This is a genomic window from Streptosporangium sp. NPDC003464, assembly GCF_053588315.1.
Map to the genome: position 1 here is coordinate 1 of NZ_JBSFPS010000055.1, position 41,141 is coordinate 41,141.

A 41,141-nucleotide genomic window follows, 5' to 3' on the forward strand; every position below is an offset into this window, starting at 1 on the left:
ACGTTGATCGGCAACGTATCGATCAGCACCTCACTCGCCACCGCCACCTGTAACGTCGGCGTCATCGACGGCACCGTGCAGTCGGACGGCACCATGCTGAACGTCCTGGCCTACAACTTCAGCAACAGCCCCGGCCCGCAGTGCCCCAACAGCGCCGGCGGCCAGTCCACCGTGACCGCGGTCGGGCTCCCCTGGAACAACGGCAACGTCACCTACGCCCCGGTGCCCAACGGCCGCGACGGCACCATAGCCCTCAACAGTGTCAAGGTCACCTCGACGAGCACCGGCTGGTTCGGCACCATCAACTGCACCTACCGGGGATCCGGCGCCGGCAACAGCATCGTCCTGGACGCCTTCAACCCCACCAACACCAACCGCCCGCAGCCCGTGGTGCAGGCCCAGGCCAGGGCTGTCAACTACAGCCTCAACAAGGACAGCGGCAGCATCCTGTGCCCCGGCACGGCCACCTTCAGCGCCACGTTCCAGCTTCTCGGTGAGACCACCGCCAACTCGGGCGTCTACGACCAGAAACTCCACCTCACCTCCTGAGAACCCCTGAGCGGTCCCGTCCGCCCAGCAGGGCCGGCCCGCCTCTCCCGCACCCGCGCGAGAGGCGGGCCATGCCGTCCGCGTACCGCGCGGGCCGTGCGCACCGCACGGGCCGCCCTCCACCGCCGGGAGCCCCGATGCCACGAGGTCCGATGCCACGAGGTCAGGCGCCGGCAAGCGCGGGGTCCGGGCTAGACGCGGGCGCACGCGCACAGCGCCTCCGAGTGGCCCGCGGCCTGGCAGCTCAGCGCCCGCGCGGCCTGGTAGACGCAGAGCAGGGCCCAGATCTCCTGGGCCACCATCTCCGGGCTCCGCGAGCGCAACACGGCCGCCGGTCCCCGGCGGCCGGAGCAGAGCCAGGCCAGCGCGCTGTCCAGGACCCACCGCTCGGCATAGCGCGCCGCCAGCTCGGCGGCGGACGCCTGCTCCGGGTCGACCAGCGTGGTGATCAGCCATTCCGTGCCCGGCAGGGGGATGACCCGCAGGGGCGGGCCGCCCAGGCCGACCGGCCGGGACAGGTAGGAGCCGTCCTCGAAACCGCGCCCCACGGGGAGCGCGTCGGCTCCGGTCATCCCCCACAGCAGGTGCGTGCCGGTCTCGACCGCCTGGCACCACAGGTCGAACCCCCGCGAGCCCGAACGGGCGAGCAGCAACATGTCGGACTCCAGGCAGCGCAGCAGCCTCCGGGCCAGGGTGTCCTGCTCCACGGCCGAACCGCCGAACGTCGCGTCGATCAGCGCGTGCGTACCGTTCTCGGCCACGGCCACCACCCGGACGCGGGGGAGGCCGGCCACCCCGTCAGGATGGCCGAAGGCCGAGTTGTCATGGGTCTCGGGGACGACCAGCGTCGTGCCGTCCATCGTGACCAGCCGGAGACCGGCCAGCCACGACCTGGGTGCCTGGGGGTGCGCCACCGGGCCGCTCACCCGGTAGAAGAGCACGCGCAGGGGTTCGGCGCCGAGCCGTGCGCGGGCCCGGCTGATGGCCGAGGCGCTGGGCGGCTCCCAGGTGTGGACCCAGCGCGACCGCCACGCCAGGCCGTTCAGCAGCAGGCGCATGACCTGGTCGTAGTTCTTGTCGGAGAACAGGCACAGGGCCAGCACGTAGTAAATCGTCAGACGGGCCGGCAGCGCCCGCCGCCGCCGCTCCGCGCATCCGCAGACCTCTATCACCTCGTCGAGCAGCGATGTCGGAAAGACAGATGTGAGAAAACCGATCGACAGCTGATCTGCCAGCCGACCACCGCCTGACGGAGTCTTCACCTGCGTAACTCTGCCTGAAAGCGCGCCGTGCACGTTATAAGCAAGTGCCTGACTTTTCCGGTGAACCGCGTCGAGATTGACAAGTGACATGCGCTTGAGGAAAGCGCTGTCACAGGCGAAACACCGGCACCCCGCGGGCTACGTCCCGGGGGCCCGGACGGGCGGCCGGAGGCCGGTGGTGGAGGGCCGGACGGCCGGTGGCTGAGGGGCCGTCCAGTCGGCCAGGAGCCGGAGCGCCGTCTCCGAGGGGCTGCCGGGTTCGGTGGTGTGGACGCACATGGTCTGGTCGGCGTCGCCGGGGAAGACGACCGACTCGTAGGACAGGACGAGCTCGCCCACGACGGGGTGGTGGTAGCGCCTGGTGCCGTGGGTGCGCTCGCGGAGGTTGCGGTCGGCCCACCAGGTCCGGAACTCCTCACTCTTGACGGCCAGCTCGCCGACGAGCTCGGCGAGCTGCGGGTCGTCGGGGTGGCGGCCGGCGTCCAGGCGGAGGGCGGCGACGGTCTCGGCGGCGACGGTGTCCCAGTCGAGGTAGAGGTCGCGCGCGGCCTCGTCGAGGAACATGTGGCGGGTCAGGTTGCGTTCGCGCTGCGGCAGCGCGTCGAAGTCGGTGATCAGGGCGCGGGCGAGGCGGTTGGCGGCCAGCACGTCCGTGCGCCGGCCGAGGATGAGCGCCGGGGCCACGCCGGCGAGGGCCTCCAGTATCCGGTGCAGCCCGGGGCGCACGCGCTGCGGCCGCGCGGGCGTGCGGCGGCGGGTGGGCCGGGGCGCGGACCGGCCGAGCTCGAAGAGGTAGGCGCGCTCCACCCCGTCCAGGCGCAGCGCGCGGGCGACGGCGTCCAGGACGCTCTCCGAGACGTTGACGTGGCGGCCCTGCTCCAGGCGGGTGTAGTAGTCCACGCTGACGCCGGCGAGGCGGGCGAGCTCCTCCCGGCGCAGGCCGGGCACCCGGCGGGTGCCACCGGTGGCGGGCACGCCCGCCTGCTGGGGGCTCAGGCGTGCGCGGCGGCTGCGCAGGAACTCCCTGAGCTCGGCGTTGTGGTCCACGTTCTCCAGTGTGCGCCCGCCGCCGTCCCCGGGCCGCCCCGAGGGCGGGCCGGGCCGTGCATGGCCATCGCGTCGCGGTAGCCGGCCAGGCGGTCCTGGCCGACGGGGACGTCGAGGGGGCCGGTGATGGTCGCGATGCGCCGGCAGCCGCGGGCTATCAGGTGGTCGGCGGGAGACACCCGCGGCTCGGGCCACGTCTTCCAGCGTGGGAGCCCCCGATGTCAGCGGGAGATCTTCGCTCATACGGCCTTTGCAACACGGTGGGAGAGCGCTCTCCGGGCCGGTGCGCCGGAGCCTGCGGGGTCCGCGGGAGGGCGGGCGAGGGGACCATGATCTGCGGCGCCGTACGGCAGGCGGCCCCTCCCCGCCGGGGCGAGGCGAGGTACCGTCGTCTTATCGGAACTCAGCCACCGGGGGAGCCGCTATGCCAAGCGATCCCGACCACGTGCTCGACGCCATCGACGGAGTCGTCGACGAGTGGCTCGCCATGAGCGAGGACTCCATGCGCTGGGCACCACCCGAAAAAGCCCCGCCGAGGCGGCAGCTCGCCTTACCGGCGCCGCCCCTGCCGGGGGTCTCCGCGGAGTTCATGCATGATGTCGGCATCGTGTTCGGCGCCCAGGCGCAGGCCGTGGTGGAAGCGGTGACGGAGGTCTTCCGCCCGCTGGGCGAGGGGCTGGCCGGCGCCCTCGCCGCGGTCCTCGACAGCCCCGCCGTACGGCAGCTCGTCGAGCTGGTCGACCCGCCCGAGGAGCGCGCGTCCCCCGACCCCGTCGAGGGCGGCGAGCACCGGGACGGACCGTCGCCCGCGCCGCCGTCGCCGGACGGGTATCCATGACGGGTGGGTGCCCGCTGTCCGGGCAGGCATCCATGACGGGCGGGCGTCCGCCGTCCGGGTGATCCGTGATCCGTCGGCGGCGCGCCCGGCGCCGTGGCGTGCCCGCCCCGCTCCGCGCGGCCCGTCACAGGCTCCGCGGCAGCTCGTAGGTCTCGGCGATCAGCTCGTAGGAGCGGATCCGGTCCGCGGTGCTGTGGACCAGCGTGGTGATCATCAACTCGTCGGCCTCGGTGCGCTTGCGCAACTCCTCAAGGCCCGCCCGCACCTGGGCGGGGTCCCCGTGCACCACGTTGGACAGGTAGTCGTCCATGATCTGCTGCTCCACCGGGCTGTAAGGGTAGGCCTCGGCCTCCTCGGGGGTGGGGACCGGCTGCGGGGCCCCGCGGCGCAGGCGCAGCATGGACAGCCCGCCCGAGCGGGCCATGCGGAGCGCCTGTTCCGGGGTGTCCGCGGCGACGGCGGAGACGCCGATCATCGCGTACGGCCGGTCGAGCACCGCCGAGGGCTGGAAGGTCGAGCGGTAGAGGTCCAGGGCGGGGATGGTGTTCGCCGAGCTGAAGTGGTGGGCGAACGCGAACGGCAGCCCGAGCAGGCCGGCGAGCTGGGCGCTGAAGCCGCTGGATCCGAGGAGCCAGATCGGCGGCCGACCCGACTCGGGCGACCGCGGAGTGGCGACGACCTTCTCGAGCGGATGGCCCGCCGGGAACGCGCCGTCCAGGAAGGCGGTCAGCTCGGCGAGCTGCTCGGGGAAGTCGTCGGCGTCCAGGCCGTGGCGGCGCAGCGCCCGGGCCGTGGCGGGGTCGGTGCCCGGGGCCCGGCCGAGCCCGAGGTCGATGCGGCCCGGATGCAGCGCGTGGAGAGTGCCGAACTGCTCGGCGACGATCAGGGGCGCGTGGTTGGGCAGCATCACGCCGCCGGAGCCCAGCCGGATGGTCGTGGTCGCCGCGGCCAGGTGGGCGATCAGCACGGCGGGGGAGGAGCTGGCCACCGAGGGCATCCCGTGATGTTCGGCGACCCAGATCCGGTGGTAGCCCAGCTTCTCCGCCCGCCTGGCCAGCTCGGTGCTCGCCCGCAGGGTCTCGGTGGCGCTCACACCCGAACCGACCGTGGCCAGTTCGAGGATCGACAGGGGGACGTCGGAGGTGCCGCGGGCCGCGCCACGGATGTTGTCTTCAACCATGACAGCGGCAACCCTGGCTAAGCGGAGGTTTATTCCGGTTAGCCAGGACGGACTGAGATCAGACCGCGGCCCGGGTCCGGCGAGTGGTCTGTCCCCCGTGAGGCGATTAGACCAGATGGATCGGGGGCAGGAAACGCAACATGGCACAGGGGGGATGGATCTCCCGCTGGCCGGTGATCCGCCAGCTCAGGGGAGAGGACGGCCGGGGCGACGCCGCCCGGTCGGCCCGGACCGACGCGCTGCGGCCCCGGACCGAGGAGGCGGACACGGTCGCCAGATCGATCTGCCCCTACTGCGCGGTCGGCTGCGGCCAGCTCGTCTACGTCAAGGACGGCGCGGTCACCCAGATCGAGGGCGACCCCGACTCGCCGATCTCGCGCGGGCGGCTCTGCCCCAAGGGGTCGGCGAGCAAGCAGCTCGTCACCCACCCGGGCCGGCAGACCCGCGTGCTCTACCGGCGGCCGCACGGCACCGACTGGGAGCCGCTGGATCTCGAGACCGCGATGGACATGATCGCCGACCGGGTGCTGCGGACCCGGCGGGAGACCTGGCAGCAGGAGGAGAAGGGCAAGGTCGTACGGCGCACCATGGGCATCGCCGGCCTGGGCGGGGCGACGCTCGACAACGAAGAGAACTACCTGATGAAGAAGCTGTACACCGCCCTCGGCGCGATCCAGGTGGAGAACCAGGCGCGTATTTGACACTCCTCCACCGTCCCCGGTCTGGGGACCAGCTTCGGGCGTGGTGGCGCGACGGACTTCCAGCAGGATCTGGCCGAATCCGACTGCATCGTCATCCAGGGCTCCAACATGGCCGAATGCCACCCGGTGGGCTTCCAGTGGGTGGTCGAGGCCAGGGCGCGGGGGGCGAAGGTCTTCCACGTCGACCCGCGCTACACCAGGACCAGCGCGCTCGCCGACAAGCACGTGCCGATCCGCGCGGGCAGCGACATCGTCCTGCTCGGCGCGCTGATCAACCACGTGCTCGCCAACGGGCTGGACTTCCGCGAGTACGTCCTGGCCTACACCAACGCCTCGACGATCGTCTCCGAGCGCTTCCAGGACACCGAGGACCTGGACGGGCTGTTCTCCGGCTTCGACCCGGACACGCGCAAGTACGACCCGTCGAGCTGGTCCTACGAGGGCGCGCACGAGGAGGCCGCCGCCGGGCTGCGCGACGAGCAGCTGGAGGGCGGTCCCCGCCATGCCGAGGAGGCGGGGGCCGAGCAGTACGGCTCCGGCGGCGCCGCGATGCTCGCCAGGCCGCCCACCGACCCGACGCTGACCCACCCGCGCTGCGTCTACCAGATCCTCAAACGGCACTTCGCCCGCTACACCCCGGAGACGGTGGCCGAGCTGTGCGGCATCTCCCAGGAGGACTTCGCCGAGCTCGCCGGGGCGGTCACCGCGAACTCCGGCCGGGAGCGGACCACCGCGTGGGTCTACTCGGTCGGCTGGACCCAGCACTCGGTGGGCGTGCAGTACATCCGCACGGCCGCGATCCTGCAGCTGCTGCTGGGCAACATGGGCCGCCCCGGCGGCGGCATCCTGGCGCTGCGCGGCCACGCCAGCATCCAGGGCTCCACCGACATCCCGACGCTGTTCAACATCCTGCCGGGATACCTGCCGATGCCGCACGCCCACCGGTCCGAGGGGCTGGCGGAGTATCTGGCAAGGGTGGGCGCCGACACCGGTTTCTGGGGCCGCAAGCGCTCCTACATGGTGAGCCTGCTCAAGGCGTGGTGGGGTGACGCGGCCACCGAGGACAACGACTTCTGCTTCGGTCACCTGCCGCGCCTGACCGGCGACCACGGCCACTTCACGACCGTGATGAACCAGATCGGCGGCACCGTGAAGGGCTACTTCGTGGTGGGGGAGAACCCGGCGGTCGGCTCCTCCGGTGGCAGGGCGCAGCGGCTCGGGCTGGCCAACCTCGACTGGCTGGTGGTGCGCGACCTGACGCTGGTGGAGACGGCCACCTTCTGGAAGGACGGCCCCGAGCTGGAGACCGGGGAGATGCGCACTGAGGACATCGGCACCGAGGTGTTCTTCCTGCCCGCGGCCAGCCACGTGGAGAAGGAGGGCACCTTCACCAACACGCAGCGGCTGCTGCAGTGGCGGGAGAAGGCGCTCGACCCGCCGGGCGACTGCCGTAGCGACCTGTCGTTCTACTACCACCTCGGCAAGCGCATCAGGCAGCGGCTGTCCGACGACGAGATCGACCGGCCGCTGCGCGAGCTGACCTGGGACTACCCGGAGGAGGGCGAGCACCGGGAGCCCTCGGCGGAGGCGGTGCTGCGCGAGATCAACGGCACCGGTCCCGACGGGCGGGCGCTGTCGGCCTACACCGAGCTCAAGCCCGACGGCTCCACCCGGTGCGGCTGCTGGATCTACTGCGGGGTCTACGCCGACGAGGTCAACCAGGCGGCCCGGCGCAGACCGCGCGGCGAGCAGAGCCGGGTCGCGCCCGAATGGGGCTGGGCGTGGCCGGCCAACCGGCGCATTCTCTACAACCGGGCCTCCGCCGACCCCGAGGGCCGCCCGTGGAGCGAGCGCAAGGCCTATGTCTGGTGGGACGCCGACAGGGGCGAGTGGACCGGGGACGACGTGCCGGACTTCGAGAAGGACAAGCCGCCGGACTATCTTCCGCCCGAGGGCGCCGAGGCCGAGGACGCGCTGGCCGGGACCGACCCGTTCATCATGCAGGCCGACGGCAAGGGCTGGCTGTTCGCCCCGGCCGGACTGGCCGACGGGCCGCTGCCGGCGCACTACGAGCCGCACGAGTCGCCGGTGCGCAACACGCTGTACGGCCGGCAGTCCAACCCCGCGCGCAAGATTTACCACGGCCCCGTGACGCCCTACAACCCGCCGTTCTCGCCGCGCTTCCCCTACGTGCTCACGACCTACCGGCTCACCGAGCACCACACCGCCGGCGCCATGAGCCGGCCGCTGCCCTATCTGGCCGAGCTCCAGCCCGAGCTGTTCTGCGAGGTCTCCCCGCAGCTCGCCGCCGAGGTGGGGCTGGTCAACGGGGGCTGGGCGACGATCGTGACCTCGCGCACCGCGATCGAGGCCCGCGTCCTGGTGACCGAGCGCGTCCGGCCGCTGCGGATCGAGGGCCGGCCGGTCCACCAGGTCGGCCTGCCCTACCACTGGGGCTGGGGCAGCGGCGGCCTGGCCACCGGTGACGTCGCCAACGACCTGCTGCCCATAGTGCTCGACCCGAACGTCTACATCCAGGAGGGCAAGGCCATGACCTGTGACCTGCGGCCCGGTAGGCGCCCCCGGGGAGAGGCCCTGCTCGCCCTGATCGAGGAGTACCGCCATGACTGAGCGGATGGGGTTCTTCACCGACACGAGCGTCTGCATCGGCTGCAAGGCGTGCGAGGTCGCCTGCAAGGAGTGGAACGACGTCCCCGACGACGGCTTCGTCTTCCGGGCCACCTCCTACGACAACACCGGGAGCCTGGGGGCGAGCACCTGGCGCCACGTGGCCTTCATCGAGGAGCTGAGCCGGGTGCCGGCCGGCCCCGGGCAGAGCGGCGACGGCGGGTCCGAGGGGATCGAGGGCTGGCTGATGTCATCGGATGTGTGCAAGCACTGCACGCACGCCGCGTGCCTGGACGTCTGCCCGACCGGGGCGCTGTTCCGCACCGAGTTCGGCACGGTGGTGGTGCAGGCGGACGTCTGCAACGGCTGCGGCTACTGCGTGCCGGCCTGCCCCTACGGCGTGATCGACCGCAGGGAGCGCGACGGCCGGGCGTTCAAGTGCACGATGTGCTACGACCGCCAGCTCGGCGGGCTGGAGCCGGCCTGCGCCAAGGCCTGCCCGACCGATTCCATCCAGTTCGGGCCGCTGGAGGAGCTGCGGACCCGCGCCGAGGAGCGGGTGGAGCGGCTGCACGAGGAGGGCAGGCCGCAGGCCCGGCTGTACGGCGCGAGCCCCGGCGACGGGGTGGGCGGCGCCGGCGCGTTCTTCCTGCTGCTCGCCGACCCCGAGGTGTACGGCCTGCCCCCCGATCCGGTGGTCACCACCAGGGACCTGCCGACGATGTGGCGGTGGGCCGCGGGGGCGGCGCTCTCCCTCGTCGGCGCGGTCGCCGTGTCGTTCCTGGGGAGAGGTTGATGGGCGGGGTCGGCGCCCGCGGGCGCCGCCGGGGGTGGCGGCGGTGACGCGGGAGCGGGAGATGGTGCCGGAGGCGGAGTTCCGGTCCTACTACGGGCAGCCGGTGATCAAGCCCCCGGTCTGGCACGAACCCCACATGCCGGCATATCTCTACCTGGGCGGCCTGTCCGGGGCGTCGTCGGTGATGGGGGCGGCGGCCCGGCTCTCCGGGCACGGCCGGCTCGCGCGCACCGCCGGGGTCACCGCGGCGCTCGGAGCCACCGCCGGAGCGGCTTTCCTGGTCGCCGAGCTCGGCAGGCCGGAGCGGTTCCTCAACATGCTGCGTGTTTTCAAGCCCACCTCGCCGATGAGCATGGGCTCCTGGATCCTGGCCGTCCACAGCGGGCTGACGGCGCTCGCCGCCGCCTCCGAGGTCGCCGGCGCGCGGCCCGCCTCCCGGCCCGCCGTAGCCCGGCCCGCTATCCGGGTCACCGGCGCGCGGCCCGCCTCCCGGGTCACCTCCCGGCCCGGCGCGCGGCCCGTCTCCCGGGTCGCCGGTTACCTGCCCTCCGCGGTCGCCGCCGTACTGCCTCTCGCGGGCGGCGCCGCGAGCCTGATCGCCGGGGTGGCCACCGGGCCGCTGATGGCCACCTACACCGCGGTGCTCCTGGCCGACACCGCCGTGCCCGCCTGGCACGAGGCGCACCGGGAGCTGCCGTTCATGTTCGCCGGGAGCGCGCTGGCCAGCGCGGGAGCCGCGGGCATGCTGGCCACGCCCCGCGCGGAGGCGGGCCCGGCCCGTGCCGTGGCCGTGCTCGGCGCCGCCGTGGAGACGGCCGCCGGTGCGGTGCTGGAGCGCCGCCTCGGCCTGGCGGGCGAGCCGTACCACCAGGGGAAGGCGGGCCGCCGGATGCGGGCGGCCCGCGTCCTGACGGCGGGCGGCGGCCTGCTCGCCACGGTCGCCGGCCGCAGCCGCGCCCTCACCGCGCTGTCCGGTCTCGCCCTCACCACGGGCTCGCTGCTGGTCCGCTTCGGCGTCCTGGAGGCCGGCAGGGCGTCGGCCGCCGACCCGAAGTACACGGTGGTGCCCCAGCGCCGGCGCCTGGCGGCCGGGGAGCCGGCCTCGCTCCCGCCGCCGGCCCGGACATGGCCGTAGCGGCCCGGCAGGCCCGCCCCGCCCGCCTGTCCGGCCTGCTCCGGTCGCCCCGCCCGGCTGCCCTGTTCCACCCGGCCTGGCCGCCCGCCCGCAACGGTCCGGCGCGGGCGGGCCCGCCCGGAGGGCTCAGCGCAGCCGCAGGGCCGGGCCGTCGAAGGCGACGAGCTCGCCGATGACCGGGGCGCCGGGGATCTCGCCCGCCACCAGCAGGCCGCCGGAGGTCTGGGCGTCGGCCAGCAGCAGCAGGTCCTCCTCGCCGGTGCGGCCGGGATCGAGGTGGGACTCCACCCAGGCCAGATTGCGCCGGGTGCCGCCGCTGACATAGCCGTCCCGCACCGCCTCGCGGGCCCCCTCCAGGTACGGCACGGCCGCCACGTCGACCACCGCCGTGACGCCGCCCGCCCTGGCCAGCTTGTACAGGTGGCCGAGCAGGCCGAATCCGGTCACGTCCGTGGCGCACCCGGCGCCGGCGGCGAGCGCCGCCCGGGAGGCGTCCCGGTTCAGCGTGGTCATCGCGGCGACCGCCTGCGGGAAGACCTCGCCGGTCGCCTTGTGCCGGGTGTTGAGCACGCCGACGCCGAGCGGCTTGGTGAGGGAGATCGGCAGCCCCGGCCGCCCCGCGTCGATGCGCAGCAGCCGGCCGGGATCGGCCAGGCCGGTGACGGCCATGCCGTACTTCGGCTCCGGGTCGTCGACGCTGTGGCCCCCCGCGACATGACACCCCGCGGCCCCGGCCACGTCCAGGCCGCCGCGCAGCACCTCCTTCGCCAGATCCATCGGCAGCCTCTCGCGTGGCCAGCCGAGCAGGTTGACCGCCACCAGCGGCTCCCCGCCCACCGCGTAGACGTCCGACAGGGCGTTGGCCGCCGCGATCCGCCCCCAGTCGTAGGGGTCGTCCACCACGGGCGTGAAGAAGTCGGCCGTGGCCACGATCGCCCGGCCCCCCTCGATGCGGACCACGGCGGCGTCGTCCCCGTCGTCGAGCCCGATGACCAGCTCTCCGGCGGGGGAGGGGAGGTCCCGGCCGTCCGGCCGTGGGCCGTCGAGCAGGCCCGCGACGACCTCCTCCAGCTCGCCGGGTGGGATCTTGCAGGCGCAGCCGCCCCCGTGGGCGTACCGCGTCAGCCGGACCGCCTCCCGCGCCGGTCCCCGTGAGGATGGGGGAGCGGGGACCCCCCGCTCCGCTGCTCTCGCCATGCGGCACTCCCTGGTAGGCCTGCGACGGTCCACGTGGGGAGCGCGGCGCGCCGTCCCCACACGTGCTGCCTGGGGCTTTACCCACCTGCTGTTAGGTTCTCCCCTGGAGGCGTGTGGGTGCCTGGTGGCCCCCGCGGTCTTCAAAACCGACGAGGCCGAGGTTCTCGGCCTGGCGGGTTCGATTCCCGTCCGCCTCCGCCACCCTGAATTGCCGGACAGGTCTCAGCGCTCCGGCGCGGAGTCCGAGATCGTCAGGCCAGGGAGAGCAGGCCCGGGATGTCGGCCACACCGGGCAGCAGGTGGGTGTGGCGGGCCGCGCCGAGCGCGGTGGCGTCCAGGCCGCCGGTGAGCACCCCGACCACGATGCCCGCGCCCGCGTTGGAGCCGGCTTCGAGGTCACGGACCGTGTCGCCCGCCGTGAGCACCCGGCTGACGTCACGGACGCCGGTCGCCTCCATCGCCCGGAAGATCATGTACGGTGCCGGGCGCCCGGCGGCGACGTCGTCCACGCACACGACCGCGTCGAGGACCCCGTCCCCCCAGCCGATCCGTGCCAGCAGCGCGTCGGTCACGCCCCGGTCGAAGCCGGTGGTGAGGGCCACCTTGACACCGGCGGCGCGCAACGTGGCGAGGGCCTCGGGGACACCGGGCAGGGGCGCCGGCGGCCGGTCGGCGTACGCGGCGTCCAGGCGGTCGCGGAAGTCGGCGAAGACGGCGTCGACGGTGCTCCTTCCAGGAGCGCCGCCCGGCTCTCCGGTGAGCAGCGCGGTGATGGCTTCGCGCTTGTCGGCGCCCATCCACCGCCGGATGTCGGCGGGGGTCGGACGGCCGCCCGCGGCGCGCACGGCCTCCTCAAGAGCGATGTAGACGGCGCCGTGCTCCTCGACGGTGGTGCCGGCGATGTCCAGAACTGCCAGTTCGATCATGACGTGTGTCCTCAGGGGTGTCGGGTGGGGCTGCTCAGCCGGCCGATGCCGGTGTGGGCGGGTCGTCGCGCTGCGGGTGGGGCGGCTCGTGCCGGTTCGAGCTGCGCAGCAGTGCCGGGTGGGCCTGCTGGGAGTTCTCGATGGTGAAGGAGACGATGTCGGGCCGGTAGCGGTCGTCGGAGTACTCGACGGGCTCGCCGGTGGCGGAGGAGGTACGGCGGCGCTCGCGCAGCAGGGGCGCCCCGGGGGAGATCTTCAGGAGCGCGGCGTCGGTGTCGTCGGCGGTGATCGCGTCGATGACGTGGCGGGCCACGCTGAGGTCCACGCCATGGCTGCTCAGATAGGCGAAGACCGACCCGGAGTCGCAGTCGTGGTCGAAGAGCAGCCGGCCGACGGGCCAGACGAACGTGGTGCGTTCGATCATCGTGGGCAGCCCGTCCAGCAGTCGCAGCCGCAGGAGCTGGACGACCGGTTCCCCCTCCTCCAGCCCCAGTGCGTCGGCGGCCTCCGGCGACGCCGGCCGCCGGGCGATCTCCAGGGTGCGCTGGCCCGGCGTCCGACCCATCCCTTCGGCCCACCGGGAGAACGACAGGAACGTCTCGAAGGGCTGGGATATCGCCTGACTGCGCACCACCGGAGGCTTGCCCCGACCGCCGTCGACCAGCCCTTCGGCGCGCAGCGCGGCAAGTGCCTGGCGGACCGGTCCGCGGGAGGCCCCCCACCCCTCGCACAACTGCGACTCGGAGGGCACAGCCGCGCCCACCGGTAGCTCACCGGAGACGATACGGCGGCGCAGATCGGATGCGATGCGCTCGTGCAGGGGTCCGTCCATGCGACTTGACAATACAGGAGCGCGAGTGAGGGCCGGAAGCGTCAGTGTCGAGAAAAGCGCTTGGAGCTGCTGAAATGAAGTCCAGGCGAACAGCGGGTGACGTGTCGTTCGCCGCTCTTGACGGCGGGCTGCGATGCTGAGCATCTTACTTGTCATGACAAGTTATCTGCTGCGGAACCAGCCACTCGACTCCGCCGACCTCGTCATCGTCGGCGCGGGCATCGTGGGCCTCGCGCACGCCGTGGACGCGGTACGCCGCGGCTTGTCCGTCACCGTTGTCGAACGCGACGAGCGGGCCACCGGCGCCTCGGTGCGCAACTTCGGGCACGGCTGTTTCACGGTCCAGGACGGCGACGCCCTCCGGTACGCGACGACCGCCCGGACCACCTGGCTGCGCCTGGCCAGGGAGGCCGGGTTCTGGCTCCGCGACGGTGGCACCGTCGTCGTCGCGCGGGCCGAGGACGAGTACACGGTCCTGGAGGAGTTCCACGCCGCCCGCGGCGACCAGGTGGTGCTGCTCGACCCGGCCGAGGTGGCCGACAGGGTGCCCGCCGGTCCGGGCGTGACCGGTGGCGCCTGGCTGCCGATGGACGTGCGCGTCGACCCGCGGGAGGCCGCGCACGCGATCGCCGGCTGGCTGGCCGCCCAGGGTGTTCGGTTCCACTGGGGCACCACGGTGCACACCGTCGAGCCGGACTTGGTGGGCACCAGCCGGGGGCGGATCCGGGCCGGGCGGGTGGTGGTGGCGGTGGGACACGATGTGGACCGCCACTTCCCGGAGCTGGCGGAACAGGCCGCGGTGCGCCGCTGCGCCCTGCACATGCTGCGCGTTCACGACCCGCACGGCCGAGCGGTGGACCCCGCGGTGCTCAGCGGTTTCTCGCTCCTGCGCTACGACGGCTTCGCCGCCTGCCCCACCCTGCCGGCGCTCCGCGCGCGGCTGGAGGCGGACCACCCGGCCCTGCTCGCCGCCGGGCTGAACCTGATGTTCACCCAGCGCCCGGACGGCGATCTCGTCATCGGCGACACCCACGCCTACGCCACCACCCTCGAACCGTTCAACGCCGACGAACTCGACCGGCACGTCCTGGCCGAGACGGGACGCCTGCTCGGCGTCGACCGCCTCACGGTGCGCGAGCGCTGGCGCGGCGTGTACGCCTCGGCCGCGCGGCCGTTCCTGGTCGCCACGCCCATGTCCGGCGTCCGGGTGGTCTCCGTCACCTCCGGCATCGGGATGACCACCGCGCTCGGTCTGGCCCCGGAGGTCCTCGACGACCTGCTGGGCTGACCCCGGCCCGCGACCGCGGCCCCCGCTCGCCATCCCTGCCCCTGCTCCCGCCCCCCTGCCCCTGTTCCCGCCCCCGGCTGTTCCCGCCCCCGGCCCGTCAACCGCGGCCCGCCGGACGTGCGCGGGACCGATCGCACCGTCTCCGCCGGTGAACGACCGGCCCCCTAGGAAGAGAGAACCCCATGCGTACACGACGTCTCCTGGCCGCCGTGGCGGCGGCCTCGGCCCTGCTTCCCCTCCTCTCCGGCTGTGGCGGCACCGGAGCGTCCGGCGCCGCCGGAGCGTCCGGCGCCGCCGGTGTGACCTGCCCCGGCGGCAGGGTCCGTTTCGGCATCGAGCCCTATGAGGACCCGGCCAAGCTCAAGCCCGCCTACGAGGTCCTCGCCGCCGCGTTGCAGCGCAAGCTCGGCTGCCCGGTGGAGTTGAAGGTCGTCGAGGACTACTCGGCCGAGGTGCTGGCGATGCGCAACGGCCAGCTGGAGCTGGCCCAGTTCGGGCCGCTCGGCTACGTGTTCGCCAGCCGGATGGCCGACGCGCGGGCCGTCGCCTCGTTCGCCGACGCGAAGGGCGCTCTGACCACCTACACCGGCGGCATCTGGGTGCCGGCGGAGTCGCCGATCACCTCGGTCAAGGACCTCGCCGGCAAGTCCCTCGCCCTGTCCAGCCCCGGCTCGACCTCCGGCGACGCCCTGCCCCGGTATGCGCTCAAGTCCGCGGGCCTCGCCGAGTCCAGCGTGCGGATCAATTACGCGGGCGGGCACCCCGAGGCGCTGCTCGCCCTGGTCAACGGCAAGGCGGACGCGGCTGAGATCAACAGTCAGCAGCTCGCGACCGCGCAGGCCGCCGGCACCTTCGACCCGTCGAAGTACCGCCGGATCTGGAGCTCCGAGCCGGTCCCGAACGACCCGATCACCGTGCACGGCAAGCTCGACCAGCGGTTCCGCGAGGCGGTCGCCAAGGCGCTGCTCGAACTGGACGCCGCCGACGTCGCCAAGGTCGGCGCCTTCCTCGACGTCGATCCGCCCGGTCCGTTGGTCGCCGTGACCACGGAGACCTACAAGCCGCTGTTCGATCTCGCCGCCACGCTCAACCTGACCGAGAAGGACGCCTGACGATGATGCCCACCGAGGAGGCCCAGCAGGTGCCGCCGCCTGCCGGCCGGACGGCACCGGGCGGGAGTGGTCCTCCCGCGCTCCCCTCCAGGAGCGGGGTCGCCGACCTTCCCGCCGCCCCCTCCGCCTCCCCCGTGGAGGGGGCGGCGGACCCGGGCGTCGCGCTCGCGGTCCGGGGACTGCGCAAGTCCTTCTCCGGCAGGACGGTGCTGGACGCGCTGGATCTGCGGCTCCGGTCCGGGGAGTTCCTGGCACTGCTCGGCGCCAACGGCTGCGGCAAGTCCACCGCGCTGCGCTGCGTCGTCGGGCTGGAGACGCCCGACGGCGGCACGATCCACATCCACGGCCGCGAGGTCGGCGCGGCGCGGGACGCCGAGTCGGTACGGCTGCGCCGGCGGACGGCCATGGTCTTCCAGCAGGTTCATCTCGTCCGCCGCCGCAGCGTGCTCGACAACGTCTGCGCCGGGGCGCTCGGACGGCTGCCGCTGCGGCACTCGCTCACGCCGCTGCTGTTCCCCCGCGAGCTCCGGGAGGAGGCCATGGCCTGTCTGGACCGGGTCGGCCTGGCCGACCGCGCGGCCGAACCCGCCGGGCGCCTGTCCGGCGGGCAGCAGCAACGGGTCGCGATCGCCCGCGCCCTGTGCCAGCGGGCGAGCATCGTCCTGGCGGACGAGCCGGTGTCCGCCCTCGATCCGGCGGCCGCCGAACAGGTGGTCAGCCTGCTGGCCGAACTCGCCCGTGACCAGGGCCTCGCCGTCGCCGCCGTGCTTCACCAGCCCCTCCTCGCCCGCCGGCACGCCGACCGCGTCGTCGGTCTGCTGGGCGGGCGGGTCGCCGTCGACGCCCCCGCCGGGGCCCTCACCGAAGCGGATCTGGAGGCCCTCTACGCCCCCGACCGCCGTACCGCCGAGCAGGAGTACCGCTGAGCATGGACGTCCTCACACCGAGTAGACCGCTCGTCCCGCCACGGCGACGCCGGCCCTCGCCGACGACCGGCGTCGTCATCACGGTCCTGGTGGCCGCGCACGTCCTCGCCTGGCAGGGCACCGAGTTCTCCCCGGCGGCGCTCGTGGAGGGCTGGCGGGGAATGGCCGACTTCCTCGGCCAGGCCCTGCCGCCGGACCTGTCGTGGTCGCGGGTGCTCTCTCCCGGCATCCACGCCGCGCTCGTCACGCTCTACATCGGGCTGCTCGGCACCACGCTGTCCGTGCCCTTCGCACTCGGGCTCGCGCTTCTCTCGGCGCGGACGACGACGCCGAACCGGTGGGCCTACCAGGTCGGACGGTCGGTCCTGTCGTTCCTGCGGGCGGTGCCCGACGTCGTCTTCGCGCTGGTGTTCGTCACCGCCGTGGGGCTGGGCCCGTTCGCCGGCGTGCTCGCGCTGATCTTCCACAACACGGGGGTGATGGGCAAGCTGTGGGCGGAGGCGATGGAGGAGATCGACCTCGGTCCGCGCGACGCCCTGCGCACCAACGGCGCCTCCGGGCTCCAGGTGGCCCTGCACGCCGTGCTCCCGGCGGTGGTGCCGCAGTTCGTGGGCCTGCTGCTCTACCGGTTCGACGTCAACGTGCGCTCGTCCCTGGTGCTCGGCCTCGTCGGCGCCGGCGGCATCGGTTTCCTCGTCAACCAGTCGATCAAGCTCTTCCGGTTCGACGAGATGGCCACCCACCTCATGGTGGTGATGGTGCTCGTCGTCGCGGTCGACCAGCTCTCGGCCCATGTGCGCCGCCGGATCGGCGCCCGGTAGAGACCTGTTCGGGATCCGGACCTTCAGAGCGTGACGCGTCCGGAGACCGGTCGCCAGATCATTCGTGGCTGTATTCCTTCGACGACCGGTGCCCGATGAGTCCGTGGGAGCTGTTCCAGTGCGTGGTCCCGCCGGCGCCGACGCGGTTGCAGGGCGTCGACGAGTCGATGGTCGGACGATCTCGGCAGCGATCGTCGGGTGCCACACCGGCGACCTCGCGTGATCAACTGTCGTCCGTTCGATGCCGTGGTGCCTGCCTGCGTCACCGAACGTAGCCCTCGACGAGGGAGATGACGGCTGCGGGCCGGCCGGCCATCAAGCGTCTCTCACGGCGGTGGCAGCTCTCCCGAGCCTCGGACGACGAGCTCCACCGGGACGGTCACCCGCTGCGGGGGGCGGCCCGGATCCCGCACCCGGGCGAGCAGCAGCTCCACCGCCATGCTGCCGAGGCGGGTGATGTCGTAGCGCACCACGGTGACTCCGGGCGTGAACACCCCCGCCATCTCGAAGTCGTCGAATCCGACGAAGGCCGGGAGCGGCCCCGGGTAGTTGCGCAGGGCCTGTATGAGCCCGATCGCGGCCCTGTTGTTGGTCATGAAGAACGCGGTCGGCGGGTCGGGCAGCGCGAGCAGCCGCAGCACCTCCTGCTCCACCTGCCAGGGGTCGAACACGCCGGTCAGGCACAGCGCCGGATCAACGGCGACTCCGGCGGCGCGCAGTGCCGTACGGTGTCCCTCGGCCCGGGCGCGCACCGAGCTCAACGGGTCGTTGTCCGAGATGAGGGCGATCCGCCGGTGACCGTAGGCGAGCAGATGCCGGGTGGCGAGCAGGCCACCCGCCTCGGCGTCGAGCAGCACCGCGTCCGTGTCGGGCAGTCCCTCGGGCACGCGGTCGACGAACACCGCGGTGAGCCCGCTCGCGAGATATTCGGCCAGCCAGGTGTGATCCCCGGCGGTGGGGACGATGACCATGGCGTCGACGCCCCTGCCGTACATCGTGTTGATGAGCATGATCTCTCGGTCGGCCCGCTCTTCGTAACTGCCGAACACCACCAGGGCCTCGTGGGCCGAGGCGGCCGTCTCGATGGCCTTGGCCAGGCGTGAGTAGAACTCGTTGGAGATGTTCTCGATCACCAGGCCCAGGGTGAGGACCGAATCGCCGCGTGCCAGCCGGCTGGCGGCCTCGTTGCGCCGGAAGCCCAGCGCGGTGATCGCGTCCTGGACGCGTCGCACCAGGTCCTGCCGTACGTGAGGTTCCTGATTCACCACCCGGGAGACCGTCTTGAGGCTGACCCCCGCGTGCTGGGCGACGTCAGCCATGGTGGTTCTTCGGCGGCTCATCTCCGTCCTCTCCTGAATCGCCCGAGCGGGCTCCCCGGATCATGTTGTACCTTGCGCAGTCATGAACGGACACATCAACGACGACTGGATCTGCGGCCGGTACGGCGAGGACGAGCCCTGGATGCTGGGCGCGGTGAACCCGCCGGTCTTCGAGAACTCCCTGTTCACCTTTCCCACGGTGCAGGCGCTGTCGGAGAGCCTGGCGGACGAGGACGAGAAGTACGTCTACTCGCGCGGCACGAACCCCACCGTGGACCTGCTCCAGCGCAAACTCGCCGCGCTCGAACGGGGAGAGCGGGCCAAGTGTTTCGGGTCGGGGATGGGTGCCATCTCGGCGACGATCTCCTCGCTGGTCTCCGCGGGCGACCACGTGATCGTGGTGGGAGCGATCTACGGCCCGACCACCCAGTTCCTCCGCTACCTGGAGAAGTTCGGGGTGTCGCATACGACGGTGCACACCGATAATCCTGACGTACTTGACAGCGTTGTCAATCCGCAGACCAAAATGGTGTACCTGGAGTCGCCGTCGTACATGCGTTTCGGGATCATCGACCTCCGCGCCTTCACCGGGTGGGCGCGCGAGCGGGGTCTGACCACGGTGATGGACAACACCTGGGCGACGCCGATCTTCCAGAAACCGCTCACCATGGGCGTCGACCTGGTCGTGCACTCGCTGTCGAAATACATCGGCGGCCACAGTGACCTGATCGGTGGCGTCGTGGTGGGCTCCACGCGGCTGATCCGGCCGATCGCGCTGACCGAATACCAGTTGTACGGCGCCGCCCTGTCGGCGCACGAGGCGGCGAAGGCGATCAAGGGGCTCCGCACCCTGCCCGTCCGCATGCCGGCGCACCAGGAGCGTGGCCTGCGGGTGGCGGAGTTCCTCGCCGAGCACCCGGCGGTCCGCGCGGTCAACCATCCTGGACTGCCGGGTCATCCAGGGCACGAGCTCGCCCGTGCGCAGATGACCGGCTTCTCCGGTCTCTTCAGCATCGAACTGGACACCGAGGAGATCGCGGAGGTGACCCGTTTCGTGGACGCCCTGCGATGCTTCCGCGTCGGCGTCTCGTGGGGCGGATTCGAGAGCCTGGTCATCGCGCCCGCGCTCACCGTGCGGGAGTCCCTGCGGGCCACGATGGGCATTCCGCTGGGGCTGGTCCGGCTCTCGGTAGGGCTGGAGGACGCCGACACGCTGATCGCCGACCTCGCCGAGGCGCTGAAGGCATCTTGACGGATCGCGGACGGTTCCATGTAGCATCCCCGTCATTCAGCGCTGTGACAGCGCTGTCAACGGACCATCTCTGGGGAGACCATGAGAAGACTCCACAGGCTCGCCATCCCGCTGGTCGGTGTGCTGACCATGACACCGGTCGGCTGCGGTTCCGACAACGACGCCGGCACGGTCCGGCTGCGCATGATCGAGAGCCTCACCAGCCCGGACCGCACCAAGCTGATCAGACAACTGCTCTCCGACTTCGAGCGGCAGAACCCGGGGATCAAGGTCGAGCTGGTCTCGCCGCCCCTGGAGAACGCCGACCGGAAGATCACCCAGGTGCTGCAGACCAAGAAGGACCTCGACGTGCTGGAGGTCCGCGACCACACCGCCAAGTCGTTCTCCAACAACGGCTGGCTGGCCGAGATCCCGGTGCAGAGCTGGCCCGGCTGGAGCGGGCTGACCGAACTCGCCAGGAAGAAGGCGGTCGAGGTGGGCGGCAAGCCGTACCTCATCCCCTACGGCTTCTACGAGAAGGTGCTCTTCTACCGGTCGGACTGGCTGCGCGAGGCCGGCGTCGCGCAGCCGCCCACCACGTGGCAGGAGGTCTACGACACCGCCAAGAAGTTGACCGACAAGGGCAGGCGGCGCTACGGCTACTCCTTCCGAGGCGGCAAGGGCGGCTTCGACTACGCCGTCCTGATCGTCAGCGCGTTCAACGGCGACAAGGTGGACCCGGGCAGGTCGTTCTTTCTGAAGGACGGCAGGACGATCTGGTCCACGCCGGAGGCCGCGCAGGCCATGAACCTGTTCCTGAGCCTGTTCAAGGAGGCCTCCCCCGCCGACTCGGTCTCATGGAGCTTCCCGGAGATGGTGCAGGGCTTCACCGCCAACGTCACCGGCATGCTCATCCAGGACCCCGAAGTGATCAAGACGGTCGAGGAGAGCGGCATCGCGAAGGACGGGTGGAGCACCGTCCCGATCCCCAAGGGACCTGGCGGGTACGCGCTGCAGCCCGTCGGATACGCCGGCTGGGGCGTGACGTCCTTCAGCACGCACAAGGCCGAGGCGGTCAAACTCGTCGAGTTCCTCAGCGCGGACGCGCAGAGCACGGAGTTCGCCAAGGGCAACTCGCTCATCCCGATCGCCACGGCCGCCCAGCAGGACCCCCAGTTCTCGGGGGGAGCCTGGAAGGCGTACCTGGACGCCCAGCAGGACGACAAGCAGGTGATCACAGTTCGGCCGGTCGACTACCCGGGGTGGAGCGAGTGGCAGCAGGCCGCCGACAAGGACATCCAGTCCCTGCTGACCGGTGACAGGACGGTCGCGGACGTACTGAGCGCCTGGGACGCGTTCTGGATCGATCAGGCGAAGAAGAAAACGTCGTGACAGCGGTCAGGGAGATCGGCTCGCGCGGGCGGTCCGCCGCCCGCGCGGCCCGGCCGGCCTTCGACGGGCGGCGAGCCCGGTTCATCGCGCTCTGTCTGCTGCCCGGGGTCGTGTTCGTCGCCGTGTTCACGTACTACCCCATGATCCGGGGCGGTGTGATCGCGTTCCAGCGCTACAACCTGTTCGACCTGACGGCCACGCCGTTCGCCGGGCTGGAGAACTTCCGCGCGGTCCTCGCCGACGACCGGTTCTGGACCGCGCTCGGCAACACCGGGATCTGGGTGTTCGCGTCCCTGACCTTCCAGTTCGTGCTCGGCTTCGGCCTGGCCCTGCTGCTGCGGCGGCACTTCCGCGGTCGCGGGCTCTACCAGGCGTGGGTGTTCTTCCCCTGGGCCATGTCGGGCTTCCTCATCGGGTTGCTGTGGCGCTGGATGTTCAACGGCGAGTTCGGCGTCGTCAACGACCTGCTGATCAAGGCCGGCCTGGTCGACGAGCCGATCGGCTTCCTCTCCTCGCCGGGGTGGGCGATGACCTCGATCATCGTCGCCAACGTCTGGTACGGCGTGACGTTCTTCGCCATCATGATCATCGCGGCCCTTCAGTCCGTGCCACGGGAACTGTACGAGGCGGCGGACGTCGACGGAGCCTCCCGGGTCAAGCAGTTCGTGCACGTGACGCTGCCGGCGATCCGGACCACCCTGGTGCTCATCGTGCTGCTGCGGATCATCTGGATCCTCAACTTCCCCGATCTCATCTACTCGATGACCGGCGGTGGCCCGGCCGGGAGCACGCACATCGCCACGACCTACCTCATCGAGCAGGTGCAGAACGGCGACTACGGGAAGGCGGGCGCGGTCGGCGTCTTCGTGCTCGGGCTGCTGCTGTCGTTCAGCGTTTTCTATCTCAACGCCACCCGATTCGAGAAGGCGAGGGACTGACCCGTGCACCGCCCGACCTCGCTGATCGCCCGGACCGCAAAGGCCGTCGTCCTCGGTATCTGGTTACTGATCACTGTCTTCCCGCTCTACTGGATCCTGGTCACCTCGCTGAAACCCACCTCGGAGATCTTCGCGGTGCCGTTGCGCTACCTGCCCGGCAGCCCCACGCTGGACCACTACCGCGAGCTGTTCTCCTTCTCCTCGTTCGGCACGTATCTCGTCAACAGCCTGATCGTCTCGCTGGTGTCGGGCGTCGTGGTCACCGTGATCGGCGTGCTGGGCGGCTACGCGCTGGCCCGTTTCCACTTCCCCGGGCGTGGCGCACTCATGCTCGCCTATCTGGTCACCCAGATGATCCCGCTGTTCATCGCGCTGGGCCCGCTGTATCTGATGATGTCCGGCCTCGAACTGCTCAACCGGCTCAGCGGGCTGATGCTGGTCTACGTCGCCATGCTTGTGCCGTTCTCGACGATCATCATGCGCGGCTTCTACGAACGCATTCCGACCGCGCTCGAAGAGGCCGCCATGGTCGACGGATGCTCGCGGCTGACGGCGATGGTGCGCGTGGTCGTGCCCGTCATGCTGCCCGGCATCGCCGCCACGTTCATCTTCGGCTCCGTGCAGTGCTGGAACGAACTCTTCCTCGCCATCGCCTTCATCGACAGCGAGGAGACCAAGACCATCCCGGTCGCGATGAACTCGTTCATCACGCAGTACGACATCGACTGGGGCCCGATGGCGGCGGCCACGGTGGTTTCGATCATCCCCACGCTGGTGCTTTTCTCGTTCGCCCGCCGCTACATCGTGGAGGGTCTCACATCCGGCGCGGTCAAGGGCTGAATGATCACCTGCCGGGGGCGCTCCACGCGCGGGTGGCCGCCGTTCAGCCGGACCGGATGTGTCTGACTCCGGTCCACGCCCGGCGCAGGCGTCCCCGCAACGCCCCGTCCGTGTCCGGGGCGAGCCTCGACCCGACCGAGGCGGCGATGTGGTCGACGGTGCGGAGGCGCCGCATCACCGCGGTGAAGTGCCGTCGCGGGTCCGGGATCGGGCCCGTTCCCCCGGCGGCAGGTGAGATTCGACCAGGGCCCGCTCGTCATCGGTGAGGTCACCACGCGTCATGTCCGGTGCTCTATCAGGCTCAGACGGCGCCACGCAGGAGAATCCGCGACTTGATGATCTGAACCCCGGCCAGGCCCTGGATCACCACATAATCGGTGTGTGACTGTACATCACGTTAACTGTGGAACCATGCGTCCGCTCGGTGGGCCGGAGATGGTCTGCCACTGCCTGATCGTGCAGACCGGCGACGGTCTCACCCTGGTCGACACCGGGATCGGCGTCGGCGCCTTCCTCGGGTTCACGATGACGACCGGTGCGGTGCTGGATGTGTCAGAGACCATGCCCGCCCGGCTGCGCGCTCTCGGCTACGACCTCGGTGACGTACGCGACATCGTCCTCACCCACCTGGACGTCGACCACGCGGGCGCGCTGCGGCACTTCCCGCGGGCGCGGGTGCACCTGCACGCCGCCGAGCTGGAGGCGGCGCTGCGCCCGCCGACGGCGGGTGAGCGGAGCCGTTACCGGCCCGTCCAGTGGGAGCACGGCCCGTCCTGGGTGACGTACGGCGAGGCGGGCGAGCCGTGGCTCGGTTTGGAGGCCCGCCCGCTGGACGGGGTCGACGGCGTGGCGCTGGTGCCGCTGGCGGGGCACAGCCGGGGCCATTCCGGAGTGGCGGTCCGTGACGGCGACGGCTGGCTGTTGCACGCCGGTGACGCCTACTACGTGCGGGGAGAGCTGGCCGACCCGCCGCGATGCCCCCCGCACCTGCGGCTGGCGCAGTGGTCGGTCGCCACCGACCACCGCTCGCGACTGGCCAACGTGCGGCGGCTGAGCGAGCTGCCGCCCGGCGTCCGCGTCTTCAGCGCCCACGACGCCCAGGAACTGGCGGCCTTCGCCTGACCCGTCCGACCCGGTAGTGGCCCTCGCGCCGTCAGGCCGCCCATCCGCTGAAAGGTATTACACGGTGTTACTTCCATTGTGCGGTCAATATCTGAACGCCAATCCATGATTTCAAGATCGCCGTCGGGCATGTGAATGGCGCACAAAGCTGAGCATCTCTGCTTTGACCCGCGCAGTCGCATGCGGTCAATCACCGCCAACGGCAGTCGATCGGCCCGGAAGCGGTCTTCAAAACCGACGAGGCCGAGGCCCTCGGCCTGGCGGGTCCGGTTCCCGTCCGCCTCCGCCACCTGGGAAACGCGCGACAACCGAGAGAATGCCCCGCCGATCCAGCCTTAATGATTTTCCTGAGACCCGATGGGAACAAAGTGGGAACAGCGCGTCATGAACGTTCCTGCGTGGACTCCCGCCGCTCCGGAATGAGTGCCACCACCTTCTCCGCCGCGCCGTCCTGCACGGCCTGGCGAACGAGCTGACAGAGGTCCCGGACGCTGCGGACAACTCCGTTCGAGGCCCACCTGTACAGCAGAACGCCCGCTCTCTTCCGGGAGGGTGGGCGTTCTGCTGTCTGGAGTCAGGCCGGCAGGTCCCAGCACGGGCCGCCCGGCTCACCCAGCCACACGTGTTGGCCGTCCCCGATGACCGTGAGGCCGAATGCCGACTGGTGCGGGGAGCCGGCGTCCTGCCAGAGCAGGATGGCGTCCTCGACGGCGTCCCACAGCCGTAGGGGGCCGTGCTGGTGCACCGTCCACCCCCCCGCCGGGGTTCGGCCGGGTGTCGGCGCGGGAGCCGGTGGCGACGTCCAGCAGGATCGTCGTGTCGCCGGCGGATGCCCGCTGGGCGGCCGGTGCGGCGAGCTGGGCGACGAACAGGGCGGCCTCGTCGTCCAGGATCGCCGGGTCGACGCGCGTCTCGCGGGCGTCTCCGACGCCGGTCCTGACCGGCGGCCGGGGCGGCGGCATGTGGGAGCGGGCCCGCATGAAGTACAGGTCATCCGGCAGGAACCGTCCGCTCGCCTCGCCGTCGCCGGTGAGGGTGAGGTGCGCGAACGCTACCCCGCCCATCCACCCCCACGTGGGGGTGGTGATGGTGCCGCCGATGCGGATCTGGTCCATCCACGCCGGCGGGATGGTCCGCACTGAGCAGGTGCCGATCAGCCGGTCGTACGGGGCGCCGTCCGGGTGGCCGTGCAGGCCGTCCCCGACTACGAGGGTCGGGGCGTACCCGGCCGCGGCGATGGCCTTGCGAGCTCGCTCGGCCACGGCGTCGTCGTATTCGATCGACGTCACCGCCTTGTCGCCGAGCCGGTGGCACATCAGCGCGGTGGAGTAGCCGGTGCCGGTGCCGATCTCCAGCACCCGGTCGTCCTCGCCGATCTGAGCGGCTTCCAGCATCCGCACGACCAGGCTCGGAGTGGTGGACGAGGAGCTGGGTGAGCCCGTCGTCGCGCCGGCCGCCTGTTCGGCGAGGACGCCGTCGACCTGGGTCACCCAGGTTCCGTCGGTGTAGACCAGGCGCAGCCAGTCGTCCTCGTCCATGTCCGTGCGGCGAGCGGCTGCCCACAGGTCGCCGCGGGCCGCGTCGCCCAGGAGGACGGCGTCGCCGACGAACAGTTCCCGCGGCACCTCCTCCAACGCCGTGCGCCAGCCTGCGGATCCCACAGTGTCCGCCAGTGCGCGGCGGAGCTTCTCGGCGGTGTCGCTCACGACCACCATCCCTCCAAGATCAGCTCGGCGACGGCGTGCGCCATCGCGTCCGCATCAGGTAACCAGCCCCACTGGCCGTTGGGATTGCATTCGACGAAGGTCCAGCCGCCGGCGGTGTCGAGGGCGAAGTCGAAACAGCCGAACACCAGGCCGAAGGCGGCGAGGTAGGCATGCAATGCACCCTTGATCGACTCGGGCACGTCGATGGGCTCATGGGCGAGCTGCTCCCAGTCGCCGCTACGCCAGTCCAGGTCGCCGTCGGGGGAGGTGATCCGGTGGGCGAACACCTTCCGCCCGATGACAGTCACCCGGACGTCCGCGGTCTTGGGTACCTCCTGCTGGAACAGGTGGGCAGTCACCGCCACCGAATCATCCAGCTCGGCTGAGGTGACCTGCTGCGTCCAGATCGCCGACCGGCGGCCATCCGCTCCGGCCGGCACCCCGCGGAAGGACTTGTAGATGATCGGGCCGTGCTCGGCGAACGCGCGGGCCTGCTCGACGTCGTTGGTGATCAGAGTGCGGGGGATGGTCAGCCCGAGCTGGGCGGCCATCTGGAGCTGGGCGGGCTTGTAGTCGGCGCGGCTGATCGCCTCGGGGTGGTTGACGTACACCGCGCCACGCAGGCTGCGCAGGATGCCGCCGAGCCCATGCTGAGCCTCGACGGAGGCGAACTGCTGCTCCACGGCGGGCAGGTGGGCGAACCGCGCGGAGTACGAGGTGGGGCGGCGGTAGTACACCGCCCCGACCTCCTCCAGCGCGATGTCACGGCTCGAAGTGCGGAGCCGGCCAGCCCACTCCTCACGGTCATCGCCGATGGAGGCGCTGAACACCAACCCGGCGCCGATGTCGGCGGGGTCGACCCGGACGACCCGCACCTGACGGTCGTTCAAGACCTCGATCACCAGGTTGGCGGTGACGTCCTCCGCCGAGGTGATGACCAGCACAGTCTGAGGGGAGGGCTGCATGAGCTTCTACCCGTCGGTGTTGGAGTCGTCGGCGACGTTCGAGCTGCCGCTTGAGCCGTCGGAGCCGCCGCCCTTGGACGTGGTGACGGTCGTCTTGGCCATGTCCACGATCAGGCCGGCCTGGTTACGGAAGGCGGTGAGCTGGGTCACCGGGTCGAGGTCGACGGTGTCGTACAGCGCCTCGCCCTCCGGGAGAGGCGCGGTCGTCCGGCTTAGTCCCCAGGGGATCTGGGCGAGGGGCGGGTGTTCTGCGGTGATGGTCATCGCGGTCCCTTCTCTGGTGTGACGTGGCGCTTGCCTGTGCTCTCACGGTGGCCTTGGCTCTGGGGTGCTGTCATTGCCGGAGTGGAGCGCCCAGCATTGAGGGTCGGTGTCAATCACGCTCGGATGGGCTGCACGGTAAGTACTGATGCGGTTACGGTGCTTGTGCTGGCGTTCGCGAGCGCGGAGGTCCCCCCATGGGGCAGATCACCAGATCACGGCGTGCCCAGATCCAGCGTGAGGCGGCCATCATCCGCATGCGGGGGCAGCGGAACGGGGTCTCACTGGAGCGGATCGTCACCGTCATGCGCAGCACCCTGCCCGAACTGTCGCCGCTGGAGGCATGGCGGCTGGCCCTGGGCTGGTCCCGAGCCCAGGCCGTCGCCCAGGTCGCGGACCTGTACCTCGCTGATGGACTGAAGCCGCCGGCGTTGTCGGAGCCCATGCTGTGCCGGTGGGAGCACGGCCCTGACCGACCGGGCCCGGAGTACACCGAAATGATCGCCCGCGCCTACGGTGCCCGTGTCGATCAGCTCGGGGTGAGGCCGCGGTGCGTGTGCGGCGCGGACCTTGGCGGTTATGGTCAGCAGACGGCCCCGCTGATAGTCCCTGGAGTAGAGATGACCGCAGCAGGACTGCCCGCCGTTCGAGAGTCGCTCCGCCTGGCCCTGCTGGACGCCCCATACGGTGGGCCGGTCGTGGTCGAGCTCGCGGAGGCGGCCGTCGAGCACTACGCGCTCCACTACTCCCGCCACGTCCCGGCTCACCTGTTCGACGAGGTGCACGCGGCCCGCAGCCTGCTCGGCGAAGCCTTGGCCGCACCGGTCAACGCCACGATCGGCGCCGAGCTGCGGCGCGCGGCCGGCTGGTTGTCAGCGCTGCTGGGCAACCTGGCTTTCCACCTGGCCGACCACGCCGGTGCCCGCGCGCACCTGGCCGTCGCCGCATCGTTCGGTGAGCACGTCGGCGACGCACGGCTGACCGCGTGGGCCTACGGGGCGCAGAGCATGGTTGCCCGCGCCCGCGGAGACCTCCCCACCGCCCTGCGCCACGCTGAGGCCAGTGCCGCTCACGCTGTCGGACAGCTCGGCCACGCGCAGGCCCTGGGCTGGGCGCTACTACCAACCCTGGCGCGGCTCGGTCGAGCCGCCGATGCTGAGCAGGCCCTGACCGAGGCGACAATCGCACTGGATGCCGACCCCGCCGGCGGGGCGCCGGGCCGGTTCGGATTCGACGCCGCCGAGCTCGCGCTGCATGAGGCTGAGGCGTGGCTGGCGCTCGGCAACTCCGATCGGGCGCTGGTCCGGGCCAGCGCGTCCGCAGCGTCCTGCGTGACCTACACGCCAGGCTGGGCGGCGGCGACGTTGGTGGTGGCTCAGGCTGAGGTTGGGGTGCAGCCGGGCGATGCAGCCGCCCGGGCGTTGGACGTGCTGGAGTGGGTCCCGGCCGAGCGGCTGCGCTCTACCGCCCGGAGCCGGTTGGGCGTGCTCACTGTGGCTCTGGGCGGCGCGGATGCTGCGTCGGCGCGGGACCTGCGTGAGCGGGTGCGGGATCTGCCGCCGGTCGCCCGGTAGGGCCGGTGGTCTGGACTCCCCTCGCCGGAGGCGGGATCGGACATGACGAAGCCCCCGCCCGTGCTGGGATGCTGTTGGCAAATCCTGAGACAGGATAACCCTGTCCGTGATGACTTTGTTACATCTAGTCATCACGGGCGGAGTGATCGTCTTCCGGGAGGTTCGGTGTCGTTGCATCCATCTGAGCTGGTAGTCATCCCCGCTGAGACCGAGCGGGTAGCGCGGACGGTGTTCCCCACCAGCTGTCTGGTGATGCGGATACGCGACCTACTGGGGCCGATCTTCACCGATGCCGAGTTCGCCGACCTGTTCTCCTCTCGCGGCCAACCCGCACTGTCCCCGGGCCGACTGGCCCTGGTCTCGGTGTTGCAATTCGCCGAGAACCTGACCGATCGTCAAGCCGCACACGCAGTCCGCGCCCGGATCGACTGGAAATACGCATTAGGTCTGAGCATTGACGATCAAGGCTTTGACTTCTCGGCGCTGAGCGAGTTCCGCTCTCGGCTGGTCAACGGCCATATGGAGCAGCGGGTCCTCGATGCGGTACTGGAAGCGGCCCGGCAAGCGGATCTACTCAAAGCAGGTGGCCGCCAACGCACCGACTCCACTCACGTCCTGGCTGCTACCCGAAATCTCAACCGACTGGAATTTGTTGCTGAGACACTGCGCGCCGCGTTGAACCGGATCGCCGTCATCGAACCGGAATGGCTGCTGAGCGTGGCCGATCCCAGATGGTTCGATCACTATGGCAAGCGCCCGGAAGACACTCGGTTCCCAGCTCGATGGACGGCCCGGATCAAGCACGGCGATCAGGTCGGAATCGACGGGATGGTCTTGCTGCGCGCGATCACCGCTCCGCATGCACCGGCGACGCTGCGCTGGCTGCCGGCGGTCGAGGTGTTGCGCCAGGTGTGGATTCAGCAGTACTACACCGATGACCAGGGGACCCGCTGGCGAACGCCGGCCGAGACCCCGCCGGCCTCGGTCCGCCTGGTCGGCCCGTATGACACCCAAGCCCGCACGGGAACCAAGCGCGAGGTCTCCTGGGACGGCTACAAGGTCCACCTCACCGAGATCTGCGAGCCCGACGCCCCACATCTGATCATCAACGTGCTGACCACCACCGCCCCCGTCAGCGACATGAAGGTCGCCGATCAGATTCACGCCCGGTTGGACGAGCGCGGCATCGTTCCTGGTGAGCACTTGGTGGACGCCGGGTACATCGACGCCGGGCACATTCTCAATGCCGCGGCCGATCACGGCATCACCTTGATCGGGCCGTTACGCTCTGACACCAACGTGCAGAAGACCAGCGATCAGGGGTTCGACAACAGCCGTTTCACCATCGACTGGGACAATGAGCAGGTCATCTGCTCCAATGGTCAGAGCAGTGTGACGTGGCATCCCGCTAACAGCCACCGGGGGACTCCCGTCACCCGGGTCCGCTTCGCCCCTCGTCATTGCAACCCCTGCCCAGTCAAACAGCATTGCACCGACTCGGTTAACGGTCGCAGCCTCACCCTGCGACCCCGAGCTGAACATGAGATTCTGATCCGCAATCGCGCAGAGCAGCAGGAATCCGGTTGGCGACAGTGCTACCAGCAGCGCTGCGGTATCGAGGGCACCATGAGCCAAGCCGTCAACAGATACGAAGCACGTCGCTCACGCTACCGAGGAACCGCCAAGACGGCTTTGCAGCATCTCCTCACCGCCACCGCAATCAACTTGGCCCGTCTGGACGGTTGGATCACCGGCGCCCCGCTTGCTGCGACCCGCGCGAGTCCTTTTACGGCGATCCGCCTCGCTGTCCAATGACAGGAGGCGGATTCGCCAACAGCATCCCAGGTAGAGGAGGGGCCACCAGTCGTCGAGGCCGGACCTCGTGTACAACGACAGCGCGTGAGAGTGCACGCTACTGAAGGGCATCCGCCGGGAACCGTCCCGCCACAGGGCCGCGAGCATGGCCCGGCCGGCACCCAGGCCGTGGGACCGGGGGTCGACGAACAGGTCGCAGAGCATGGTGGTCTCCTCCGGACCGCTGCCGATCCGGCGGATCGCGCCGAATCCCGTCACCGCACCGCGATGCTCGGCGACCACCACCCGGCCGCAGGAGAGCAGGTGTCCCACATAGGCCGGGTCCGCGCCCGTCCACTCCTCATCCTGCCCGGCCGCGACCGCCACCGTCGCGATGGCCTCCAGGTCACCGATGGTCGCGTCCCTTACGCGCATGTCCGTCACGGCCCTACTGTGCTACGGGCCCCGGCGGCATATGGAGAGCGGGACCGCGGGTCAGGGAGACTGCGGGCCTCGGCGACGCGTGGAAAGGGGGACCGCGGGACAGAGGGAATGCGGGGGTCGGACGCTGGGGTTCAGGAGCCGGATGCCGGGGCGGGCCGGCCCAGGCTCCACACCCGCACCCTGCCGTCGAAGTCGGCGGCGAGGAGGACCTGCCGCCCTTCCAGTTCCGTCACCAGCATCGACGTGATCCCGTAGGTGGGGGTGCCGAACACTTTGCCGATCTGCTCGCGGGTGGCCAGGTCCCACACCCGTATCCCGTCGTAGCCGCCGGAGACGACGACCGGCCGCCCCTGCAGCTCCGTCACCACCACCGACTCGACGCCTTCGGTGTGGCCGGTGAACGGCCTGCCGAGCTGCTCACGCGTGGCCAGGTCCCACACCCGCACCGTGCTGTCGTCGCCACCGGAGGCGCCGGAGACGACGACCGGCCGCCCCTCGAACTCCGTCACCGTCACCGTCACGGTCGTGTCCCCGTCGGTCTGCGCGGTGAACGGCCTGCCGAGCTGCTCACGCGTGGCCAGATCCCACACCCGCGCCCCGTCGCCACCGGCCGAGACCACGACCCGCCGCCCCTCCAGCTCCGTCACCACCACCGACTCGGCTGCGACGGTGTGGGTGAACGGCCTGCCGACCTGCTCGCGGGTGGCCAGATCCCACACCCGCACCGTGTTGTCGCCACCGGCCGAGACGATGACCCGCCGCCCCTCCAGATCCGTCACCACCACCGAGGCGATCCCGCCGGTGTGGGCGGTGAACGGCCTGCCGGTCTCCTTCCGGGTGGCCAGATCCCACACCCGCACCGCGCTGTCGCCGCCGCCGGAGACCACGACCGGCCGCCCATCCAGCTCCGTCACCACGGCATGAGCACCGGTGTTGTGGGCGGTGAACGGCCTGCCGGTCTCCTTCCGGGTGGCCAGGTCCCACACCCGCACCACTCTGTCGCCGCCCGAGACGACGACCTGCCGCCCCTCGATCTCCGTCACCGCCTCCACCGATGAGGCCTCGTCGGTGCGGGCGGTGAACGGCCTGCCGACCGGCATGCCGAGAGGGATGGTGCTCGGAGAACGGCCGGGCGTCGGATCGGAGGTCGCGGAGGGACCCGTGGACGGTGAAACGGAGGGTTCGGGGAGGCCCGCGGGCGATGATGACGGGGTGGAGGTCGCGGAGGGACCCGTGGGCGACGGAGCGGAGATTCCGGGGAGCTCCGGCTGCCACAGCCAGAAGGCCCCGGCGACCAGGGTGAGGACGGTGACGGCCGCCCCGGCGGCCAGGAGGCGGCGCCGGGCGGGACGGCGTGGGGGCTGGGATACCGGGGGCGCGGCGGGAGGGCTCGGGGCCCGGGACACCGAAGGCTCGACGGGAGGACTCGGGGCCCGGGATGCCGGAGAGGTGACAGGAGAACTCGGATCCTGGGACAGCGGGGGCTCGGCGGGAGGGCTCGGCCGGTGATCCACGGGGGTGGGTTCCCCGCGGGTGAGGGTGGCGAGCAGGCCGGTGACGGCAGGACGGGCGGCGGGGTCTTTGGCCAGGCAGGCGGCCAGCAGCGGGCGCAGACGCTCGGGCACTCCGGCGAGGTCGGGTTCGCGGTTGGAGACGGCGTTCATCACCGCCGCCGCGACGTCGCCGGGGAACGCCCGATGCCCGGTGGCGGCGAACACCATGGTGGCGGCCCAGCTGAACACGTCCGACGCCGTACCGGCCTGGTGACCGTCGAGCTGTTCCGGCGACAGATAGGCGGGGGTGCCCACCAGGCCCGATGACGTGGTGGTGCCGTCCAGCACGCGGGCGATGCCGAAGTCGATGACCACGGGCCCCTCCGACCCCATGATCACATTGTCGGGTTTGAAGTCGCGGTGGACGATGCCGGCCCGGTGGATCGCGGCCAGCGCCGTCAGGGTGGCGACCGCGAGCCGGTCCAGGCCGCTGCCGGTCCGCGGCCCGTCGCCGGTGACCAGCTCCCTCAGGGAGGGCCCCGGGATGTACTCGCTGACCAGGTAGGGACGGTCGCCGGCGATCCCCAGGTCCAGGACCTGGGCGGTGCAGAACGCCGCGACCCGGCGGGTGACCTCCGCCTCGCGTATGAACCGCCGGCGCACCATGGGGTCGGCCGCCATCCGGACGTGCAGCAGCTTGACCGCGACCTGGCGGTCCGACGGATCGCGGCCGAGGTAGACCACGCCCTGGCCGCCGTCACCCAGCACGCCGGTCAGCCGGCAGCCGCCGATCCGCTCAGGATCATCCGCGGCCAGCGGGCCGGGACCGGACACCCCGCACCTCGTCTCCTTGACCCGTGGGCGGGCGGCCGGAGCCGCCCTTGATCCAAGAGTTGACGATATGCGCCGGCCTGCCGTAGCAGAAGCCCCGCGGCCGGGGATGCTCCCGGAGATCTCGGTCACGCGGCGGGCAGGCGGCCCTCCGGCGTCGGCGCGGCCGTCTCCAGCAGTCGCTCGATGAGGTCGGCGGCGCGGGTGGTGCCGCCCTCGGCGCGGACCTCGGCGCGGATCTTCTCCAGCCGCAGCGCGACCTCCGGGTCGGAGGTGAGCTCCAGCAGGGCGGCGCGCAGTGCCTCGGGGGTGGCCTGCGCGGTGTCGATCCGCCGGCCGACGCCGAGCTCGACGATCTTGTCCGCGTTGTCGAACTGGTCGGTGGCCTGCGGGACGGCGATCATCGGGACGCCGCAGTACAGACCCTCCTGGGTGCCGCCCATGCCCGCGTGGGTGACGAACGCGTCGGCCTGCTCCAGGATCGACAGCTGCGACACCCAGCGGTGCACCTCCACGTTGGCGGGGATCTCACCGAGCTCGGCCGGGTCGACGAACCTGCCGATCTGCAGCACGACGTGCCAGCCGGGCAGGTCGCCGAAGGCGGCCAAACAGGAGCGGTAGAAATCGGGCAGGTCGGTGAAGGCCGAACCCAGGGAGACCAGCAGCACCTTTCCGGCGCCGTCCGGCCGCTTCCACGCCTCCTGGTGGGAGCGCTCACCGAAGCACGGCCCGGTGAAGGTGATCCGCGCGGGGTCGACCCGGTCGGCGTTGGGCTGCATGACCCGCGGGATGAGCGCGAGCGCCCGCTCCGGGTAGCCGACGAACGCCTGGGAGTCGGTGCCGGTGATGCCGTTGTCGGCCAGCCACCGGTCGAACCGCCGGTAGTGCTCGGCTCCGCCGGGCGCCTTCTTCAGCTCCTCGATCATCGGCGCCGTGTCCTCCTTGTAGCCCTCCCAGGCCACGTAGGTCGGCGAGAGCTGCATCGCCGGGATGCCCCAGTTCTCGGCGAGGATCCGCGCCGAGTAGCCGCCGATGTCGTAGAGGAACAGGTCGGGCCGGTCGTCGCCGTAGGTGGCGCGGAGCTGCGGCAGCATGGAGATCGCGTCGTCGAGGAAGACGTCGAGCTGGGCGATCGTGTCCTCCGGCCAGCCGTCGGGATCGTTCATGGGCAACGTCGAGGCGTACGGCACGAGCTCGGCCCCGGCCCCCTCGATCACCTCGGCGAACGACGGGTCGTTGGCGTAGGTCACCCGGTGCCCCCGCGCCACCAGCTCCCTGATCACCTCGATGCCGGGGTTCACATGACCCGGGGCGGGGATGCTGACCATGGCTATGTGCGCGCGCCGGGGTATGCGGCCTCCCCTTGGTTGCATCCATTTTAACGACGAAACGTCTCGTCTCATCTTGGAACGCTTCCATCGCGCCCTCCGCCTCTCCCCCTGTCAAAGCATCGGGTCCACCGTCGTACGGCGGCCCGGCCTCCGCCCCCGGCACGAGCGCGGTCCGGCCACGCCGGCCCCCGGGAAACGGACACGCCTCTTTCCATCACGTAATGTGACGTCATATCGGCCGATCTCATCGACATAACCGAGGACCGCGAAACCAGGAAATCCGAATATGCACTATTTCTTGTTGGACAGAGCTCGTGCGTGAGGGAAACGGGTCCCGCGCGGCCGTCCGCCCGGCCGCCGGAGCCGCGGGTGCGGCCATGCTGGCCGTCCTGGCCATGAGCTCCTCCTGTGGGACCGATGACCCGCCACCCTCCGCGCCACCGGCCGCCTCACCTGCCGCGCCGTCGCCGGCCACTCCGCCGGAGAAGATAAAGCCGGCCTCCGTATCACCGGCCCAAATGGCGAAATTACCAATTGCCACGACTTATGCGACATTACGCCGAGCGCCCCGGGATCACCGGCCATTCGGAACGGCGAACGGGGTCATCGTCCACCCCGAAGGGAAACAGGTGATCTATTCCCGTCCCGGTGGACCACCGGTGGCGATTCTGCCTCCCACGCAGTTGGAGGACCCGACCTGGGTGCCGGTGGTGCAGACGCTGCCGGGATGGGCGCGGATACTGCTGCCGAGCCGGCCGAACCGGTCCACGGGATGGATCCACACCGGCGACGGCGAGGTTCGCACCGCCCGCAGCACCCATCGGGTCCGGGTAGATCTCGCCGCCCGCAGGCTCAGGCTGTTCGACGCCGGCCGCAGGACGGGGTCCTGGGCGGTGGCCGTCGGAACCGACCGGACCCCCACCCCGGCGGGGCGCACGTTCCTGCTCGCCTCCGTGTCCCCGGAGCACCCGACCTACAGTCCGCTGTTCCTCGCGCTCGGCGCGCACTCGGGCGCTCTCAGGACCTTCGCCGGCGGCCCCGCGACGATCGCCCTGCACGGCTGGCCGGACAGGGCGGCGTTCGGCCGCGAGGTGAGCTACGGCTGCGTGCGCGTCCCCGCCGCCGCGCTGCGCGCGCTCTCCCGGCTCCCCCTGGGCACCCCCGTCATGATCACCCGCTAGCCGCGAGAGGGCCGCGACCGCCGGCGGGCACCCGTCACGAGCGGGTCGCGCACACCACGGTGCCCCGCCCGCTCGGCGAGACGTTGTGGGCGAATCCGGGTTTCGTGCCTCTCAGGTCAATACATCTAGGACGTGTCCGGCGGGTCTTGCCGGCCGCCACGCCCAAGGCGGATGAGGCAGCACTCAACGAGGTCCCGCTCATTAATCATTCGACTGCCCCTCCGACCTGCGGGAAACTTCTCACGATGACACCCCGAACCGATACGCCTCCCACCTGGGACGAGCGCACGCAACTGATCACCTTCCTGGACTACGCCCGTGACACGGCGCGAGCCAAGTGCGAGGGCGTGTCCGCGGACGACGCCCGCAGGGCCCCGCTTCCGAACTCACCGCTGATGACCCTGTGTGGGCTGATCAGCCATCTGCGGTGGGTCGAGTACCACTGGTTCCAAGTAATGTTCCTGGGGGAGGAGCCCGCCGGTCCGCTCACACAGGCGAGCGACGACGACCCCGACCCCGAGATGCGGACAGCGGTCGACATTCCGTTGCCCCAGCTTCTCGCCGAATATGAGGAGCAGAGCGACCGCTACCGTCGTCTGCTGTCCGACCACGACCTGAACTCAAGGGCCAAGCGTCCCATCGGCGACGGCCGCCACGTGGACCTCCGCTGGGTGATCCTCCACCTCATCGAAGAAGTCTCCCGACACAACGGGCATCTCGACATCGTGCGAGAGCTCGTCGACGGACGGACCGGCGTCTAGGCAGCCAGCGCTGCGAAGTGTGAGGTCCTCGTCGGGGCGAGGGGCACACCCGTCAGCCACGCGTCAATCCGTGTCAGGTTCATCGCCGCGGCGGTGAGCAGGTGCTGAAGATGGGTCTTGGCGGTTCCGTGATATCGGGACCGCCTGACCCTGAACCCGTTGACGGCTTGAGAGACGGTGCCCTCGATGCCCTGACGGGCCTGGTAGCGGGCCCTCCGTTCAAGGCTGTCTTTGTTGATGCGGGCCTGCTGTAGCACCTCGTATTACTCTCGGGTTCGCAGAGTGATCCGGCGGCGGGGAATGCCGGCCCGGGTGCATTGTGGCCGGACGGGACACGGCGCAGTCTTTCCGGGCGAACTGGACCTTGATGATCTCTGCGCCGCTTTTGTCCAGCTCGTAGGCCCATCGCTTGCCGATATCGACACCAGCGCGAGCCGTGTCGGCGACAGGGCAGGCTGCCGCGAGTCGAAACGCCTCGGCGAAGTCCTCGTCTTCGAACAGCACTCCCAGCTCGCCACGGATCCTGATCGCCATGCTCCCTTTGTGGAACGCCGCCCACGCCACCTCTCCGGTAGTTGCAGGGATCAGCTCAGAACCCGCCGGACGCAACGACACCGAAGATCTCGTTCCCACGCAGAACACAAAGAGCAGCCCCATGATCACAGCTGTGATCATGGGGCTGCTTCGTTTTGGATAATCCGCCAACAGTGTCCCGAAGGGCAGGGGCGTGGAGGGATGCCAGCTGAACTATTCGCCGATCTTCTTCGCGTAGAGGGTGACCAGCGTGTCGATCGGCACCTTGCGGCCCGCAGCGGGGGTTTGCCGGGTCACCACCCAGTTACGGTCGAAGATCTGTAAGCGGTTCTGGCCGGTGGCGTCTTTGTCGTTGAGAACGTAGAACCCGGCGGCCTGCATCGTGTCCTGCCCCTTCTGTAGGTTCATCCCGACCACATTCGGCAGCGTCTTCTTCACCGCCTTCTTTACCGCGGGGGTGGGCTCCTTGTCTTCCTGCTTGTCTTCCTGCGTGATCGGCTTGCGGGTCGTCTCCGCGGGTGCCGGCCGAGTCGTGGTGACGGTCGCTGCTGGCGCCGCGCTGCCCGCGCCCGTGCTGCATCCTGCAAGGGCTGTGACGAACACGGCGGCGATGAAATGACGGGCGGTCCTCACGGTGATCACTCCTAGGGTGGCGTGTGGTAAGGGGACGATCGGCGTGGGTGACGGGTTGGCTGGTGAGCTGGGTTCTGTTGGGGCTCCTGATTGCCTGTAGGGCCGAACGGCGTTCAGGGGAGCGCGAAGTCAAGATCGCCTGGACCGGCTGATAATCCGAGCTATCAGTCCGCTTGTAGGTAGCGGGGTAGACATCCGGCCGCCAGGCCGGGACGCAGCCGGCGGCGCTCCCGCTCTGACCGGTCACCCCGTACGCCGAACGCCTCGCCGTTGTCGAGCGCGTAGGCCAGACCGTCGGTCCGTACCTCACACGAGGGGCAGACCTGCTCCGCGTCGCGGACCGAGCCGCCCTTCTCCGGAAAGAACATCTCTGGATCGGCTCCGGCGCGTCGGGCGAAGTCCTGCCGACCGTGTCCCCTGGCGGTAGCGGCAACTACGGGAAACTACGGGAAACTATGGGAGTCGTTGAGAGGTGACGGGAGATGCCTTTAGCGGACCTTTAGCGGACTTCGAAATCGACGCGGCCGAGGTCCTCGGCCTGGCGGGTTGGATTCCCGTCCGTCTCCGCCACTTGGGAAACGCCTCCGCCACCTGGGAAACGCGGGAAAGCCGGAGAGGGCGACCGTGCCGGTTCGACCGCCTGATGCGCGTCCTCCGTGTGCCGGGCGGGGGTGTGCGGACGATGTCTCGGAGGCCCGCCTCCTGTGGTGAATTGCCGCTTGCTGTCCTGATGGATAGCGGGAGTTCTTTCTGTCCATAAGTGGACAAATATGGATGAATCATTGCCGGTCCCATGGAGTCATATAAGGATGATCTCGACCTGGAGCGCCCATTCGGCGGCGGATCCACGGCAGAAGGGAACCCCCCACATGAGATTCAAAAAATCCCTGACCATCGCGACGACCCTCGCTCTGTCGTCCGCCCTCACGCTCACCGTCACCGCGACTCCGGCTCAAGCTGTGACCTGCACCAGAGGGTGGTCCACCGACCTGCACACCGCCTGGATCGACTGCGACAACGGCAACACCACGGGCCGGTTCCGGCTCAAGGCGCTGTTCTGCAGCGGCACCGGATGCGCCTGGAGATACGGGCCCGACAGGTACTACCAGGGGGGAGGCGCCTCCTCGCACACGGACGCCATCTGGGTGGACACGAACAACATCACCTACGAGGATCGCGGGCCGGGCTCGTTCACGTCCGACTGATGGGCTCGTTCACATCCGGCTGACAGGCGCCCCCGCCCGTTCTTCTCGCGGGAGAGCGGGCGGGCACCTCGCGGCCGGAGCCGGACGTGTCCCGGGTGAGGGAGACAGGTCGAGGTCCTCGGCCCGGCGGGTTCGATTCCCGTCCGCCTCCGTTCTATTTTCGAACCATGGACTCACGCAGGCGCGTGCCCCGCACCGACCTCGTGCTCGCCGACCCGCGGCTGGCCGCGACGGTGGGGAGGTTGGGCCGGGCGGTCGTCAAGGACGCGGTGGCACATGCCCAGCGGCGGGCGCGGCAGGGCGAGATCGCGCCCGAGGAGGTCGCGGACGCGGCCGTGGCGGCGCTGCCGCCGTACGCCGCCAGCATGCGGCCGGTGCTCAACATGACCGGCGTGCTGCTCCACACCAATCTCGGCCGCGCGCCCCTGTCGGCCGCGGCGGTCTCCGCGGCGGCCTCCGCCGCCGGCTCCGCCGACGTGGAGTTCGACCTGGCCACCGGCGCCCGCGCCCGTCGCGGGCGGGGCGCGGTGGAGGCGCTCGCCCGGGCCGTGCCCGCGGCCGAGGACGTGCACGTGGTCAACAACAACGCCGCCGCGCTCGTGCTGGTGGCCACCGCGCTCGCCGCCGGGCGGGAGATCGTGATCAGCCGGGGCGAGCTGGTGGAGATCGGCGACGGGTTCCGCATCCCCGACCTGCTGGTCTCCACCGGTGCCAGGCTGCGTGAGGTGGGCACCACCAACCGCACCTCCCACGCCGACTACGCGGCCGCCGTGGGAGCGGAGACCGGGTTCGTGCTCAAGGTGCACCCGTCCAACTTCCGGATCGAGGGCTTCACCGGCGCGGTCGAGGTCGCGGAGCTCCGCGACCTCGGCGTGCCCGTCGTGGCCGACATCGGCTCCGGCCTGCTGGCGCACGAGCCGCTGCTGCCCGGGGAGCCCGACGCGGCGGGCGCGCTCAAGGCCGGTGCCGACCTGGTCACCGCCAGCGGCGACAAGCTGCTCGGCGGGCCGCAGGCGGGCCTGCTGCTCGGCCGCCGTGACCTGGTCGAGCGGTGCAGGCGGCACCCGCTCGCCCGTGCCCTGCGGGTGGACAAGCTGACGCTGGCCGCGTTGGAGGCCACCCTGCGCGGCCCGGCCACGCCCGTCCACGAGGCGTTGCACGCCGATCCGGCGGCGCTGGGCCGGCGCGCCGAGGCGCTCGCCGGGGAGCTGGCCGGAGCCGGGGTCGACGCGAGAGCCGTGCCGAGCGAGGCCGCCGTGGGCGGCGGGGGAGCGCCGGGGGTGCGGCTGCCCAGCGCCGCGGTGAGCCTGCCCGAGCGGTTCACCGTACCGCTGCGGACCGGCGAGCCCCCGGTCGTCGGCCGGGTGGAGGGCGGCCGGCTCCTGCTCGACCTGCGGACCCTCCCCCCGGACCGGGACGGCGACGTGGTGCGGGCGGTCCTGAGGGCGCGGGGCTGATGCACGTCGTCGCCACGGCGGGCCACGTCGACCACGGCAAGTCCACGCTGGTGCGGGCGCTCACCGGGATGGAGCCCGACCGGCTGGCCGAGGAGCGGCGGCGGGGACTGACGATCGAGCTCGGCTACGCCTGGACGGCGCTGCCCTCGGGGGAGCGGCTGGCCTTCGTCGACGTCCCCGGGCACGAGCGGTTCCTCGGCACGATGCTGGCCGGGGTGGGGGCGGTGCCCGCCGTCATGTTCGTGGTGGCGGCCGACGAGGGCTGGATGCCGCAGTCCGAGGAGCACCTGGTCGCCCTGGAGGCCCTCGGGGTACGGCACGGCCTGCTCGTGGTGACCCGCTGCGACCTGGCCGACCCCGGGCCGGCGGCCGATCAGGCCCGGGCCCGCCTGGCCGCCGGTGGCCTGGGCGGGGCCGGGACGCTGGCGGTGAGCGGGCGCACCGGGCAGGGCCTCGGCGAGCTGCTGCGGGCGCTGGACCGGCTGGTGGCCGCGCTGCCGGCGGCCGATCCGCGGGCGCCGGTGCGGCTCTGGATCGACCGGGTCTTCAGCGTGCGGGGCAGCGGCACCGTCGTGACCGGGACGCTGCCCGCGGGCACGATCGCGGTCGGGGACGAGCTGGCCCTCCCCGGCGGGCCGGTGCGGGTGCGGGGACTGGAATGCCTGAAGGAGCCGCTGGCCTCGGTGACCGGCGTGGCGCGGGTGGCGGTCAACCTGCGCGGGCAGGGCCTCCCCGGGCGGGGCGAGGCACTGGTCACGCCGGGCGGCTGGACGTGCACCGACCTGGTGGACGTGCGGCTCCGCCACCCTGCGCGCCGGCTACCAAACCCCGCCTGAGGAGACCCGTGCCCGCAGAGCCGTACCTGATCGCCGGCATCCGCACCATGCCGGA

General features: G+C 71.0%; 37 protein-coding genes, 2 tRNA genes and 2 pseudogenes. 23 read left to right on the forward strand and 18 right to left on the reverse strand.

What is annotated here, in order from left to right; genetic code table 11:
- The coding region (locus tag ACWDS7_RS14920) for a hypothetical protein (protein ID WP_451929728.1) at nt 1–549 on the forward strand (549 nt) is incomplete at its 5' end.
- A gap of 191 nt (nt 550–740) precedes the next feature.
- Here the strand turns inward: ACWDS7_RS14920 and ACWDS7_RS14925 are convergent.
- The 3 genes from ACWDS7_RS14925 to ACWDS7_RS14935 all read right to left on the reverse strand — a co-directional run bounded on the left by ACWDS7_RS14925 (nt 741) and on the right by ACWDS7_RS14935 (nt 3,037).
- Nucleotides 741–1,811, reverse strand: a complete 1,071-nt coding sequence (locus ACWDS7_RS14925; RefSeq protein ID WP_451929729.1) for a transposase domain-containing protein — start codon at nt 1,809–1,811, stop codon at nt 741–743.
- A 138-nt stretch (nt 1,812–1,949) separates the two neighbouring features.
- The gene (locus ACWDS7_RS14930) at nt 1,950–2,858 is read right to left on the reverse strand and encodes a helix-turn-helix transcriptional regulator (protein ID WP_451929730.1); all 909 of its coding nucleotides are present in this window, start codon (nt 2,856–2,858) and stop codon (nt 1,950–1,952) included.
- A complete protein-coding gene (locus ACWDS7_RS14935) occupies nt 2,804–3,037 on the reverse strand; it encodes a substrate-binding domain-containing protein (protein ID WP_451929731.1) in 234 nt (77 codons plus the stop codon). The genes ACWDS7_RS14930 and ACWDS7_RS14935 overlap by 55 nt, the downstream gene beginning before the upstream one ends.
- Nucleotides 3,038–3,282: 245 nt before the next feature.
- Between ACWDS7_RS14935 and ACWDS7_RS14940 the strand changes: the two genes are divergently transcribed.
- A complete protein-coding gene (locus ACWDS7_RS14940; protein ID WP_451929732.1) occupies nt 3,283–3,696 on the forward strand; it encodes a hypothetical protein in 414 nt (137 codons plus the stop codon).
- Nucleotides 3,697–3,820: 124 nt separating this feature from the next.
- On the opposite strand, the gene ACWDS7_RS14945 is transcribed toward ACWDS7_RS14940, so the two are convergent.
- Entirely contained in the window at nt 3,821–4,876 is a 1,056-nt protein-coding gene (locus ACWDS7_RS14945; protein ID WP_451929733.1) for an LLM class flavin-dependent oxidoreductase, read from the reverse strand.
- 140 nt (nt 4,877–5,016) lie between these two features.
- On the opposite strand from ACWDS7_RS14945, the gene fdh reads away from it, so the two are divergent.
- The 3 genes from fdh to nrfD are packed head-to-tail and all read left to right on the forward strand — an operon-like array spanning nt 5,017 to nt 10,136.
- Entirely contained in the window at nt 5,017–8,208 is a 3,192-nt protein-coding gene (gene fdh / locus ACWDS7_RS14950; protein WP_451929734.1) for a formate dehydrogenase, read from the forward strand.
- Complete coding sequence (locus ACWDS7_RS14955; RefSeq protein WP_306875232.1) at nt 8,201–9,001, forward strand: 4Fe-4S dicluster domain-containing protein; 801 nt, start codon at nt 8,201–8,203, stop codon at nt 8,999–9,001. Before fdh ends, ACWDS7_RS14955 begins: the two co-directional genes overlap by 8 nt.
- Nucleotides 9,002–9,044: 43 nt before the next feature.
- Nucleotides 9,045–10,136 (forward strand): NrfD/PsrC family molybdoenzyme membrane anchor subunit, encoded by a 1,092-nt coding sequence (gene nrfD / locus ACWDS7_RS14960; protein ID WP_451929735.1) that lies wholly within the window; start codon nt 9,045–9,047, stop codon nt 10,134–10,136.
- A gap of 126 nt (nt 10,137–10,262) precedes the next feature.
- Here nrfD and selD read toward each other — a convergent pair whose 3' ends face one another.
- On the reverse strand, nt 10,263–11,333 hold the full coding sequence (selD, locus tag ACWDS7_RS14965; protein ID WP_451929736.1) for a selenide, water dikinase SelD: 1,071 nt from the start codon (nt 11,331–11,333) through the stop codon (nt 10,263–10,265).
- Between the two features lie 105 nt (nt 11,334–11,438).
- Here selD and ACWDS7_RS14970 point away from each other — a divergent pair.
- Nucleotides 11,439–11,534: transfer RNA gene (locus ACWDS7_RS14970), tRNA-Sec, on the forward strand.
- A gap of 50 nt (nt 11,535–11,584) precedes the next feature.
- On the opposite strand, the gene ACWDS7_RS14975 is transcribed toward ACWDS7_RS14970, so the two are convergent.
- Nucleotides 11,585–12,259 carry a phosphonatase-like hydrolase gene (locus ACWDS7_RS14975; RefSeq protein ID WP_306875225.1) on the reverse strand — a complete coding sequence of 225 codons (675 nt, stop codon included), beginning with the start codon at nt 12,257–12,259 and terminating at the stop codon, nt 11,585–11,587.
- Nucleotides 12,260–12,293: 34 nt separating this feature from the next.
- Nucleotides 12,294–13,091, reverse strand: coding sequence for a GntR family transcriptional regulator (locus ACWDS7_RS14980; protein ID WP_451929737.1), 798 nt, complete (start codon nt 13,089–13,091; stop codon nt 12,294–12,296).
- A gap of 154 nt (nt 13,092–13,245) precedes the next feature.
- On the opposite strand from ACWDS7_RS14980, the gene ACWDS7_RS14985 reads away from it, so the two are divergent.
- From ACWDS7_RS14985 to phnE, 4 genes are all read left to right on the forward strand, one after another.
- Complete coding sequence (locus ACWDS7_RS14985; protein WP_451929738.1) at nt 13,246–14,379, forward strand: TIGR03364 family FAD-dependent oxidoreductase; 1,134 nt, start codon at nt 13,246–13,248, stop codon at nt 14,377–14,379.
- Nucleotides 14,380–14,561: 182 nt separating this feature from the next.
- A complete protein-coding gene (locus ACWDS7_RS14990; RefSeq protein WP_451929739.1) occupies nt 14,562–15,491 on the forward strand; it encodes a phosphate/phosphite/phosphonate ABC transporter substrate-binding protein in 930 nt (309 codons plus the stop codon).
- A 2-nt stretch (nt 15,492–15,493) separates the two neighbouring features.
- Nucleotides 15,494–16,417, forward strand: coding sequence for a phosphonate ABC transporter ATP-binding protein (locus tag ACWDS7_RS14995; RefSeq protein ID WP_451929740.1), 924 nt, complete (start codon nt 15,494–15,496; stop codon nt 16,415–16,417).
- 2 nt (nt 16,418–16,419) lie between these two features.
- Nucleotides 16,420–17,238, forward strand: coding sequence for a phosphonate ABC transporter, permease protein PhnE (gene phnE, locus ACWDS7_RS15000; RefSeq protein WP_451929741.1), 819 nt, complete (start codon nt 16,420–16,422; stop codon nt 17,236–17,238).
- Nucleotides 17,239–17,564: 326 nt separating this feature from the next.
- Here the strand turns inward: phnE and ACWDS7_RS15005 are convergent, their stop codons facing one another.
- Nucleotides 17,565–18,578 (reverse strand): LacI family DNA-binding transcriptional regulator, encoded by a 1,014-nt coding sequence (locus tag ACWDS7_RS15005; protein ID WP_451929742.1) that lies wholly within the window; start codon nt 18,576–18,578, stop codon nt 17,565–17,567.
- Between the two features lie 61 nt (nt 18,579–18,639).
- On the opposite strand from ACWDS7_RS15005, the gene ACWDS7_RS15010 reads away from it, so the two are divergent.
- The 5 genes from ACWDS7_RS15010 to ACWDS7_RS15030 all read left to right on the forward strand — a co-directional run bounded on the left by ACWDS7_RS15010 (nt 18,640) and on the right by ACWDS7_RS15030 (nt 24,080).
- The gene (locus ACWDS7_RS15010) at nt 18,640–19,809 is read left to right on the forward strand and encodes a trans-sulfuration enzyme family protein (protein ID WP_451929743.1); all 1,170 of its coding nucleotides are present in this window, start codon (nt 18,640–18,642) and stop codon (nt 19,807–19,809) included.
- 81 nt (nt 19,810–19,890) lie between these two features.
- Nucleotides 19,891–21,180 carry an ABC transporter substrate-binding protein gene (locus tag ACWDS7_RS15015; RefSeq protein WP_451929744.1) on the forward strand — a complete coding sequence of 430 codons (1,290 nt, stop codon included), beginning with the start codon at nt 19,891–19,893 and terminating at the stop codon, nt 21,178–21,180.
- Nucleotides 21,177–22,118 carry a carbohydrate ABC transporter permease gene (locus ACWDS7_RS15020; RefSeq protein ID WP_306875204.1) on the forward strand — a complete coding sequence of 314 codons (942 nt, stop codon included), beginning with the start codon at nt 21,177–21,179 and terminating at the stop codon, nt 22,116–22,118. Before ACWDS7_RS15015 ends, ACWDS7_RS15020 begins: the two co-directional genes overlap by 4 nt.
- Nucleotides 22,119–22,121: 3 nt before the next feature.
- Nucleotides 22,122–22,958, forward strand: coding sequence for a carbohydrate ABC transporter permease (locus tag ACWDS7_RS15025; RefSeq protein ID WP_306875201.1), 837 nt, complete (start codon nt 22,122–22,124; stop codon nt 22,956–22,958).
- Between the two features lie 411 nt (nt 22,959–23,369).
- Nucleotides 23,370–24,080 (forward strand): MBL fold metallo-hydrolase, encoded by a 711-nt coding sequence (locus ACWDS7_RS15030; RefSeq protein WP_451929745.1) that lies wholly within the window; start codon nt 23,370–23,372, stop codon nt 24,078–24,080.
- 608 nt (nt 24,081–24,688) lie between these two features.
- On the opposite strand, the gene ACWDS7_RS15035 is transcribed toward ACWDS7_RS15030, so the two are convergent.
- From ACWDS7_RS15035 to tgmA, 3 genes are read right to left on the reverse strand one after another with little or no spacing between them, the layout of a single operon-like run.
- Nucleotides 24,689–25,786, reverse strand: coding sequence for a methyltransferase domain-containing protein (locus ACWDS7_RS15035; RefSeq protein WP_451929746.1), 1,098 nt, complete (start codon nt 25,784–25,786; stop codon nt 24,689–24,691).
- Complete coding sequence (gene tgmB, locus ACWDS7_RS15040) at nt 25,783–26,730, reverse strand: ATP-grasp ribosomal peptide maturase (RefSeq protein ID WP_451929747.1); 948 nt, start codon at nt 26,728–26,730, stop codon at nt 25,783–25,785. Before tgmB ends, ACWDS7_RS15035 begins: the two co-directional genes overlap by 4 nt.
- Before the next feature lie 27 nt (nt 26,731–26,757).
- The gene (tgmA, locus tag ACWDS7_RS15045; RefSeq protein WP_451929748.1) at nt 26,758–27,015 is read right to left on the reverse strand and encodes a putative ATP-grasp-modified RiPP; all 258 of its coding nucleotides are present in this window, start codon (nt 27,013–27,015) and stop codon (nt 26,758–26,760) included.
- Between the two features lie 194 nt (nt 27,016–27,209).
- Here tgmA and ACWDS7_RS15050 point away from each other — a divergent pair, with 194 nt between their 5' ends.
- Together ACWDS7_RS15050 and ACWDS7_RS15055 are read left to right on the forward strand one after the other, a co-directional pair.
- Nucleotides 27,210–28,586, forward strand: coding sequence for a hypothetical protein (locus tag ACWDS7_RS15050; protein WP_451929749.1), 1,377 nt, complete (start codon nt 27,210–27,212; stop codon nt 28,584–28,586).
- Nucleotides 28,587–28,751: 165 nt separating this feature from the next.
- Nucleotides 28,752–30,401, forward strand: a complete 1,650-nt coding sequence (locus tag ACWDS7_RS15055) for an IS1182 family transposase (RefSeq protein ID WP_451929750.1) — start codon at nt 28,752–28,754, stop codon at nt 30,399–30,401.
- Between the two features lie 69 nt (nt 30,402–30,470).
- Here the strand turns inward: ACWDS7_RS15055 and ACWDS7_RS15060 are convergent.
- From ACWDS7_RS15060 to ACWDS7_RS15070, 3 genes and pseudogenes are all read right to left on the reverse strand, one after another.
- Nucleotides 30,471–30,815 (reverse strand): annotated as a pseudogene (locus ACWDS7_RS15060) (GNAT family N-acetyltransferase); the annotation flags it as partial.
- A gap of 140 nt (nt 30,816–30,955) precedes the next feature.
- On the reverse strand, nt 30,956–33,151 hold the full coding sequence (locus ACWDS7_RS15065; protein WP_451929751.1) for a protein kinase domain-containing protein: 2,196 nt from the start codon (nt 33,149–33,151) through the stop codon (nt 30,956–30,958).
- A 125-nt stretch (nt 33,152–33,276) separates the two neighbouring features.
- Complete coding sequence (locus ACWDS7_RS15070; RefSeq protein ID WP_451929752.1) at nt 33,277–34,521, reverse strand: macrolide family glycosyltransferase; 1,245 nt, start codon at nt 34,519–34,521, stop codon at nt 33,277–33,279.
- Between the two features lie 617 nt (nt 34,522–35,138).
- Here ACWDS7_RS15070 and ACWDS7_RS15075 point away from each other — a divergent pair.
- Nucleotides 35,139–35,660 carry a L,D-transpeptidase gene (locus tag ACWDS7_RS15075; protein ID WP_451929753.1) on the forward strand — a complete coding sequence of 174 codons (522 nt, stop codon included), beginning with the start codon at nt 35,139–35,141 and terminating at the stop codon, nt 35,658–35,660.
- A gap of 245 nt (nt 35,661–35,905) precedes the next feature.
- Nucleotides 35,906–36,421, forward strand: coding sequence for a DinB family protein (locus tag ACWDS7_RS15080; protein ID WP_364888296.1), 516 nt, complete (start codon nt 35,906–35,908; stop codon nt 36,419–36,421).
- Here ACWDS7_RS15080 and ACWDS7_RS15085 read toward each other — a convergent pair.
- The 4 genes and pseudogenes from ACWDS7_RS15085 to ACWDS7_RS15100 form a co-directional block, all read right to left on the reverse strand.
- Complete coding sequence (locus ACWDS7_RS15085) at nt 36,418–36,678, reverse strand: transposase (protein WP_451929754.1); 261 nt, start codon at nt 36,676–36,678, stop codon at nt 36,418–36,420. The genes ACWDS7_RS15080 and ACWDS7_RS15085 overlap by 4 nt on opposite strands.
- Nucleotides 36,641–37,096, reverse strand: coding sequence for a hypothetical protein (locus ACWDS7_RS15090; RefSeq protein WP_451929755.1), 456 nt, complete (start codon nt 37,094–37,096; stop codon nt 36,641–36,643). Before ACWDS7_RS15090 ends, ACWDS7_RS15085 begins: the two co-directional genes overlap by 38 nt.
- A gap of 72 nt (nt 37,097–37,168) precedes the next feature.
- Nucleotides 37,169–37,597 carry a PASTA domain-containing protein gene (locus ACWDS7_RS15095; RefSeq protein WP_451929756.1) on the reverse strand — a complete coding sequence of 143 codons (429 nt, stop codon included), beginning with the start codon at nt 37,595–37,597 and terminating at the stop codon, nt 37,169–37,171.
- A gap of 155 nt (nt 37,598–37,752) precedes the next feature.
- Nucleotides 37,753–37,998: pseudogene (locus ACWDS7_RS15100) on the reverse strand (WhiB family transcriptional regulator); the annotation flags it as partial.
- A 68-nt stretch (nt 37,999–38,066) separates the two neighbouring features.
- Between ACWDS7_RS15100 and ACWDS7_RS15105 the strand changes: the two are divergent.
- The 4 genes from ACWDS7_RS15105 (at nt 38,067) to ACWDS7_RS15120 (ending at nt 41,086) form a co-directional block, all read left to right on the forward strand.
- Nucleotides 38,067–38,158: transfer RNA gene (locus tag ACWDS7_RS15105), tRNA-OTHER, on the forward strand.
- A 299-nt stretch (nt 38,159–38,457) separates the two neighbouring features.
- The gene (locus ACWDS7_RS15110) at nt 38,458–38,793 is read left to right on the forward strand and encodes a hypothetical protein (protein ID WP_451929757.1); all 336 of its coding nucleotides are present in this window, start codon (nt 38,458–38,460) and stop codon (nt 38,791–38,793) included.
- A gap of 167 nt (nt 38,794–38,960) precedes the next feature.
- Nucleotides 38,961–40,250 (forward strand): L-seryl-tRNA(Sec) selenium transferase, encoded by a 1,290-nt coding sequence (gene selA / locus ACWDS7_RS15115; protein WP_451929758.1) that lies wholly within the window; start codon nt 38,961–38,963, stop codon nt 40,248–40,250.
- A complete protein-coding gene (locus ACWDS7_RS15120; protein WP_451929759.1) occupies nt 40,250–41,086 on the forward strand; it encodes a GTP-binding protein in 837 nt (278 codons plus the stop codon). Before selA ends, ACWDS7_RS15120 begins: the two co-directional genes overlap by 1 nt.
- Nucleotides 41,087–41,141: the final 55 nt, after the last annotated feature.

Excerpts from the sequence above, each read along its gene's own strand:
- ACWDS7_RS15120 (WP_451929759.1), top strand. The coding sequence starts at position 40,250 with ATGCACGTCGTCGCCACGGCGGGCCACGTCGACCACGGCAAGTCCACG.
- ACWDS7_RS14985 (WP_451929738.1), top strand. The coding sequence starts at position 13,246 with ATGACAAGTTATCTGCTGCGGAACCAGCCACTCGACTCCGCCGACCTC.
- ACWDS7_RS14955 (WP_306875232.1), top strand. The coding sequence starts at position 8,201 with ATGACTGAGCGGATGGGGTTCTTCACCGACACGAGCGTCTGCATCGGC.
- ACWDS7_RS15070 (WP_451929752.1), bottom strand. The coding sequence starts at position 34,521 with ATGCAACCAAGGGGAGGCCGCATACCCCGGCGCGCGCACATAGCCATG.
- ACWDS7_RS15080 (WP_364888296.1), top strand. The coding sequence starts at position 35,906 with ATGACACCCCGAACCGATACGCCTCCCACCTGGGACGAGCGCACGCAA.
- ACWDS7_RS15030 (WP_451929745.1), top strand. The coding sequence starts at position 23,370 with ATGCGTCCGCTCGGTGGGCCGGAGATGGTCTGCCACTGCCTGATCGTG.
- ACWDS7_RS14940 (WP_451929732.1), top strand. The coding sequence starts at position 3,283 with ATGCCAAGCGATCCCGACCACGTGCTCGACGCCATCGACGGAGTCGTC.
- ACWDS7_RS14995 (WP_451929740.1), top strand. The coding sequence starts at position 15,494 with ATGATGCCCACCGAGGAGGCCCAGCAGGTGCCGCCGCCTGCCGGCCGG.
- ACWDS7_RS15005 (WP_451929742.1), bottom strand. The coding sequence starts at position 18,578 with ATGAGCCGCCGAAGAACCACCATGGCTGACGTCGCCCAGCACGCGGGG.
- ACWDS7_RS15015 (WP_451929744.1), top strand. The coding sequence starts at position 19,891 with ATGAGAAGACTCCACAGGCTCGCCATCCCGCTGGTCGGTGTGCTGACC.
- selD (WP_451929736.1), bottom strand. The coding sequence starts at position 11,333 with ATGGCGAGAGCAGCGGAGCGGGGGGTCCCCGCTCCCCCATCCTCACGG.
- selA (WP_451929758.1), top strand. The coding sequence starts at position 38,961 with ATGGACTCACGCAGGCGCGTGCCCCGCACCGACCTCGTGCTCGCCGAC.
- ACWDS7_RS14975 (WP_306875225.1), bottom strand. The coding sequence starts at position 12,259 with ATGATCGAACTGGCAGTTCTGGACATCGCCGGCACCACCGTCGAGGAG.
- ACWDS7_RS14980 (WP_451929737.1), bottom strand. The coding sequence starts at position 13,091 with ATGGACGGACCCCTGCACGAGCGCATCGCATCCGATCTGCGCCGCCGT.
- tgmA (WP_451929748.1), bottom strand. The coding sequence starts at position 27,015 with ATGACCATCACCGCAGAACACCCGCCCCTCGCCCAGATCCCCTGGGGA.
- ACWDS7_RS14990 (WP_451929739.1), top strand. The coding sequence starts at position 14,562 with ATGCGTACACGACGTCTCCTGGCCGCCGTGGCGGCGGCCTCGGCCCTG.
- ACWDS7_RS15090 (WP_451929755.1), bottom strand. The coding sequence starts at position 37,096 with ATGATCACAGCTGTGATCATGGGGCTGCTCTTTGTGTTCTGCGTGGGA.
- ACWDS7_RS15110 (WP_451929757.1), top strand. The coding sequence starts at position 38,458 with ATGAGATTCAAAAAATCCCTGACCATCGCGACGACCCTCGCTCTGTCG.
- ACWDS7_RS15050 (WP_451929749.1), top strand. The coding sequence starts at position 27,210 with ATGGGGCAGATCACCAGATCACGGCGTGCCCAGATCCAGCGTGAGGCG.
- ACWDS7_RS14945 (WP_451929733.1), bottom strand. The coding sequence starts at position 4,876 with ATGGTTGAAGACAACATCCGTGGCGCGGCCCGCGGCACCTCCGACGTC.
- ACWDS7_RS15010 (WP_451929743.1), top strand. The coding sequence starts at position 18,640 with ATGAACGGACACATCAACGACGACTGGATCTGCGGCCGGTACGGCGAG.
- phnE (WP_451929741.1), top strand. The coding sequence starts at position 16,420 with ATGGACGTCCTCACACCGAGTAGACCGCTCGTCCCGCCACGGCGACGC.